Raw genomic sequence first — 56520 nt, 5'->3', positions numbered from 1 at the left:
GCGGCCGCGGCTCAGGCTGCCGTACGGGCCAGCCCGGCGGCGCCCAGCCGGGCGGCGGCCCACCTTGCTGGCCGTAGCCGGGCACGCCTGGCTGGCCGTAGCCCGGTCCGCCCGGCTGGCCGTAGCCGGGTCCGCCCGGCTGGCCGTAGCCGGGGCCGCCTGGCTGGCCGTAGCCCGGTCCGCCCGGTTGGCCGTAGCCGGGGCCGCCTGGCTGGCCGTAGCCCGGTGGGGCCTGCCAGCCCGAAGTGGGCCCGGCGGCGGGCGGCGGGTAGCCCGGGCCGGTGGCCGCGGGCGGCGCCGAACCCGGCGACTGGCCGGGCGCGACCGGCTGCGCGGCCGGCACGGGCGGCGGCTCGACCGCCGGCGGACCGTCCGGTGGGGTGGCGTCGACGGGGATGGGCGCGCCGAGCCAGCCCTCGCCGTCCCAGTATCGCCGGGTCTCAGGATCGGCGGGATCGACGTACCAGCCGGGTTGCACACTCACGCAGACACCTTAACGACGACCGTGCCGGCGAACCTGTCGTGGAGGCACTGCTGCCAGGGCTTGTCCCAGAGCTGCCAGAGCCCGTCCAGGTAGCTGAGGCCCGGCACCAACGAGGCGGCCAGGTACTGCACGAGCCACCGCCGGCCGGCCATCCCCCGGTTCAGGGTCAGGCTCGGGTCGAGCGGCACCACCCGGATCTTCATCGCCTTCTTGCCGAGCGTCTGGCCACCGCGCTTGAGGTATTCGACGTGGTAGAGCCAGTAGAACGCGAGCATGACGACCAGCAGCCCGAGCTCCGCCAGCAGCAGCGGGAGCATGACCTCGGTCATGATCGTGCCCGGGTCGGGCTCGACGAGCGTGCCGTCCGGGTTGGTCCGGGTCATCTCGGTGAGCATGTTCCACCAGATCACCAGGAAGACCGGCATGAACAGCAGCATCGCCACCGCGCCCGCGATCGCGGCGTCCAGCAGCCAGGCCAGCAGCCGGTCGACGAAGCTGGCCAGCGGCTGCCCGGCCGGGGTCAGCGTCGGAGGTTGCGCGGGATGGGGCGGCCCGGCATACGGGTAGTGCGGCGGCGGGTGCCCGGGCGGAGCGTACTGCGGCGGGACCGCGTACGGCTGGGGGGCCGGACCGGCGGGGGGCGCGAAGCCGCCGGCGGTGGGTGGGGGCCCACCGGCCGGCGGCATCGGGTACGACGGGGGTTGCGTCACGCTGGCAAGTGTTACAGGTTGCCGCGGGCTTCCTGCTCCCGCTCGATGGCCTCGAAGAGCGCCTTGAAGTTGCCCTTGCCGAAGCCGAGCGAGCCGTGCCGCTCGATCAGCTCGAAGAAGACCGTCGGGCGGTCCTGCACCGGCTTGGTGAAGATCTGGAGCAGGTAGCCGTCCTCGTCCCGGTCGACCAGGATCTTGCGGGCCTTCAGCTCCTCGATCGGCACCCGCACCTGGCCGATCCGGGCGCGCAGCTCGGGGTCGTCGTAGTACGAGTCGGGGGTGTCGAGGAACTCGACGCCGGCTGCCCGCATCGCGTCGACGCTGGCCAGGATGTCGTTGGTGGCCACCGCGATGTGCTGGGCGCCCGGGCCCTGGTAGAACTCCAGGTACTCGTCGATCTGCGACTTCTTGCGGGCGATCGCCGGCTCGTTGAGCGGGAACTTCACCTTGCGGGTGCCGTTGGCGACCACCTTGCTCATCAGCGCCGAGTAGTCGGTGGCGATGTCGTCGCCGACGAACTCGGCCATGTTGGTGAAGCCCATGACCCGCTTGTAGAACTCCACCCACTCGTCCATCCGGCCGAGCTCGACGTTGCCGACCACGTGGTCGACCGCCTGGAAGAAGCGCTTCGGCTGGATGCCGGCGTCGATCATCGGCTGCCGGTCCACGATCGGGCCGCGGGCGACGAAGCCGGGCAGGAACGGGCCGGTGTAGCGGGAGCGGTCGACGAGGGTGTGCCGGGTGTCCCCGTACGCGGCGATGGCGGCCATCCGGACGGTGCCGTGCTCGTCGCTGACGTCGTGCGGCTCGACCAGGCCGGTCGCGCCCTGCGCGGTGGCGTGCGCGTACGCGGCGTCGACGTCCGGCACCTCCAGCGCGATGTCGCTGACGCCGTCGCTGTGCCGGGCGACGTGCTCGGCGCCGTCGGCGTCCGGACGGACCGCGCCGGTCAGCACGAACCGGGCGGAGCCGCTGGTCAGCACGTATTGGGCGTGGTCCCGGTAGCCCTGCTCCGGGCCGCGGTACGCCACGCACGTCATGCCGAACGCGGTGGAGTAGTAGTGCGCCGACTGCTTCGCGTTGCCGACCAGGAAGTGCACGTGGTCGAGGCCCTTGACCGGGAACGGGTCGTGGGTGATGTCGTGGTCGACGGCGCCGACGAGCTGGTCGGCGTCGACCTCCTCGGTCGACTGCGGTCGGTCGATAGCCTGGGTCATCGCGGCCTCCCTCGCGTACCGGCCGGCCTCGTGGGCCGCCGTGATGGTTATGTGGCGAGGATCGCCGGGCCGGGGCTGGGTGGGCAACTGTCCGGGTAATCGCTGGTCAGGTTGCACATTCGGTATGGTGGTCACCCGTGAATGGTGTGCAGGATGCACAGCTCGACGAGCTGGACGCGCGGTTGATCGAGCTGCTCGCCGAGGAGCCCCGGATCGGGGTGCTGGAGTGCTCGCGCCGCCTCGGCGTGGCCCGGGGCACCGTCCAGGCGCGGCTGGACAAGCTGGTCGACCGGGGGGTGGTCCGCGGATTCGGGCCGGACATCTCACCGGCGGCGATCGGGTTCGGGGTGACCAGCTTCGTGACCCTGGAGATCAGCCAGCGGCACGGGCACGACCCGGTCACCGCCCACCTGGCCGCCATCCCGGAGGTGCTGGAGGCGCACACCATCACCGGCTCCAGCGACCTGCTCTGCCGGATCGTGGCCCGGTCGAACACCGACCTGCAGCGGGTGATCGACCAGATCGTCTCCTCCGCGGGGATCACCCGTGCCTCGACGATCATCGCGCTGGCCGAGCAGATTCCCTACCGCACCCTCCCGTTGGTCCGGTCCGCCGTCCGCCGGTGACGGCCGGCCCCCGATAACACCTCTTCGCGCAGAAAGCGCGGCGACACGGCGGCGCGGGTGCCCGACGCGTCGTTGATCGTGGCTACCGTGTGCGTGTGGCGAAGGGGAGCGGCCTTGAGAACGCGTAGCGTGTTGCTGCTCGCGTTGATCGCGGTCATCGCCCTCGCGGCGACCGGGGTCTGGAACCCCTTCCCGGCCATGTGGGACTGGGTGGACCGGAGCGAGCCCATCTCCGAGCCGGACGTGGTCTGGCAGCAGCGCATCGGCGGCACCCCGAAGAGCGTCACCTTCGCCGGCGACGCCGTCGTGGTCGAGCAGCGCACCCGCGTCGAGGCGCGCGCCCTGGCCACCGGCGACCAGCTCTGGGAGCGCAAGGCGGACTGGGCGGCGGTCGCCGGCGCCGACCGGAACTCCGTCGTCGTGGTGGGCAAGCTGCTGGTCAAGGGGTACGAGGTGCTCGACCCGACGACCGGGGTGACCCGACGGCGGGACGACGACGCGGTGGCCGTCTGGACGTACCGCAACATGCTGTTCGACGCCCGCTGCACCGAGCCGACCGACTGCACCCTGAGCGCCTGGGACGCGCGCGGCACCGCGCCACTGTGGACGGCCTTCCTGCCCGGTGTCGGCAGTGGCCTCTTCGCCGACAATCCGGGGCTGCGCGGCACCCGCCGGCTCACCGCGACCCGCATCGAGGAGGGCGTCGCCGGCCCGGAGCCGGTGCCGCCGCTGCTCGGCTTCCCGGTCGACGGCCGGGTGCACGTGGTGGACACCGCCACCGGCGCGGTGCTGCAGAACGTCGAGCCCGGCCGCGAGGAGCGGCTCTCCGTGGTCGGCGGTCGGCTGCTGCGGATCAGCGCCCGATCCCAGGACGGCAGCTGCTACTTCGCGATCTCCGGCCGGGACCCGGCGACCGGGCAGGAGGTCTGGCAGCGGTCCGGGATCAACCTGCGTACCGCCGACAACGCCGGTTGCCCGCAGCGGGAGGACCCGCAGGGCGCGCGGAACGTGCTGGTCGGCGTCGCGCCGGACGCCCGGGAGGCGGTGCTCGACGGCTACGACGGGCGGCTGCTCTGGGTCGGCGAGGCGGGGCAGAAGCTGATCGCGGTCGACGACCGGTACGCGCTGGTCCGGGCGGGCGACCAGCGGTCGGTGACGGCCCGCGGGCTGGGCACCGACCGGGTGCTCTGGACCCGACCGGCCGGCGGAAAGGCGGGAGCGGCGCTCACCCCCTACGCGGCGGTGATCGCCGACGAGAAGCCGTCCCGGCTGGTCGCCCTCGACCCGCGCAACGGTCGGGAGTTGGCCGTGCTGCGCACCTCCGCGAACGCGCTGGCCGTCGGCCCCACCGGCATGATCATCGGCGAGGGGCGGGAGATCGGGTACGTCCGCTTCGGTGGCGCCGCGGTAACCCCCGCCCCACCCGGCAACGGCGGCGTCCCGGCGCCGGGCGGCACGAACCCGCCGCCCGGCGACGACGGCACCTGCGGGCCGAAGCGTGAACTCTGCCCCGATCCGGCCGGCGGCAAGGACGGCTGACCGGGTCGCGGCGTTCCGCGCCGGGGCGGGACTGCCCGGCCGGGGCGGGTCGCGAACCCCGCGCACCTGGGCCGGATGAGAGCGGCGTCCCAGCGGGCACCCGGCGGGTGGGAATGATCGACCGGTCTGCCCTAGGCTTTCCGCTCATGAGCAGTGCCGCCGCCTTCTCGTACGCCCCCCTGCTGCCGACCGGCCCCGACCAGACGGAGTACCGCCTGGTCACCGACGAGGGCGTCGACGTCGTACACGGTCCGGGGGGTCGCCGGTTCCTCACCGTGGAGCCGGCCGCGCTCACCGCGCTGACCGCCGAGGCGATGCATGACATCGCGCACTACCTACGCCCCGCGCACCTGGCCCAGCTGCGGTCGATCATCGACGACCCGATGGCCTCGCCGAACGACCGCTTCGTCGCGCTCGACCTGCTGCGCAACGCCAACATCGCCGCCGGCGGGGTGCTGCCGATGTGCCAGGACACCGGCACCGCGATCGTGATGGGCAAGCGCGGCCGGCACGTGCTGACCGACGGCGCCGACGCCGAGGCGATCTCCCGGGGCGTCTTCCAGGCGTACACGAAGCTCAACCTGCGTTACTCGCAGCTTGCCCCGCTGACCATGTGGGACGAGCGGAACACCGGCAGCAACCTGCCGGCCCAGGTGGAGCTGTACGCCGAGGACCCGGACGGGCATCCGGACGCGTACAAGTTCCTCTTCATGGCCAAGGGCGGGGGCTCGGCCAACAAGTCGTACCTCTACCAGGAGACCAAGGCGCTGCTGAACCCGACGCGGATGATGCAGTTCCTGGAGGAGAAGCTGCGGCTGATCGGCACGGCCGCGTGCCCGCCGTACCACCTGGCCATCGTCATCGGCGGCACCTCCGCCGAGTACGCGCTGAAGACCGCCAAGTACGCCAGCGCCAAGTACCTCGACTCGCTGCCCACCTCCGGCTCGATGACCGCGCACGGCTTCCGGGACGTGGAGCTGGAGGCCGAGGTGCTGGAGCTGACCCGCAACTTCGGCATCGGCGCGCAGTTCGGTGGCCGCTACTTCTGCCACGACGTCCGGGTGGTCCGGCTGCCCCGGCACGGCGCGTCCTGCCCGGTGGCGATCGCCGTCTCCTGCTCGGCCGACCGGCAGGCGGTCGCCAAGATCACCCCGTCGGGCGTCTGGCTGGAGCGACTCGAGACCGACCCGGCGCGCTTCCTGCCCGACGTCACCGACGAGACGCTCGACGCCGAGATGGTCGTCAAGGTCGACCTGAACCGGCCGATGGACGAGATCCGCGCCGAGCTGTCCAAGTACCCGGTGAAGACCCGGCTCTCGCTGACCGGCCCGCTGGTGGTGGCCCGGGACATCGCCCATGCCAAGATCGCCGAGCGGCTGGACGCGGGCGAGCCGATGCCCCAGTACCTGCGCGACCACGCCGTCTACTACGCCGGCCCGGCCAAGACCCCCGAGGGCTACGCCTCCGGCTCGTTCGGCCCGACCACGGCGGGGCGGATGGACGCCTACGTGGAGAAGTTCCAGGCCGCCGGCGGCTCGCAGGTGATGCTCGCCAAGGGGAACCGCTCCGCCCAGGTGACCCGCTCCTGCCAGCAGCACGGCGGTTTCTACCTCGGCTCGATCGGCGGCCCGGCGGCCCGGCTCGCGCAGGACTGCATCCGCCACGTCGAGGTGCTCGAATACGCCGAGTTGGGCATGGAGGCGGTCTGGAAGATCGAGGTGGAGGACTTCCCGGCCTTCATCGTGGTCGACGACAAGGGCAACGATTTCTTCGCCGAGGTCACCAAGCCGGTGCTGACGGTCGGCCGCCGCTGACCTGCCGCGTCAGTGCACAAAGGGCGCTGGGCTTCTGCCCGGCGCCCTTCGTCTGCCGGAGCTGCGACGGTCGACGTCGGTGCGCCCGCCACCTCTGGGTTCAGGCGGGCGCACCGCCCCCGTCGGACGCCAACACACTGGCGCCCCGCAAGGAGTCTGGCCTCAGCGGCTGCCGAACCGCTCTCACATCGCTATCACCGGCCGAGAACCACCTGTCACCGTCGGGCTACCCTGCTGAGAAGTTGCACCTGTAGTGCGGGGAGAGTAGATGCGGTTCGGGATCCTGGGGCCCCTGCGGGTCGGCGGTGGCGAGGCCACCGTCACCGCGGGCCGCGACCGGACCGTGCTCGCCATGCTGCTGCTGCGCTCCGGTCGGATCGTGCCGGTGGAAGAGCTGGTCGACGCGGTCTGGGAGGAGCGGCCGCCAGCCACCGCCCGCGCCCAGTTGCAGACCTGCGTGTCCCGCCTGCGCCGCCGCTTCGTCCAGCTCGACGTGCCGCCGGAGACCATCGTCACCGACCCGGTGGGCTACGCGGTCCGGATCGGGCCGGACGAGTTGGACGCCGACGTCTTCGCCCGCGGCGTCGACGTCGCGCGGGCGGCGCTCGCCGCCGGTCAGCTCGCCGAGGCCCGCCGGCACTTCCGCGGGGCGTTGGCCCTCTGGCGTGGCCCGGCGGTCAGCGGGATTCCGAGCCGGAGCGTGCGGCGCCGGGCGCAGGCCCTCGACGAACACCGGCTCGCCGCGCTGGAGGAGTGCGTCGACATCGAGCTGCGTCTCGGGCACGCGGCCGAGCTGCTCGACGAGCTGGCCGAGAGCGTCGACCGGCATCCGCTGCGTGAACGGCTGCGCGCCCAGTTGATGCTCGCCCTCGCCGCCGTCGGCCGGCAGGCCGAGGCCCTCGCCGTCTACCGCGACGGCCGGCGGCTCTACGCCGACGAGCTGGGCATCGAGCCCGGCGCCGCGCTGCAGGAACTGCACCAGCGGGTACTCGCCGGTGACCTCGCCCTGTCCGCACCGGACCGGCTGCCGGCCGCCCCGGTCCGCTGCCTGCCCCGGGCGATCAGCGACTTCACCGGTCGGCAGGAGACGCTGGCCCGGTTGTTGAAGGAGATCGACGAGGACCACACGTCGGTCCAGCTCATCGACGGCATGGCGGGCAGCGGCAAGACCACCCTGGCGATCCACCTCGCCACCGCGCTCGTGGAGCGCTACCCCGACGCGCACCTGTTCATCGACCTGCACGGGCACAGCGAGCGTGAGCCGGTGTCACCGGCGGCGGCGCTCGCCGCGCTGCTGCGCCAGCTCGGCGTGCCCGGTGAGCGGATTCCCGTCGGCGAGGACGAGCGGGCCGCACTGTGGCGCAGCGAACTCGCCAACCGGCGAGCCGTGGTGGTGCTCGACAACGCGGCGAGTGCCGGTCAGGTGGCGCCGCTGCTGCCCAGCGGTCGAGGCACCCTGACGCTGATCACCAGCCGACGGCGGCTGACCGGGCTGGACGAGGGGCGGCCGTCGTCGCTCGCGGTGCTCGACCCGGACGAGGGGCTCGAGCTGCTGGCGAAGGTGGTCGGCGTCGAACGGGTGGCCGCCGAGCCGGAGGCCGCCGCCGAGGTGGTCCGCCGGTGTGGGTACCTGCCGCTGGCGATCCGGCTCGCCGGTGCCCGGCTGGCGCACCGCCCCCGCTGGCGCATCGCCGACCTCGCCGCGCGCCTCGCCGGCGGGCGGGACGCCCTCACCGAGCTGGTGGCCGGCGAGCGCTCCGTCGGCCGGGCCTTCGCCCTGTCGTACGCGCAGGTGACCCGGGCGGCGCAGCGGATGTTCCGGCTGCTCGGGCTGCACCCCGGGCCGCGGTTCGACAACCTGGCGGCAGCCGCGCTGGCCGACGTGTCGCTCGCCGACGCGCAGGATCTGCTCGACGAACTGGTCGACGCGCATCTGGCGGAGGAGACCGAGCCGGGGCGGTTCCGCTTCCACGACCTCGTCCGCGACCACGCCCAGCAGTTGATCGCCGATCCGGCGGCCGCCGCCGAGCGGTCGGCCGCGGTGGAGCGGATGCTCAACGTCCACTTGCACCTGGTCGCGGCGGCAGCGCGTCAGCTCAACCGGTCGGCGACGACCGCGCCGTTCCCGGTACCCCCGCCGCTCCGGTCGGACCTGATCGAAGCGGGCGCCGCGCCGGGCATCGAGTGGCTGGACGAGCACCGCTTCAGCATCGCCGCGATGGTCCGGCTCGCCGAGCAGGAGGGCCGGGCGGCCTACTGCTGGCAGCTCGCGTACGCCGGGTGGAGCTACTGGTACTCGCACGGCCACCTGGATGAGCTGATCGAGATCCACTCGACCGGGCTGCGGGCCGCGGAGCGGCTGGGCGACGAGGCCGCGATCGCGACGATGCACAACTACCTCGCGTCGGGCTATCACCGCCAGGCCCGCTACGGCGACGCGGTGGTGTCCATGGAGATCGCCCTCCGGCTGCGGGAGCGGCTGGGCGACCGGGTGGGTGTGGCCGGAGCCCACAAGAACCTGGCGGCACTCCGGTCCCTCGTCGGCAACGCCACGGTCGCCTTGCGACACCTGGACGAGGCGTTGGCCATCCTTCGCCGGGAGGGGCACGAGGCGGGTGTCGTCGCGGTCTTCACCAACCAGGCATCCATCCTCCTTACCGCCGGCCGGCCGGCGGAGGCGCTCGCCGTGGCCCACCGGCAACTGCTGCTGTCCCGCACCCACGGCACGCTCTACGACACGGTGAACGCGATGGGGCATGTGGCGATCGCCCGGACCCGGTTGGGGCACGGCGAGCCCGCCGTCCGCCGGTTGAGGGTCGCGCTCGCGATGAAGCGTCGGCTCGGCAACTGGTACGGCGTCGGCGAACTGCTCAACGAGATCGGCGCCCTGGAGCGGGCGGGCGGCCACCCGGAGGTGGCGATGGACCGGCACCGGGAGGCGTTGGTCGCGATGATCGAGGCGGGCGACCGGGGTGGGCAGTGCGCCTCGCGGAACCTGCTGGCGCGGGCGTTGCTCGCGGCGGGGGACCCCGGTAGCGCGCTGGACCTGCATCGACGGGTGCTGGCGGACGCCACCCGGCTGGATGTCCGGCACGAGCAGGCGCGGGCGCTGGACGGGATCGCCCGCTGCCTGCGGGAGTCGGACCCGGTCGCCGCGCGGGCTCACTGGACCCGCGCGCTGGCGCTGTTCCGGCAGGTCGAGGCGCCGGATCGGGACGAGGTCGAGCGACTCCTCGCCGAGTTGGACTGACCCGGGCGTGCGCGCGATCACCTGCACGTCGGCGAACGGCGCGGCAGGATGGTACGCGTGACGACTCCAGAGGCGACCGGCTACCGGATCGAACGCGACTCGATGGGTGAGGTGGAGGTGCCGGCCGACGCGCTGTGGCGGGCGCAGACACAGCGCGCGGTGCAGAACTTCCCGATCTCCGGTCGGGGGATCGAGCCGGCCCAGATCCGGGCGCTGGCCCAGATCAAGGGCGCGGCGGCCGAGGTCAACGGTGAGCTGGGCGTGATCGACGCGAACGTGGCGGCGTCGATCGTCGCCGCCGCCGCGCACGTGGCCGACGGCGGCTACGACGACCAGTTCCCGATCGACGTGTTCCAGACCGGCTCGGGCACCTCGTCCAACATGAACACCAACGAGGTGATCGCCACCCTGGCCGGCCGGGAGCTGGGCCGCGACGTGCACCCGAACGACGACGTGAACGCCTCACAGTCCAGCAACGACGTCTTCCCGTCCTCGATCCACCTGGCCGCCACCCAGGCCGTCGCGCACGATCTGCTGCCGGCGCTGACCCACCTGGCCGAGGCGTTGGAGAGCAAGTCGGCCGAGTTCGAGACCGTGGTGAAGGCCGGGCGTACCCACCTCATGGACGCCACCCCGGTGACCCTCGGCCAGGAGTTCGGTGGCTACGCCGCGCAGGTCCGCTACGGGATCGAGCGGTTGGAGGGGGCGTTGCCCCGGCTGGCCGAGTTGCCGTTGGGCGGCACCGCGGTGGGCACCGGCATCAACACCCCGCTCGGCTTCGCCGCCGCGGTCATCGAGAAGCTGCGCGAGTCGACCGGGTTGCCGCTGACCGAGGCGCGCAACCACTTCGAGGCGCAGGGCGCGCGGGACGCGCTGGTGGAGACCTCCGGGCAGCTGCGCACCATCGCCGTCGGGCTCTACAAGATCGCGAATGACATCCGCTGGATGGGTTCCGGCCCCCGGGCCGGTCTGCGGGAGCTGCGCATCCCCGACCTCCAGCCCGGCTCGTCGATCATGCCGGGCAAGGTCAACCCGGTGGTCGCCGAGGCGATGCGGCAGGTCTGCGCGCAGGTCATCGGCAACGACGCCACGGTCGCCTTCGCCGGCTCCCAGGGTGACTTCGAGCTCAACGTCATGCTGCCGGTGATGGGCCGCAACCTGCTGGAGTCGATCCGGCTGCTCTCCGCGTCCAGCCGGCTCTTCGCCGACCGGCTGGTGGTCGGCCTGGTCGCGGACGCCGAGGTCTGTCTGGCGTACGCCGAGGGCTCGCCGTCGATCGTCACCCCGCTCAACCGTTACGTGGGGTACGACGAGGCCGCCTCGATCGCCAAGGAGGCGCTGGCCAAGCAGACCTCGATCCGCGAGGTGGTGATCGCGCGGGGGCACGTGGCCAGCGGCAAGCTCTCCGAGACCCAGCTCGACGAGGCGCTCGACCTGCTCCGGATGACCCACCCCTGACCCGGCCGTGCGGCCCTCCGCTTGAGCTGAGCCGTCCGCATCGCCCGGCGGCCCGCGAGAAACCCAGTGATCAAGAGGTTTGCGTCGTCGCGGAGATCGAACTTGACGCGAATCTCTTGATCAACGCGGCGCTGGATCCACAGACTGACGCCAACTGTGTTGAGGTGGCGACTGGCGTGCGGGGGTGGTCCGGTGCGGGACCGGCCGGCTCACTGTCGACCGGCAGCCTTGCGCGCCCGGTACGCGTTGACGGCGGCCCGGTTGCCGCAGCCCGCCTCGCAGAACCGGCGGGACCGGTTCCGGGAGAGGTCCACCAGCACGTTGTCGCAGTCGGGGTGATCGCAGATCCGCAGCCGGCTCAGCTCGCCGCTGCGGACCAGGTCGGCGACGGCCATCGCCGCCTCGACCGCCATCCGGGTGGCCAGCGGCGCGTCCCGAGGCACGGCATGGAAGTGGTAGGGCTCGTCGTCGTGCGTGATCAGCTGGGGCAGCGCGTCGTTCTCCCTGAGCAGGCCGTTGACGATGGCGACGATCTCGTCGGTGTCGGCCTCCCAGATCCGGCGCAGTCGGGGGCGCAGCTCGCGTACCGAATCCAGCTCGGCCCGGGTGTGCTCGTGGCGTCCGCTGTAGGCGTGCGTCAGATAGAACTCGTCCAGCGCGGCGACGTCGGGCAGCCCCTCCCCGTCGCTGCCGCCGGTGTTGACCAGCGCGGTGGCGGCGGTCAACGAACATTCGGTGTCATGGGCGAAAAGCAACTTGACTCCTGTCGGGGTGGCCGCCTAGCGTCATTGGTATACCCATAGTTTGCCCATGACCGCCCCGCCGTGCCAAGGAGCGCCCGATGCATCAACCACCCGCCGCCGGGCTCGGCCTCGGTCTCGCGCTGCTCTCCGCGGTCACCTTCGCCACCTCCGGCACCTTCGCCCGCTCGCTGATCGAGTCCGGCTGGTCGGCGCCGTCGGCCGTGATCGCCCGGGTCGGTATCGCGGCCGTGGTGGTGGCGGTGCCGGCGGCGCTCTCGCTGCGCGGCAAGTGGCACGTGCTGCGGCGCAACCTCAGCGTCGTCGGGGTCTTCGGCCTGCTCGGCGTGGCGCTCGCCCAGGTCTGCTTCTTCAACGCGGTGCGCTACCTGCCGGTCGGCGTCGCCCTGCTGCTGGAATACCTCGGCATCATCCTGGTGGTGGCCTGGACGTGGCTGGTCCACGGGCAGCGTCCCCGCCGGCTGACCGTGGCCGGGTCGGTGGCCGCCCTGGCCGGGCTGGTCTTCGTCCTCGACCTCACCGGCGCCGGCCGGCTCGATCCGGTGGGTGTGCTCTGGGGGCTGGGCGCCGCCGTCGGGCTGGCCGGTTACTTCGTGCTCGCCGGCCGGGTCGACGCCGAGCTTCCGTCGGTGGTTCTGGCCAGCGGCGGAATGGCCGTCGGTGCCGCCGCCCTGCTCGCGCTCGGCCTGGTCGGGGTGCTGCCCCTGCACGCGAGCTTCGGCACCGTCGAGTTCGCCGGTCAGCAGACCAGCTGGCTGGTGCCGATCGCCGGCCTCTCCCTGGTCGCGGCCGTGGTCGCGTACCTGACCGGGATCGCCGGGGCGCGAATCCTCGGTCCTCGACTGTCGTCGTTCGTCGGGCTCACCGAGGTCATGTTCGCGGTCCTGATCGCCTGGCTGGTCCTCGGCGAACTGCCCACCGTGGTGCAGCTCTTCGGCGGTGCGCTGATCATCGCCGGGGTCGCGCTGGTCCGCCTCGCCGAACTGCGCGAAGGCCGGATGGCGGCGGACGCCGACCGGGAACCGGTGCTCGCCGGCGAGCGGTGAGATCCTTCTCGGCGTGTTGACCACCGTTGTCTTCGACGCCGACGAGACCCTGCTCGACCTGCGGCCGGCGGTGACCGGCGGGCTGATGGCCGTACTCGAGGAGATGCGGCGGCTGGCCCCGGCGGCGGCCGGGGTGTCGCTCGCGGACGTGGAGTCGGACTGGGGTGCGGTCTTCGGCGAGCTGAGCGCCGCGCCGGTCATGGAGATCCGCCGGGCAGCGCTGGCCCGCTCGCTGGCCCGGGCCGGGCTCGAAGCGCACCTGGACGACATCGCCGCGCTCTTCTTCGCCCGGCGGTTCGCGCTCACCCGGCCGTTTCCGGACGTGCTGCCCGCGCTGGCGGCACTGCGCCGACGCTGGACGTTGGGCTTCGCCACCAACGGCAACAGCCGCGCCGAACGCTGCGGGCTCGCCGGCGAGTTCAGCTTCGAGTTGTACGCGCACGAGAACGGGCTGCCCAAGAAGCCGGCGCCGGAGTTCTACGCCGCGGTGGTCGCCGCGGCCGGCGGTCCGGCATCGCAGGTGGTCTACGTCGGCGACTCGATCGAGCATGACGTGCGGGGGCCGCAGCGCGCCGGCCTGCGCGCCGTCTGGCTCAACCGCCTCGGCCTGCCGCGCCCGCCGGGCCTCGTCCCGGACGGCGAGGTGTCGACCGTGGCCGAGCTGTCGCAGCTGCTGGCCGCTCTGGACGATCGCGAGACTGCCGGCGGATGACGGCGGTCCCCCGCTGGACCTCCGCGCCCGACGGGCGTGCGGCCGGCACCCCGTGTCTGGGACTGCCGTGTGGCGGAATTCCCGCCGGTGCGGTGTGATGGCTGGCACGTTTCCGCAACGGAAGGACTCGATGTGGTGAGCAGACGCTTCACCGCCGGTGCCGTCGCCACGACGGCGGTGCTGGCCCTCACGGTCACCGGGCTGGGGGTGCCCGCGGGCGCCGCCCCGACCAGCTCCCGGACGTTCACCGTGGTCGCCGAGGACGGCGTCGGCGCGGACGCGGCCATCGCCGCGATCCGGGCGGCCGGCGGCACGGTCACCGCCCGGACCGACGAGGTCGGCCTCTACCAGGTGCGCAGTGACCGGGCCGACTTCGCCGCCAAGGCGACCGCCGCCCCGGCGTTGATCGGCGCCACCGAGCAGAAGGCCATCGGCCGCAAGCCGAAGCTCGACCTGGTCGAGCAGGAGCACCTGCTGGCCGCCGCCAAGACCAAGGGCGCCGCCGACCGGCGCGGCAAGAAGCTCGACCCGCTGGACGACAAGCTCTGGGGCCTGGAGATGATGCGGACCGACCGGGCCCGCACGGTGGAGCCCGGCGACCGACGGGTCACCGTTGGCGTCCTGGACACCGGCGTCGACGCCAGCAACCCGGACATCGCCCCGAACTTCAACTGGTCGCTGTCGCGCAACTTCGCCCCGGACCTGGCGGACGTCGACGGCCCGTGCGAGGTGCCCAGCTGCCTCGACGCGGTCGGCACCGACGACGGCGGGCACGGCACCCACGTGGCCGGCACCATCGGCGCCGCGGCCAACGGCTTCGGCCTCTCCGGGGTGGCGCCGAACGTCTCCCTGGTGGAACTCAAGGGTGGCCAGGACTCCGGGTACTTCTTCCTGGACCCGGTGGTCAACGCGCTGCTCTACGCCGGCAAGGCCGGGCTCGACGTGGTGAACATGTCGTTCTACGTGGACCCCTGGCTCTACAACTGCACCGCCAACCCGGCCGACTCGCCGGCGGACCAGGCCGAGCAGCGGGCCATCATCAAGGCGATGAAGCGGGCGCTGACCTACGCCCACAACCGGGGCGTGACCCTCGTCGGCGCGCTCGGCAACAACAACGAGGACCTCGGCAACCCGCGGGTGGACGAGACGAGCCCCGACTACGGCGCCGACCCGTACCCGCGGCCGATCGACAACGAGAGCTGCTGGGACCTGCCCGCCGAGGGCCCGCATGTGATCGGCGTGTCGTCGGTCGGCCCGTCCGGCAAGAAGGCCGACTACTCGAACTACGGCACCGAGCAGATCTCGATCGCCGCGCCGGGTGGCTGGTTCCGGGACGGCTTCGGCACGGACACGTTCCGCACCCCGGCCAACATGATCCTCTCGACGTACCCGAAGAAGGTGCTCCAGGAGGAGCCCATCTCGGCCGACATCCCGGACCCCCGGGTGGACGCGGACGGCAACATCGACCCGCGGATCGCCAACGAGGTCTTCAAGCAGTGCAAGCCGAACGGTGAGTGCGGCTACTACACCTACCTGCAGGGCACCTCGATGGCGTCGCCGCACGCCGCCGGCGTCGCCGCGCTCATCGTCAGCCGGTACGGCAAGGCCGAGCGCCGCGGCGGCTTCGGCATGTCGCCCGACCTGGTCGAGCAGCACCTCTACCGGACGGCGGCCGAGCACGCCTGCCCCGAGCCGCGTTTGCAGCAGTACCGCAATGAGGGCCGGGACGAGACCTTCGACGCCTACTGCGCCGGTGGACTCAACTTCAACGGCTTCTACGGCTACGGGATCGTCGACGCGTACGCCGCGGTGACCACCCCGCTCAAGCCGAACGCCCGGCCGTAACGCACATCCCGACGGGGCCCGGTCGACCACTCGACCGGGCCCCGCCTGCGCGATCGACCCGGGTTCAAGGACGTCGGGTTGACCAGGCGTCATCGACAGCCCGAGATCCTTGAAGTCGAGCGGCGCCCGCAGAGACGTGAGACGGTGGAGTCCGGTCACGGTCGCCAGCCTCGGGCGGAGAGAGCGGCGCGGACCTCGCGCAGCACGCCGGGGAAATCCTGGTGCATCCGACGGCTGGTCACGTGCAGCACGAGCCAACCGGCGGCAACCAACTGGTTCAGCCGCCTCCGGTCGGTGTGCAGCCGCTCGGGGTCGGCGTGCCACTGGCCGTCGTACTCGACCGCGACCCGATACTCGGGCCAGGCCAGGTCGGGATGCAGGACGAGGCCGGCCGGCAGTCGCACCGGGTGCTGCACGACCGGGCGGGGCAGCCCGGCCAGCACCAGCCTGACCCGAAGATGCGACTCGGGCGGGGACTGCGCGCCCGGGTCGGCCAGCGCGAAGACCCATCTGGCCCGCCGACCGCCGGGCCGATCGGCATTGGCATCAGCGACAGCGGCGAGCACGTTCGGGCTGGTCAGGCCCTGGCCGAGCAAAGCGTCGACGATGCCGACGGCTCGGACCGGTTCCAGCCAGACTGCGGTCTCCCAGGCCGCCTGGCCCGGGTCGGTGCGTGGCAGCGCAGTGATCTGTCGGAAAACCGGTGCCGTGGCTTTGCCGGGGTGCATCGTCGTGATCACCGAGGTCGGCGTCCGTGGCCTGCCGGGTCGCCGGGCGTCCGTATCGGGCCGGATCAGCGGGCCACCGTGGCCCTTCAATGGAGTGAGGGCGGTGAGTTGGACCGCGTCGTTCTCACGACGTAAAGCCAATGGGCCCGGATCGGCCGGAGTCGAGGTGGGATCGCCGGTGTGAATCCGCAGGCGCCGCTGAGCACCGAGTCGCATCGGTCGCGGCACCAGTACGTGCACCTCGTCGGTGAAAGTCGCGGCGTGGCGGACGCCGTGCAGGTAGGCGGCTGAGGGTCCGGCGATCAGCACACCGGTCGGCACGCGCAGTGCAGCGGCCCGGCAGGCCAGGGCGTGGTCGCGGTCGAGCCGGGCATCGGCGTAGACGTCGTGCCGCAGACGTATCCAGGCGCTACTACGCAACTGGTGCTCCGTGAGCAGACCGCGTCGGACGGCGTCGGAGCCGCGAAAGACCTGCCAGGCCAGGTCGGCTGGCCGGTGGGGTTGGGGTGGCATGCCAACCAGCGTGGTCGCCCGGCGGTCGGCCCGGACACCCCTGTGGACAGCGCTGGCGGGTCGGCGGTGGGCCGCCTGTGGACGGCGCCGACCCGGGCGGGCCCGCGTGGTATGGGTGATCGACTCGAGATCTGGGAAGTCGGGGTCTGCGCGAGACCAGACACCGCGACATCCATGAAGGCGAGTCGATCAAGCGTGGGGCCGCGATCTACCGCCGGGCCGGGCAGGGGGCGGGTCAGGAGAGGGCGGTGGTGATGGCGGTGGCAGCGGCGCGTACCTGGGCGCCGACCACCTCGGCGTCCAGCGGGGCGAGCGCGACCACACCGACGCTCGCCTCCAGGCCCGGCACCCCGAGCACCGGTGCGGCCACCCCGTACGCCCCGGCCTGAAGCTCGCCGCTGCTGCTCACCGGCGCGGCGGATCCGGCCCGGCCGGCCAGGATCGCCCGGCCCGCGGCCCCCCGGTCCAGCGGGTGCCGGGCCCCGGTCCGGTACGCCACGTGGAACGAGGTCCAACTGGGCTCCACCACGGCCAGAGCGACCCCCTCGCCGCCCTCGACCACGGTGAGGTGCGCGGTGGCGCCGGCCTGCTCGGCCAGGCGGCGCAGCGCGGGCAGCGCTCCCTCGGCGAGCAGCGGCTGGGCCCGGCGGGCCAGGTGCAGCACGCCGGCGCCGAGGCGCAGCCGGCCGGCCTCGTCGCGGCGGAGCATGCCGTGCCCGGTCAGCGGGCCGGCGAGTCGGTAGACGGCGGCCCGGCCGATGCCCAGCCGGTTGGCGGCCTCGGTGACGGTCAGCCCGCCCGGCGCGTCGGCGACCAGGTGCAGCAGGCGTAGCCCGCGCTCCAGGGTCTGCGCCGTCTCACCCGCCGACCCACCGCCGGTGCCTGCCGACCCGCCGCTGGGCGGCCCGCCGAGGCCGGTGGGCGCGTCGGGCGGGGCGCCGCCGGGCCGTGCCGCCGTGTCCATGACAGGGAGCGTACGACGCGGCACCGGCCGCCCCCGAAATGTACGGACGGCTACCCTTGTACGGTGACGCTACGCCTGTATGACACCGCCACCCGATCGGTGCGGGACTTCGTCCCGCGGGAAGCCGGCAAGGTGGGGGTCTACCTGTGTGGTCTCACCCTGCAGGCGCCGCCGCACATCGGTCACCTTCGCTCCGGCGTCAACTACGACATCCTGCGTCGCTGGCTGATTTTCGCCGGCTACCAGGTCACCTTCATCCGCAACCTGACCGACATCGACGACAAGATCCTTGTCAAGGCGATCGAGCGGGGTCAGGCGTTCTGGTCGATCGCGTACACCAACGAGCAGATCCTGGGCGCGGCCTACCGGGCGCTCAACGTGCTGCCGCCGACCTACGAGCCGCGGGCCACCGGGCACATCCCGGAGATGCACGAGTTGATCGCCAAGCTGATCGCCGACGGGCACGCCTACCCGGCCGTCGACGGCTCCGGCGACGTCTACTTCGACGTGGCCTCGTGGCCGGCCTACGGGTCGCTCTCCAACCAGTCGCCGGACGACATGCAGTCCGCCGGCGACGCCCCCGACCGGGGCAAGCGCGACCCCCGCGACTTCGCGCTCTGGAAGGGCGCCAAGCCCGAGGAGCCGCAGGACGCGTACTGGCCGTCGCCGTGGGGCCGGGGCCGCCCCGGCTGGCACATCGAGTGCTCGGCGATGTGCTGGCGCTACCTGGGCGCCGAGTTCGACATCCACGGCGGCGGGCTCGACCTGACCTTCCCGCACCACGAGAACGAGATCGCCCAGTCCCAGGCCGCCGGCCTGCCGTTCGCCCGCTACTGGGTGCACCACGGCCTGCTCAGCATCGGCGGGGCCAAGATGGGCAAGTCGCTCGGCAACACCCTCGACCTGGCGTACGTCGACTCGCTCGGGGTGCGCCCGGTGGAGCTGCGCTACTACTACGCCGCCGCGCACTACCGCTCCCGGATCGACTACTCGGAGGAAGCGCTCCGCGAGGCGGCGACCGCCTACCGGCGGGTCGAGGGGTTCGTGCAGCGGGCCGTGGAGCGGGTCGGTGCCGGGCAGTTCGGCGAGCTGCCGGCCGGGTTCGTCGCCGCGATGGACGACGACCTGAACACCTCCGCCGCGCTGGCCGTGCTGCACGAGGTGGTCCGGGACGGCAACACGGCGCTGACCGGCGGCGACGATGTGACGGTCCGCACCACGCTGGCCGCCGTCCGCACGATGCTGGATATCCTCGGGGTCGACCCCCTCGACCCGGTGTGGACCGGTGGCGGGCGGGTGGACGACCTGCGCGGAGTGGTGGACTCGCTCATCGCTCTGGCCCTGGAGCAGCGCGCGCAGGCCCGCACCCGCAAGGACTGGACCGCCGCGGACGCGGTACGTGACCAGCTCAAGCAGGCCGGCGTGGTGGTCGAGGACACCCCCCAGGGCCCCCGTTGGACTATTGGAGAGCAGGACTGATGGCCGGCAACTCGCAGCGCCGTGGCCGGCGACTGACGCCGAAGGCGGGCGCCCCGAAGGGCTCGGGCGGCAAGAACCGGGATTCCCTCGCCGGGCGGGGCAAGACCCTGCCGGCCGACGAGCGACCCTGGCACAAGGCTTACTCGGGCACCGAGAAGCTGCCCCAGCGCACCGCCTGGAAGCAGGAGAAGGAGCGTCGGGCGGCGGCCGAGGAGGGGCGCGCCCCCAAGATCGGCCAGCCCGGCTCGAAGGACACCACCTGGGGTAAGGGTGGCGGCCGGGGCGTGCCCGCCGGCGGCGGTCGCGGCACGGCCGGTCGCGGTGGCAAGCCGACCGGTGGCCGTACCGGCCCGCGGGTGGCCCCGGGGCGCAAGTCCAACCCGTCCCGGGACAGCCCGGAGCTGCTGGTCGGTCGGAACCCGGTGGTGGAGTCGCTGCGGGCCGGCGTGCCGGCGACCGCGCTCTACACCGCGCAGGGCATGGAGAGCGACGACCGGATCAACGAGATCGTGCGGACCGCCGCCGACCGGGGCATCGCCATCCTCGAGGTGAGCCGGGCCGAGCTGGACCGGATGACCGGCGGGGTGCTGCACCAGGGCGTGGGCCTGCAGGTGCCGCCGTTCGCCTACCAGCCGTTCGAGGACATGGTCGCGGCCGCGGTGGAGCAGACCGCCCCGCTGCTGGTCGCGCTGGACGGGGTCACCGACCCGCGCAACCTCGGTGCGGTCATCCGTTCCGCCGCCGCGTTCGGCGCGCAGGGTGTCTTCGTACCCGAGCGGCGGGCTGCGGGGATCACCGCGACCGCCTGGCGGACCAGCGCCGGCGCGGCCGCGCGGGTTCCGGTCGCCCAGGTGACCAACCTGACCCGGTCGCTGAAGGCCTGCCGGGACGCGGGCTTCATGATCATCGGCCTGGACGCCGACGGCGAGACCGACCTCTACGACCTGGAGGCCGCGGTCGGGCCGCTGGTCGTGGTGGTCGGCTCCGAGGGGCGCGGGCTGTCCCGGCTGGTCGGCGAGACCTGCGACCTGACCGTGAGCATCCCGATGATCTCCGAGGTGGAGTCGCTGAACGCCAGCGTGGCCGCTGCGGTCACGCTCGCCGAGGTGGCCCGCCGCCGCGCAGCGGCACTGTAACGACGCCGACGAGGCCCCTTCCCAACCGGACGTGGTGGGGAAGGGGCCTCGTCGCATGACTGCAGCCCCTCGGGGGCGACGAAAAGGGCGGCCCGCCGAAGCGGACCGCCCTTTCGTTGTTGCGTACGTCAGATCCGCTTGCCGGTGGTGGCGTGGAAGACGTGGCTGCGGCCGGTACGCGGCTTGACGAACACGGTGTCGCCCATGTTCGGCATGCTGCGCCGGTCGGTGCGGACGACGAACCGCTCGGAGCTGCCGCCCAGCGCCGCGTGGCCGTAGATGTTGGCGTCCGAGCCGAGGTCCTCGACCAGCTCGACCACGACCGGCATGCCGCCCTCGGTCGGGCTGACCAGGTCGCAGTCCTCCGGCCGGAAGCCGACGGTGACCTTGCCGTCGCCGCCCTCGGCCTTGGCCGCCTCGACCTGCTCGCGGGTCAGCGGAATGTGCATCTCGGCGAACTCGGCGCCCTGCTCGCCCAGCGGCACGGTCTTGATGTTCATGGCGGGGGAGCCCATGAAGCCGGCGACGAAGACGTTGGCCGGGGTGTCGTAGAGCGCCCGCGGGGTGTCCACCTGCTGGAGCTCACCGTCGAGCAGCACCGCGACCCGGTGACCCATGGTCATGGCCTCGACCTGGTCGTGGGTCACGTAGACGGTGGTGACGCCCAGCTTGGCCTGCAGCGACGCGATCTGCGTACGGGTCTGCACCCGGAGCTTGGCGTCGAGGTTCGACAGCGGCTCGTCCATGAGGAAGACCTGCGGCTCGCGGACGATCGCCCGGCCCATCGCCACCCGCTGGCGCTGACCACCGGAGAGCGCCTTCGGCTTGCGGCCCAGGTATTCCTCCAGCTGGAGCAGCCCGGCCGCCTCCTTGACCCGCCGGTCGATCTCCGACTTCGAGGTCTTACGGAGCTTGAGCGCGAACGCCATGTTCTCGTAGACCGTCATGTGCGGGTAGAGGGCGTAGTTCTGGAAGACCATCGCGATGTCGCGGGCCTTCGGGGGGAGGTGGGTGACGTCGCGCTGGTCGATGTAGATCGAGCCGGCGTCGACATCCTCCAGGCCCGCGAGCATCCGCAGGCTGGTGGACTTGCCGCAACCGGAGGGGCCGACCAGGACGAGGAACTCGCCGTCGCCGATCTCGAGGTCCAGCTCGTTGACGGCGGGACGCTCGGTGCCCGGGTAGATCCGGGACGCCTTGGAATAGGTGACCGTAGCCATGGTGGAGCGCTTCCTTTCACCGGCAGGAACGTGCCGGACGATCCGAGTGAAGGAGCGACCGACGCGTGCCCGCGCCGGCCAACGGGCGGCGGGTGCGGTCGCGTGGCGGCCGGACATGTCGTCCGTGTCACTGCACGGTAAACGGCTTTTCCGCCGCTGCCAAGACGAGACGATCTCGATGCGAGCGACGGCATACGCATTCCGGGCATCCGGGCACGGGCAGACACCAATCGCCGTCCGTCATCGTGAGCGGGCGATGCCGGGACGGTCGGGATGTTGACGTTTCCCGTGCTGGGGATGCCTGGCGAGCGGGATATCCGGACGTCAGTCGCTATGCTGGCGACGACGCACGCGCCCCTGTAGCTCAGCTGGCCAGAGCACTCGCCTTGTAAGCGAGATGTCGCCGGTTCGATCCCGGCCGGGGGCTCCAATTGCACCAGGCAGCGAGCCGTCGCGAGCAACGCCCACCGCGACCGATTCACGGCAGTCGCCCGCCGGCCGCCTGACGTGCCGCGCCGCCGTCAAGGCGTTGCGGTGCCGCACTCCGCTGGCGCTTCGCCGTCGCCACCCAAACGCCCGCTGCCGGCCCGCGGGCGGAAAGCCCACGGGGGTCGGGATGTCCGATCCGCGCGGCATTATCCCCTGCTACGGGAGGGTCCGGGGGACGAATGGCTGTGGTGCCGTCGGGTACCCGGCGACTGACGCGCGAGAGGAGGACGACCAGTGCGATTCAATGAACAGCAGGTGCGTTCGCTGTACGGCCAGGACGTCCAGGATCGATCGGGTGCCAAGATCGGTAAGGTGGCCGAGGTCTGGGCCGATACCGCCGGGCAACCGACGTGGGTCAGCGTGAAGACCGGCATCATGGGGCATCACGAGTCAATGGCCCCGCTGAGCGACGCGCGGATGCAGGACGGCCGGCTGATGGTCGCCTACGACAAGGCGACGGTCAAGAGTGCCCCGACCGTGGAGCCGGGCGCCGAGCAGCCGCTCAACGCCGACCAGACCGCGCAGCTGTACGCGCACTACCGGATGCAGCAACAGCAGCAGGCTCCCCAACGGGCGCCGCAGGGCCGCGAGGACCTGATCCGGTCCGAGGAGCGCCTGCGGGTCGGTACCGAGAGCCAGCCGGCGGGCAAGGCTGTGCTGCGTAAGTACGTCGTCACCGAGAACGTGCACACCACGGTCCCGGTCGAGCACGACGAGGCTTACGTGCAGCGGGAGCCGATCACAGCCGCGGACGCGGGCAAGACCCGGGCCGACATCGCCGGCGCCGAGCAGGACATGACCCTGCGCGCCGAGCGTCCGGTCGTGGGCAAGGAACAGGTACCCGTCGAGCGGGTCCGCCTGGCCAAGGACGAGGTGGTCGAGGACCGGCCGATCGACGAGCAGGTCCGCCACGAAGAGGTCGAGGCGAACATCCCGGAGCCCAGCCGCCGCCGGCGTTGACCGGAGCGGGTGTCGGTAGGCGCGGTGCACCGACCACCGGGAACACTGAGGAGCGGGCGGGTCACGAGACCCGCCCGCTCGTCGCACGTCGCGAGCTGCTGCCGCCGTCCGGAGGCCGCGGGCGGAGGCGAATCAGCAGAGGAGCTCGACCGTCGAGGTGGCGGCCCGCGCGGATCAGGACCCGCTCGACCGGGCCCACAGGTTGATGCCGGACTCCGTCGCGTACCGGTCGATCTCGGCCAGCTCGTCGTCGGTGAACGCGGTGTTCTCCAGGGCCGCCACGTTCGCCTCCAACTGGGCGACACTGCTGGCGCCGAGCACCGTCGAGGTCATCCGCGGGTCGCGCAGGGTCCAGGCGATCGCCAGCTGGGCGAGGCTCTGCCCGCGCCGCGCGGCGATCGCGTCGAGGGCCCGGATCTTGTCCAGGTTCTCCTCGGTCAGCCAGTCCGTGGAGAGCGAACTCTGGGCGGTGGCCCGCGAGTTCTCCGGCACGCCCTCCAGGTAGCGGTCGGTCAGCATGCCCTGTGCCAGCGGCGAGAAGCCGATGCAGCCGACGCCCTCGCGCTCCAGAACGTCCAACAGGCCGTCCTCGATCCAGCGGTTCAGCATCGAGTACGACGGTTGGTGGATCAGCAGCGGCGTGCCGAGTTCGCGGAGGATCGCCGCGGCCTCGGCCGTCCGGGCCGGGGAGTAGGAGGAGACGCCGACGTAGAGCGCCTTGCCGGCCCGCACCGCCGCGTCCAGCGCACCCATCGTCTCTTCCAGCGGGGTGTCGGGGTCGAAGCGATGCGAGTAGAAGATGTCGACGTAGTCCAGACCCATCCGCGCGAGCGACTGGTCCAGCGACGCGGTCAGGTACTTCCGGGAGCCCCACTTGCCGTACGGGCCGGGCCACATGTCGTAGCCGGCCTTCGTGGAGATGACCAACTCGTCGCGGTACGGCCGGAAGTCGGTGGCGAGGACGCGACCGAAGTTCTCCTCGGCCGAGCCGTACGGCGGGCCGTAGTTGTTGGCCAGGTCGAAGTGGGTGATCCCCAGGTCGAAGGCGCGGCGCAGGATGGCGCGCTGGGTGTCGAGCGGGCGGTCGTGGCCGAAGTTGTGCCACAGGCCGAGCGACACGGCGGGCAGCTTCAGGCCGCTGCGGCCCGACCGGCGGTACTCCATGTCGCGGTACCGGTCGGGCTCGGCTCGGTAACTGGTGCTCACGGCACTCCTTCACAGGTGATGGTCGGGCGGTCGCGGCGGTCGGGCCGCGACCGCCCGGGGTACGCGGTGGTTCAGCCGAGCCTGGCCAGCTCCTCGGCGGTGAGGGTCAGCTCGGGCGCCTGCGCCGAGTCGCGGATGGTCTCCGGCCGGCTCGCGCCCGGGATCGGCACGACCACCGGCGACTTGGCCAGGTGCCAGGCGAGGCAGACCCGCTGCGGGCTCACCCCGTGCCGCTCGGCGATCTCGGCGAAGGCGGCGGCGTGCCCGCCCAGCTGGTCGGCGCGGGCGATGCCGCCCAGCGGCGACCAGGGCAGGAACGCGATGCCGAGCTGGTCGCAGAGTTCCAGCTCGGGCTCGGAGGAGCGGAAGGCCGGCGAGAACTGGTTCTGCACCGAGACCAGCCGGCCGCCGAGGATCTCCTGCGCCTCGCGGATCTGCTCCGGGTTGGCGTTGGAGATGCCGGCCATCCGGATCTTGCCGGCGTCCAGCAGGTCGCGGACCGCGCCGATGGAGTCGGCGTACGGGACCTCCGGGTCCGGGCGGTGGTGCTGGTAGAGGCCGATGGCGTCGACGCCGAGGCGCTTCAGCGAGGCCTCGCAGGCCCGCTTGAGGTATTCCGGGGAGCTGTTGAGCGTCCAGCTGCCGTCGCCCGGGCGCAGGTGCCCACCCTTGGTGGCGACCAGCACCTGCGTCGTGTCGCCGCCGTAGGTGGCGAGCGCGCGGGCGATCAGCGACTCGTTGTGGCCGACCTCGTCGGCGTGCAGGTGGTACGCGTCAGCGGTGTCGATCAGGGTGATGCCGGCGTCCAGCGCGGCGTGGATGGTACGGATCGAGCGGTCCTCGTCCGGGCGGCCCTCGATCGACATCGGCATCCCGCCGAGCCCGATCGCGCTGACCGACACGTCGCCGATGCGGCGGCTCTGCATGGCAAGACCTCCTCGTCACGGTCCCGCGTTCGCGGACCAGGCCTTCCAGCCTGGTACCGCCACCGGCCCCCGTCCAACAGAAGAAACCGCTCAGAATCAGCACATAGACTGCTGAGTCATGGAGTTGCGGCACCTGGAGTACTTCGTGGCGGTGGCCGAAGAGCGCCACTTCACCCGGGCGGCGGAGCGGATGCGCGTCGCCCAGTCCGGATTATCCGCCTCCATCCGGGCACTGGAGCGTGACCTGAACGCCGAGCTGTTCGTCCGCAGCACCCGGCGGGTGGAGCTGACCGACGCCGGTCGGGCGCTGCTGGTGGAGGCGCATCGCACCTTGGCCAGCGCCACGGCCGCCCGGGACGCGGTCGCCGCCGTACGCGGCCTGCTGCGCGGCAGTCTCACCGTCGGCTCGGAGCAGTGCCTGGGGGTCATCGACCTGCCCCCGCTGCTGGCCTCGTTCCGCCGGGCCCATCCCGGCGTGGAGATCCGGCTGCGCTACGCCGGCTCCGGGCAGGTCACCGAGCAGATCCGGCAGGGCCGGCTGAATGTGGGCTTCGTGGCGCTGCCCGGCCCGCCGCCGGACGGCGTACGCCTGCTGCCGCTGGCGACCGAGAAGATGGTCCTGCTCTGCCACCCCGGCCACCGGCTGGCCGAGCGGGACAGCGTCGACGTGGCGGCGCTCCTCGGCGAGGACTTCGTCGACTTCAGCAACGACTGGGGCGCCCGCCGGGTCAACGACCAGACCTTCGCCCGCGCGGACGCCGAGCGCCGGGTCTCGGTCGAGGTCAACGACGTGCACACCCTGCTCGACTTCGTCCACCAGGGGCTGGGGGTGGCGCTGGTGCCGGCCCCGGTGACCCGCAAGCCGCAGGCCAAGGGGCTGCACGTGGCCGCGCTCGCGGCGGCGGACGGCCCGAGTTGGCAGGTCTCGGTGGCCGTGGCGGCCGCCACGCCACCCGGCCCGGCCGCCGACGAGCTGCTCCGGATGGCCCTGCCGGGTCGTGTCGCGCCGGCCGGGGCCGCGTCGTAGTCGAACCGCGTGGGTAGCCTGGCGGGCGGCGCGCGGAGGAGGTCGCGGATGAGTCGTGCGGTGGAGGAGTCCAACCGGGCGATGCTGCGTGCCCGGGACGCGATGGACCGGGCGTACGCCGACCCGCTGGACATTCCCGCGCTGGCCCGCATCGCGCACGTCTCCGAGGCGCACTTCATCCGGACCTTCCGGGCCACGTTCGGTGAGACGCCGCACCGCTACCTGCAACGCCGCCGGGTCGAGCGGGCGATGTACCTGCTGGCGCAGACCGGCCGGGACGTCACCGACATCTGCTTCGCCGTGGGCTTCGGCAGCCTCGGCACCTTCAGCCGGACCTTCCGGCAGATCGTCGGCGAGTCGCCGACCGACTACCGCAAGCGCAAGCTCCCCGTCGACGTGCCGTCCTGCTTCACCAAGGCCTGGACCAGACCCAGCAGTTTTGGATAAGCAGCAGGTCAGGGCCAGCCTCTAGCGTCATAGCCATGACGATGAACGCGGTCACCCGCTCCCAGATCTACGTCCTCGACCAGGACGAGGCGCTCGACTTCTACGTGGGCAAGCTCGGCCTCGAGGTGAACACCGACACCGACCTCGGCTTCATGCGCTGGCTGACGGTCAACGTTCCCGGCGACCGGAGCCGGGAGATCCTGCTGGAGAAGCCCGGGCCGCCGGCGCTGGACCCGGCCACCGCCGAGCAGGTCCGTGAGCTGCTCACCAAGGGCGCGATGGGCGGTTGGCTGAGCATTACCACCGACGACGCCCGCAAGACCTACGAGACGCTGGTCGCCAAGGGCGTCGAGATCACCGACGAGCCGACGGAGCGGCCGTACGGGATCGACTTCGGGATCCGGGACCCGTTCGGCAACAAGATCCGCATCGGCCAGATGCACCCGCAGGGCTGAGGGGCGGACCGGTGACCGAGGCGATCCCGCTCCACCACACCGGCCCGGCGCAGGCCGTCGGCCGGGACCGGCTCCTGCTGGCCGGGGGTGCGCTGGCGGGCCCGATCTTCATCGGGTCCGCGCTCGTCCAGGCCGTCACCCGGGACGGCTTCGACTTCCGCCGGCACCCGGTGAGCGTGCTGAGCACGGGCGACCTGGGCTGGCTCCAGATCGCCACCTTCCTGGCCACCGGTCTGCTCACCATCGCCGCCGGGTGGGCGCTGCGCCGAGCCGAGCCGGGCGGGTCGGCCTGGCTGCCCCGGTTGCTCGCCCTCTACGGGGCCGGGATGGTGGCGGCCGGGGTGTTCAGCGCCGACCCGGCGGATGGCTTCCCCGTGGGCACGCCGCGCGGGGCCGGGCAGATCAGCTGGCACGGCGGGCTGCACTTCCTCGCCGCGGCGGTCGCCTTCGTGGCGCTGATCGTGGCCACCGTGCTGGTCGCCCGCCGGGCGGCCCGCTCCGGTGACCGGGGCCGGGCCGCGCTGAGCCTGGGCGTCGGCGGCTACTTCGCGGTGGCCTGGGTCGTCATGATCGTCCGGCCCGGGCCGGTGACCATGATCGGTTTCGGGCTCGCCGCGGTCCTCGGCTGGGCCTGGGTGACGGCGGTCCTCGCCGGCGCGGCGCGCGGCCGCACCAGCTAGACCGGCGGGTCGCCGGACCAGCTGGACCGGCCGGGACCGGCGGACTGCGGGACGGACGCGGATCGCCGGGACGGACGCGGATTCGGGAGGCGCGGTTACGATCGCGCCTCCCGATCGTGCGTGAGGTGACGAGATGGCGACCCGACTGCTCTGGCTGGCCCGGCACGGCGAGCAGGACCGCCCGGCGGGAACGTCGCCGGGGATCGATCCGCCGCAGGTGGGGCTCTCCGAACGGGGACGCCGGCAGGCGACGCTGCTCGGGGAACGGCTGCGCCGGGTGCCGTTCGACGCCATCCACCACGGCCCGCTGCGTCGGGCCGCGGAGACCGCCGCGTTGGTCGCCGCGCCGCAGCCCGGCATTCCGGTGTACGCCACCGAGCTGGCCGGCGACCACCTGCCGGAGGAGAGCGATCCGGCCGGCCTGCCGCCGGCGTACGCTCGGCTGCTGGCCGGCTTCGACGCGGCCGAGCGGGCCGAGGGACCCCGGCTGACCGCGGCGGCCGTCCGCCGGTTCGCGACGCCGCCGGAGGAGGGCGACCGGCAGGAACTGGTCATCACGCACACGTTCCTCATCGCCTGGCTGGTCCGGCATGCGCTGGACGCGCCACGGTCGCGTTGGCTGGGCCTGAACCACCACAACGCCGGCCTGACCGTCATCCGCTACCGCGCCGACACGCCGCCCACGTTGATCGCGTTCAACGACGTCGCGCACCTCCCCGCCGAGCTGCGCGGCACCGGCCTTCCCCCGGAGTACCGCAGCTGACCCCGACGCCGCGCAGGGCCGGATTGCCATGCGCGGCGAGGGCTGGGGTCAGGCGGTGACGCGGAGCAGGAGTTCCACGATGGAGCGGGTGGCGGGGGGTGGGGCGGCGTCGGTGGGGCAGTCGACGTAGCCGGTCTCGATGGCGCCCACGGTCAACCGGTAGCTGAACGCGTCGGCGCAACCGCTCGGCGCGGCCGGCCGGCGGGCCTCGGCGGCGAGCCGGGGGTCGGCGGCCAGCCCGTGCAGCCCGCCCAGATCCGCCGGACCGAGCCGCCCGGTACGCCGGGACCCGGCACGGTCGACCGCCGTCCACCGACCGTCGGGCTCGACGGTGATGTTGTCCCCGCGACCGGCGATCCCGCCCGACCGGAACAGCACCACCCGGGTGGCGGCGCCGGAGCGGGTCGGCGCGGGCTGGGTCGGGTCGAGGGTGGGCGCCGTCGGGGCGGTGCCGGCCGTGGGTGGCGCGCTGGCCGTCCCACCAGGAGTGTTGCCGCCGACGGCCGGCGCCGACGGAGTGGAGCGTGGGCCGGTGGTCGTGCATCCGACCAGGGCAATGATCAGCATGATCTTGACACCGGCCAGCGGGGCTGATCTCATGCGGCTCTGACGCGTCAGCCCTCCACGCGGTTCCCGCAACCTGCCCGCTCGGTCGGACGGGCGCTGTCGATGTCGATGTCGCGGTACGGCGCGGTCTCTCCGCCGCCGACCCGTCGCTCCCGCTCCATACCTTCCCCCACCAGGAGGGCACGTGAAGAGATCCATCGCGGCCGTGAGCGCCGCGCTGCTCGCCAGTGGCGCGCTGACCTGCGTCGCCACCGCGGCGAGCGCGGCTGCGCCGACCGCCCCCGCGCCCGGCCCGACCGGCGCGGCGGCCATCCTGCGGGCCGACCCGGGCGCGGTGAAGGGCACCGCCGCCGAGTCCTACCAGGTGCACAGCTCCAAGGTGGACGCCAGCGGCGCCGCACACACCCGCTACACCCGCAGCTATCGGGGGCTGCGGGTGTACGGCGGTGACTTCGTCATCCACACCACGCCGAGCGGCGGCTACGCCGGCTCCTCGGTCGGCCTCTCCGCGCCGCTGACCCTCGGCACGACGGCGAAGGTCTCCGCGGCCAGCGCCACGAAGGCCGCTCGGGCCCGGTTCTCCGGCAAGATCACGTCGACCCGCGCCCCGGAACTCTTCGTCGACGCCAGCTCCGGCACCGGCCGGCTGGCCTGGGAGACGGTCCTCTCCGGCTGGCTGCCGGACGGCCAGACCCCGTCCCGGCTGCACGTGATCACGGACGCCACGACCGGCGCGGTGGTCGGGTCGTACGACGAGATCGAGACGATCGCCGGCACCGGCAACAGCCTGCACTCGGGCTCGGTGAGCATCGACACCACGTCCGCCGGCAGCACCTACCTGATGATCGACGCGGCGCGGGGCAACGGCTCCACCTGCGACATGAACAACACCACGTCGACCTGCACCACGGTCAGCGACGCCGACAACACCTGGGGCACCGGCGCGCACGGCAGCACCGGGGCCGCCCGGCAGACCGCCGCGGTGGACGCGCACTACGGCGCCGCCAAGACCTTCGACTACTACAAGAACACGCACGGCCGTAACGGCATCTTCGGCAACGGCGCCGGCGTGCCGAGCCGGGTGCACTACGGCAGGAACTTCGACAACGCCTTCTGGGACGGCTCCCGGATGACGTACGGCGACAACATCGGCGACAATCGGCCGTTGATCTCGCTCGACGTGGCGGCGCACGAGATGAGCCACGGGGTCACCGACAACGTCGTCCCCGGCGGGCTGACCTACGACGGTGAGTCCGGCGGCATCAACGAGGCGACCAGCGACATCTTCGGCAACATGGTGGAGTTCTACGCCAACGCTCCGGCCGACCCGGGCGACTACCAGGTCGGCGAGAAGGTCGACATCAACGGTGACGGCACTCCGCTGCGCTACATGTACAACCCGGGGCTGGACGGCGCGTCGGACACCTGCTGGTCGACCAACACCAAGAACAAGGACGTGCACTTCTCGTCCGGCGTGGCCAACCACTTCTACTTCAACCTCGCCGAGGGCACCGGCGCGACGCCGTACGGCACCTCGCCGGTCTGCGGCTCCGCCTCGGGGATGACCGGCATCGGCCGGGCCAAGGCGGAGAAGATCTGGTTCCGCGCCCTGGACGTGTACTTCACCTCCAACACCTCGTACGTCAACACCAGCAACCCGGCCAACACGGCGCGGGCGTACACCCTGCAGGCGACCACCGACCTGTACGGCAAGTGCTCGGCCGAGTACAAGGCCGTCCGGGCGGCGTGGACCGCGGTGAACGTGGCCGGCAACGACCCGGCCTGCGTGACCGGGAACGACTTCTCGCTCTCGCTCAACGAGACCTCCGGTGAGGTCTTCCCGGGCAGCACGAAGACGATCGCCGTCAGCACCGCGCTCACCGCGGGCGTCTCGCACAGCGTGGCGTTCTCCACGCTCGGCATGCCGGCCGGCTGGCGGGCCACGTTCAACCCCGGCTCGGTCCAGACCGGCAACCTGACCACCCTCAGCATCGCCACCGCGGCCACCACCCCGCCCGGCGTCTACCCGGTCACCATCACCGGCAGCGGCGCGGTGAGCCACTCGGCGGTCTACACGCTGACCATCAAGGACACCGGGCGGCCCTGCCCCGCGATACCGCAGGTGCTCGCCAACCCGGGCTTCGAGTCGGGCATCCCGCCGTGGACCGGCACCTCGGGCGTCGTCGGGTCGTTCAGCGCCCAGCCGGCCCGCTCCGGCACCCGCAACGCCTGGCTCGGCGGGTACGGCAGCACCCACACCGACACGCTCGCCCAGTCGGTGGCCCTGCCGGCCGGCTGCGTGTCGTACACCGTCGGCTTCTGGCTGCGCATCGACTCGGCCGAGACCACCACCGACCGGGCGTACGACACGCTGAAGGTGCAGGTGGTCAGCGCGAGCGGGGCGGTGCTGGGCACCCTGGCGACCTACTCGAACCTGGACGAGACCGCCGGCTACAGCCAGCGGGTCTTCGAGTTGCCGTCGTCGTACGCCGGCCAGACCGTCAGCCTCAAGTTCACCAGCGTCGAGGACTCCTCCCTGAAGACGTCCTTCGTCCTCGACGACACCTGGATCACCACCTCCTGAGCTGACCAGCGTCGGGCCGGGCCCGGCGGCCACCCTCACGGGTGGTCGTCGGGCCCGCGCCGTTAGGGTCACCGCAGTCGGGCGAGGGAGGGTGACGGTGGCGGACGCGGAGATCGTCGTCGAGGTGACCGGGCCGGTGGCGACGGTGGTGATCCACCACCCGGCGCGGCGCAACGCGATGACCCCGGCGATGTGGCGGCAGCTTCCGCCGCTCCTCGACGAGCTGGAGGCCGACCCGGCCGTCCGTGCCCTGGTGCTCACGGGCGCGGGCGACACCTTCTGCGCCGGCGCCGACCTGGGCGATCTCGACGAGTTGCTGGCGGCCGGGGACGGCAGCATCGCGGTGGCCGCCGAGGAGCGGCTCGCCGGCTTCGCCAAGCCGACCATCGCGGCCATCCGCGGCGCCTGCGTCGGCGGTGGCTGCCAGCTCGCCGCCGCCTGTGACCTGCGGATCGCCGCCGACGACGCCCGGTTCGGCGTACCGCCGGCCCGGCTCGGGCTGGTCTACCCGGCGCCGACCACCCGCCGGCTGGCCCGGCTGGTCGGCCCCTCGGCCGCGAAGTATCTGCTCTTCACCGCCGAGCTGATCGACGCCGAGCGGGCGCTACGGATCGGCCTGGTCGACGAGGTGCTGCCCGAGGAGCGACTCGCCGCCCGGGTGCAGGAAATCACCGCGAGCATCGCCCAGCGCTCGCCGCTCAGCGTGGCCGCCGCCAAGGAAATCGTCGACGACCGCGCCGCGCCGTCCCGGATCGCCTGGTGGCACCGGAAGGCGCTGGAGAGCGGCGAGGCCCGGGAGGGCATCTCCGCCGTCCGTGACCGCCGCACCCCCGCCTTCGCCTGGGCACCCCCGGCCGCCGACGACTGACAGGGGCCGGCGGGTGCCGCGCCGGGGCGTACCCCCGACGCGGCCCCCCGTTCCCGCCGGCCGGTCCGCTCACCGCCCGGCGAGCGAAGCCCAGCTCGGGACCACCGGCTCCCGGCGCAGCGGCATCCCCGCCTCGGCCGGCGTACGGTCGCCCTTGCGCTGGTTGCACGCGTAGCAGGCGGCGGTGGTGTTGCGCCAGGTGTTCCGGCCGCCGCGCGAGCGGGGCAGGATGTGGTCGATGGTGCTGGCCGGTGAGTCGCAGTACGCGCAGCAGCGACGGTCGCGCCGTAATACCCCGGCGCGGGACCAGGCCGGGCCGGCGCTGAACCGCCAACGGGTCACCACGTAGCGGACCAGCCGGACCACCCGGGGGAGCGGGAAGACCCCGATCACCTGGTCCGGCTCCGCCTCGTGGATCTCGGCCACCCGGCGGCAGAGCATCCGGATGGCGTGCTGAACGGTGACCCGGTGCAGCGGGCCGAGGTCGGCGTTGACAACGAGGACGGCGTCCACCGGGATCTCCCTCCAATGGCGGTGACGGACGTACGGGCCGGACAGCGAAGAGCCGCCCGGTCCGGTGGGGACGGGGCGGCTCGACGCGGGTCGGGCGCGCGTCAGTCGGGCCGGTCGTCCCCGGGGCCTTCGGCTCGGCAACCGTCGCTGGGCAGCCACGACGGCACGGTGGTGACGTGCGACATCGGCATGGACGGCTCCCGGTGCGGTGGTTGACCTTGCGCGATCACGGTAGGTCCGCCCGACCCGGGCGGGCAACGGATTTCGATCCGGCCCCGCCCGCCGGGACGGCCGGGCGGGACGGCCCCGGGGTCAGTCCCGCTTCGCGAGCAGGCCGCGGGGCCGGACCGACTGGACCGGTTCCGCCGCGCCGCCCTCCGCGCGCAGGATGTGGTTCGCCGCGATGATCCCGGTCGCCGCCGAGCGCTCCATCAACGCGCTGGGGAAGTCCGTGGCGATCCCGTCGCCGGCCAGGTAGAGCCCGTCGGCGTCGGTGCGTACCCCGGGCCGCCAGGCGGAACTGCCGGGTGGAAAGGCCGGCGCCTGCGCTGCCACCCGGGCGCTCAGCTCACGGACGCGCAGCCCGGCCACCTCCGGCCAGAGCGCGGTCAGCTCGGCGCGCATCCGTTCGGCCAGCTCCGCGGCGGGCACGCCCGGCTCGCAGGCGTACGCGTGCAGCTCCAGCACGCTTCCGCCGGTGCGCTGCGCCCAGTGGCGGGGCTCCCGCTCCAGCCGGTGGTAGAGCGTCACCGAGTCCAGCGTCGGCTGCCGGGACACGCCGCTGAAGACCGCCCGGTCGGGGCGTACGTCCCCGTCCAGCCAGTAGCGCGCCACCGCGTACGGCGGGCCGGGGGTGCCGAAGGCGGGCATCCGCGCCACCAGCCGCGGCGCGTGTTCCGCCAGCTCGGCGGAGGCCCCGACCAGCGCGGCGAGCGCGGGCGGGTCGACGGCGAGCACGACGTGCCGGGCGTCGTACGCCGTGCCGTCGCCGGTGACCACCCGCCAGCCGTCGCCGGCCCGGCGCACCGCGGTGGCGGCCGCCCCGGTCACCACCCGTCCGCCGTGCCGCTCGACGTGCCGGGTCAGCGGCGCCCAGATCGCCGTCGCGTAGTCCGCGTCCGGCGCGTCGAAGGCCAGGCCCTCACCGTTGCCGAGCAGGTAGAAGTGGAACTGCGCGACCATCTCGGCGGCCGACATCTCCGCCTCGTGGTTGAAGAACGAGTGCGAGAAGACCTCGAAGAGCATCGCCCGGGCCCTGTCCGGCAGTCGCAGCGAGTCGAGCAGTTCGTCGGCGCTGGTCTCGTCCAGCTCGGCGTAGGTGCGCACCGGGTGGTAGCTGAGCAGCGGCAGCGCGGCGTTGCGGTCCATTCCGCGCAGGTCGCGCAGGCGCAGGCTGGGGCTGCGGGCCAGCAGCGCGAGCAGGTTCAGCGGTGGCGCGGCGGGCAGGTCGCCGAACTCCTCGGTCGGCCACCGGGCGGAGAGGATCGGGTAGCCCGGGACCGGCCGGAGAAAGCCGAGGCCGGGGTCGATCCGGCGGAGCACCGACCGCCAGTTGTAGTACTGCCGGAAGAAGGCGTGGAAGCCGTGCTCCACCTGCTGGACGCCGTCGGCGAGTGTCTCCGGCCAGGCGCCGAGCCGGCCGCCGAGGGTGGCCGCGGCCTCCAGCACGGTGACCCGGACCCCGCGCTCGGCCAGCACCACCGCCGCCGACATGCCGGCGATCCCGCCGCCCACCACCACCGCCGCGGCCGGGTGCGGCACCCGGGGGGCGCCACCGCCGCCGGGGTCCACCTGGCGCGGGCGTACGCCGAGCAGCGGCCCGACCACTCGCGACAGTGCCATTGCGACCTCCCGCCCGGGCGAAGCCTCCAGTCTGCCCCGCCCGGCCGGGCCGGCGCGCGACCACGCCCGCGCGTCACGGCGGAGACGCGAGGCAGCGGCGCTCGCGGTCCGAGGCCGGCCAGACGTACTCGAGGTCGGCCGGTACGTCGCCGAAGAGCGGCCGATAGTGCTCGGGGTCCTTGCGGACCAGCGACGAGCGGTGGCTCAGGTGCAGGTCCTCCCGGCCCAGCCAGGGCGGCAGCTCACCGGCGGCGGCCAGCTCATCCTGGGTGCGGATGACGTCGATGCCGCAGGCGTTGGCCAGGTCGAGGCTCATCGTGCCGGCGCAGGTGTCGGCCCGCCCGGGCTCGCACCAGACCGCGCACATGTCCAGCCCGTACCGGGTCAGCGCCTCCTCGTACCCGGCCCACATCTTCACCGCGGGGTGGTTGCGCCAGCCGTACGTGGGCCAGGTCAGCCCGCGCAGCACCTGGATCGTCTCCACCCGCTGCTTGCCCAGCCGCTTCTGGTCCAGCGTCCGGGCGCTCGCCAGGAAGCCCGGGTACGGGAGGAAGGTCTGCATACCGCTGTTCTACCCGTCGGTCCGCCCGACATGCCCGGCATGGCAGGAACCGGACGGGGTCGCCCAGCGTGGTCGTGCTGACTACGATCCGGGCATGGGGGAGCCGTGGCGGGATCGGGCGCGCCGAGCGGTCGAGTGGAACTGGCGGCTTCGCCCCGCCGGTGACCCCCGGCCGCACTACGTCATCTGTGGCAAGGACGCGCTCGCCTACTACGTGGCCAAGGCGCTGCTCGACACCGAGCTGCCGGCCGGTGGCGCCCGGGTGACCGTGGTGGTGCCCGAGCGTTACCGCTCCAACGGGCCGGACGTGGCCACGCTGCGCGGCGTCCGGGTGGTCCGCTCCGACCGGCTCGACGTGGCCACCTTCGAGACCGCCGGGTTGGCCGGTGCGGCGGGGGTGGCCCTGCTGCACCAGGACGACGTGGGCAACCTGCACGCGGCGCTCTGCGCCCAGGCGGTCGACGGCCGGGTACGCCAGGTGCTGCGGATGTTCAACGGCACCCTCGCCGACGGCGTCCGGACGCTGCTCGAGGCCCGGGTCGAGGTGCTCTCCGACGCCGAGATGGCCGCGCCCGCGTTCGTCGCGGCGGCGCTCGGCGAGGTCGACCCGTCGCACTTCCAGCATCGGGACCGCACGCTGCGGGTGGCCCGGCGCGTCGACGTGCGGGAGCAGGACGTGGCCTGCGGACTGGCCGACCTGAGCGACCCACAGCGGCCGCTGCTGCTCCCGGCCGACCAGACGGTCGCCGACCTGGTGCTCGCCGAGGCGACCGGGCAGCCGCCGGGCACCGAGGTGGCCGCCCGCCGGCTGGTCCGGGCGCGGCGGCGGCCGATGGCGGTGGTGCTCCGGGCGGCCCGGGGATTCGCCACCCGCAAGATCGGCATCGCGGTGATGGCGCTGCTCGCGGTGATCGCCGTGCTGGGCGCGTTGATCTCCCGGGCCGAGGGCGTCTCCCCGGCCGAGGCGCTCTACCTCACCCTGGTCACCACGCTCAGCGGCGCCGACCCCGACACGACCAAGCCCGCCGACGCGCAGATCATGCAGGTGGTGCTCAACCTGGCCGGGCTGGCGCTGATCCCGTTGATCACCGCGGTCGTGGTCGACGGGATCGTCAACGCCCGGCTGGCCCTGCACACCGGGCGGCTGCAACCGGCCCGCTCCGGCCACGTGGTGGTGGTCGGGCTCGGCAACGTGGGCACCCGGGTGATGGCCCAGCTGCGCGAGTACGACGTCGAGGTCGTCGCGATCGACAAGGATCCGGAACCGCGCGGCGCCACCCTGGCCCGGCAGTTGGGGGTGCCGCTGGTCGTCGGTGATGCCGCCCTGCCCGAGACCCTGGTGGCCGCCTCGGTGGCCGACTGCCAGGCGCTGGTGGTGGTCTCCACCGACGACGTGACCAACCTGGAGTCGGCGCTCGCCGGCCGCGATCTCCGCCGTGACCTGCGAGTGGTGCTGCGGCTCTTCGACGGTGACTTCGCCGAGCGGGTCGAGCAGGCGTTCGGCCTCGGCGTCTCCCGGTCGGTGTCATACCTGGCCGCGCCCGCCTTCACCGGCGCGCTGACCGAGCGCGCGGTGATCGCCACCATCCCGATCGGGCGGCACGCGCTGCCGGTCGCCGAGGTGCCGGTGGCCGCCGGGTCCGAGCTGGACGGCCGCCCGCTCAGCGTGGTCTCCCGGGACGGTCAGGTGCGGCTGATCGCCCGCACCCCGGCCGGTGGTGCCAAGACGATCTGGTGGAAGGAGCTCGACCCCCGGCAGGTGATCTTCGCGGGTGACCGGCTGACCGTGGTCGCCCGCCGGGCCGGGTTGGACTGGCTCACCCGCCAGGCGGCGCCGCCCGCTCTCGGCGTGCGGGGCGTCCTTCCGCCCACCCTGGCGGGGACTCCGCCGCCCCGCTCGGCGGCGGTCTCGGCCTCAGCCCCGCCGGCGCCGGGCGGCGTACCCCGCGGCGCCGACGACGAGCACGCCGAAGCCCGCGAGGACGCTGCTCAGCGGCAGGTTGACCGCGAGCAGCAGGCAACCGACCAGCCCGAGCCCGGCGAGCGCCTGAACCGGTAGCTTCCGGGCCGGGTCGCGGCCGAGGGTCAGCGCCGCGGCGTTGGTGATCGCGTAGTAGACCAGCACCGTGCAGCTGGAAAAGCCGATCGCGGCGCGTACGTCGCCGAGCGCCACCACCAGCACCACCACCGCGGCGACCGCCAACTCGGCCCGGTGCGGCACCCGGTGCCGGGGGTGCACGGCGGCCAGCCCACCGGGCAGGTCGCGGCGGCGGGCCATCGCCAGCAGGGTGCGCCCGACCCCGGCGAGCAGCGACAGCAGCACGCCGGTGACCGCGACCGTGGCCCCGGCGCGGACCACCCACGCCAGGTCGGGCAGCCCGGCGGCGGTCACCACGTCGGCCAGCGGCGCGGCGGAGTCGGCCAGCCGGTCGGCGCCGAGCACCCCCAGCGACACCACGGCCAGGACCAGGTAGATCGCCAGCACCACGCCGAGCGCCAGCGGCACCGCGCGCGGGATCGTCCGCTCCGGATCGCGGACCTCCTCGCCCAGGGTGGCGATGCGGGCGTAGCCGGCGAAGGCGAAGAAGAGCAGGCCGGCGGCGGTGAGCACGCCGCGCCCGGAGCCGCCGGGGTCGGTCAGCCGGTCCAGGACGACCGGGCCGCCGACCAGGCCGGTGACCGCCACCAGGGCCAGCACCGCCAGCACCAGCCCGACCAGTAGCTTCGTCACGAGGGCGGTCTTGCCGATGCCCCGCAGGTTCACCGCGGTCACCGCGAGCACCGCGCCGACCGCCACCAGCCGGGCCTGCTCCGGCCAGAGGTACGCCCCGATGGTCAGCGCCATCGCCGCGCAGCTCGCGGTCTTGCCGACCACGAATCCCCAGCCGGCCAGAAAGCCCGCGAACGGGCCCAGCCGCTCCCGGCCGTAGACGTAGGTGCCGCCGGACTCGGGGTAGCGGGCGGCCAGCCGGGCCGAGCTGGTGGCGTTGCAGAAGGCGATGAAACCGGCGATCACCAGGGCGGGCAGCAGCCCGGCGCCGCCGGCCGCCGCCGCGGCCGGGGCGAAGACCACGAAGACGCCCGCGCCGAGCATCGAGCCGAGCCCGATGAGCACCGCGTCGGGTACGCCGAGCCGCCGTTCGAGTTGGACCACGGCCGGCAGGCTAGGCGTCCGAGGTGAACAACGCGGTACGGCGGGAGCCGGGCAGCCGGGCCGGCAGTGGTACGTCGTCCCACGGAATCCGGTGCAGCAGCCGGTCCAGGAGCAGGCCGAGCAGCAGGCCGGCCACCGAGTCGGTGAGCCAGTGCCAGCCCAGGTAGGTGGTGGTGGAGAGCACGATCAACGGCGGCAGCACCCGTACCGCGATGATCACCCGGTGCGGGACCGGCCGGTCCATGCTGCGCAGCAGCGCGGCGACCAGCAGGGCGAGCACCCCGTACCAGACGATGGCGTTGGCCACGTGGCCGGACGGGTAGGACTGGGCGAAGCGGAACGGCACGTCCTGCTGGAAGAGCGGCAGGGTCTGCTCCGGCGCCAGGAACGGCTCCTTCACGCTGGCGCTCGGCGCCGGCCGGGCCGTCCAGACCTTCAACGGCCCGATGGTCAGGTAGGTGAACAGGAAGGCGACGACCGGCGGCAGCACCGGCCGGATCGAGCGGACCCGGACGGCCACCAGCACCCCGAGCCCGGCGGCGAGCAGGGTCAGCGGGGTGCCCTGGCCGAGCAGGTTCAACACCCGGGCCACCCAGTACGCCGCCGTCGGCCGGTGGGCCTGCGCCCAGTCGGCCACCGCCCGGTCGATGCCGAAGAGCTGATCGGCGGCGAGCGCCACCGTCAGCCCGACCAGACCGGCGAGAAGCAACGCGTCGAACCACCAACCGGCCGGACGGACCGGTCTGAGCTGGACCTTCCGCCGTACCGCCGTGGTCTCCCGCACGCGACCACGCTACCGGGCTGCTGTGGGCCCAGCCACGATGGGAAGCCTTCGCCGGGCGAACGCGGCATGCTTGTCCCCGTGCGGATCACGTCTGCCCTCGTGGACCCGGCGCTGCTCGACCTGCCCTGGTCGACACCGCTGGAGGAGTGGCCTGCCCAGCACCTGGTGGCGCTGCCGCAGGGCATCTCCCGGCACATCGTCCGGTTCGTCCGGCTCGGCGACTACGTGTACGCGTTCAAGGAGACCCGCGAGCGCATCGCCGAGCGCGAGTACGACCTGCTCCGGGCCCTGGAACGGATCGACTTCCCGTCGGTGGAGGCGGTGGCGGTGGTCGCCGACCGGCAGACGCCGGAGGGGGAGCCCCTGGAGTCGGTGCTGATCACCCGCCACCTGCAGTTCTCGCTGCCCTACCGGGCGCTCTTCTCGCACACGCTGCGGCCGGAGACCATGGGCCGGCTGCTCGACGCGCTCGCCGCGCTGCTGGTCCGGATGCACCTGACCGGGTTCTTCTGGGGCGACTGCTCCCTGTCCAACACGCTCTTCCGCCGGGACGCGGGCGCGTTCGCGGCCTACCTGGTGGACGCGGAGACCGGCGCACTGCGCCCCTCGCTCTCCAACGGCCAGCGCGGCGAGGACCTGGAGATCGCCCGGGTGAACATCTTCGGCGAGGCGCTGGACCTCCAGGCCGCCGGCCTGCTGCACGAGTCCATCGACCCGGAGGTGGTCTGCGAGGAGGTCGTGCAGCGCTACGAGCGGCTCTGGCACGAGATCACCTACGAGCAGCAGGTCGAGCGGGAGGCCCGGCACGACATCGAGGGCCGGATCCGCCGCCTCAACGAGCTGGGCTTCGACGTGGCCGAGGTGGCCATGTCGACCATCGACGACGGGCGCTACCTGATCCGGCCGAAGGTGGTCGACGCCGGCTACCACACCCGGCGGCTGCTGCGGCTGACCGGCCTGGACGCCGAGGAGAACCAGGCTCGCAGGCTCCTCAACGACCTGGACGCCTACCGGGCGGAGAGTGACCTCGTCGACGAGCAGCAGGCGGCGCACCGCTGGCTGACCGAGGTCTTCGAGCCGGTGGTCCGGGCGGTGCCGGCACACCTGCGCCGCAAGCTGGAGCCGCAGGAGATCTTCGCCCAGATCATCGAGCACAAGTGGCTGCTCTCCGAGCGCGCCGGCCGGGACGTCGGGATGCGTCACGCGGTGCAGTCCTACCTGGTCGACGTGCTGGCGCACCGCCCCGACGAGCAGGCCGTGCTCGGCGTCGAGGTGCCGACCGGCGGCTGAGCGCGGCCCGCCCACCGTCGGCTGCGCGAAGCCCGGCCAGCGGCGGCTTAGCCCGGCCCGCCCGCCGCCGGGCGCTGCGGGCGCTACCGGGGCGTCACTCCTGCCAGGAGCCGCCGCGCAGCACCCGGACCACGTTCAGCTCCTCGTCCAGCACGACCAGGTCGGCACGGAGGCCGACCTGGAGGGCGCCGACCCGGTCGCCGAGCCCGATCGCCCGGGCGGGGGTGGTGGCGACCATCCGGGCGGCGTCGGCCATCGGGATCCCGGCGGCGACCGCGTGCCGCAGCGCCGCGTCCATGGTGAGGGTGCTGCCGGCGATCGCGCCGTCGCTCGCCAACCGGGCCACCCCGTCGGCCACGGTCACCGCCTGCCCGCCCAGCTCGTACTCGCCGTCGGCCATCCCCGCCGCGGCCATCGCGTCGGTGATCAGAGCGGCCCGCTCGGGGCCGACCACCGAGGTGGCGAAGGTGAGCGTCCCGTCGTGCAGGTGCACCCCGTCGGCGACCAGCTCGCAGACCACGTTCGGCGCGTCCAGCAGGGCCACCACCGGGCCCGGCTCGCGGTGGTGCACCGGGCGCATCCCGTTGAACAGGTGGGTGCCGACGCTGGCGCCGGCCGCGAGCGCGGCGCGGGTCTCGTCGTACGTGGCGTCGGTGTGACCGACGGCGGCGACCACCCGGTGCGCGGTGAGCAGCTTGATCGCGTCCAGGGCGCCGGCCCGCTCGGGGGCGAGGGTCACCATCCGGATCGTGTCGCCGCCAAGCTCGATCAGCTCGGTCAGCTCGTCGGTGGACGGGTCGCGGAGGAACTCCGGGTTCTGCGCGCCGCACCGGGCCGCCGAGAGGTACGGCCCCTCGAAGTGGATGCCGGCCAGCACCCCCTCCTGCACCAGCGGACGGTACGCGGCGGTGGCCGAGCGCATCAGCTCGTACGGCGAGCTGACCAGGCTGGCCAGCAGGGTCGTGGTGCCGTGGGCCAGGTGGAAGGCGGCGGCGGAGCGAGCCTGCGCGGCGTCGCCGGTGGTGAACGTGTGCCCGCCACCGCCGTGGGTGTGCATGTCCACGAAGCCCGGCAGGATCCAGTGCCCGTCCCGCACCGCCGGGTACTCGGCCACCGCCGTGATCCGGTCGCCGTCCCACTCGACGCAGCCCTGACGGATGACGCCGTTCGGGGTCACCACCTTGCCGCTGACCCGCACGGTCATCGCTTCTCCACGGTTGTCGGGACGCCCAGGGCGTCGAGGGCGAGCAGGGCGGCGCCGAGGCAGCCTGCCTCGTCGCCCAGGGCCGCCGCGACCAGCCGCGGCTCCCGGTGGAAGGTCATCCGCTCGTGCAGTGCCGCGCGGAGCGGGTCGAGCAGTCGCGCGCCGGCCTGCGCCAGCCCGCCGCCGAGCACGATCGTGGCGACGTCGAAGAGCGCCTGTCCGGTCGCGAGCCCGTCGGCCAGCGCTGCCACGGTCTCCTGCCAGATCCGCACCGCCGCCGGTTCGCCGGCGGCGGCCCGCTCGGCCACCTCGGCCGCGTCGGCCGGGACCCCGGTCAGCTCGGCGTAGCGGCGGCCGACCGCGGCGGCCGAGGCGATCGCCTCCAGGCAGCCGGGTCGCCCGCAGCCGCAGCGCGGGCCGTCCGGGCGGACCAGGATGTGGCCGATCTCGCCGGCGGCGCCGTGCGCGCCGACGCTGGCTGCGCCGTCGACCACGTGGGCGGCCGCGATGCCGGTGCCGATCGCGACGAAGAGCACGTGCCCGGCGCCCCGGCCGGCGCCGAGCCGAGCCTCGGCGAGACCGCCCACCCGCACGTCGTGGCCGAGCGCCGTGGGCAGGCCGAGCCGGGCCACCGCGAGGTCCCGCAGCGGTACGTCCCGGAAGCCGATGTTGGCCGACCAGACGGCGACGCCGCGCCCCTCGTCGACCACGCCGGGCACGGCGACGCCGAGCGCAAGCGGGGTGCGACCGTCGGCGCGGGCCTTGCCGGCCAGCCCTTCGGCGACCTCCAGAATGGTGTCGACCACCGCCGTGGGCCCGCGGTCGGCGCCGGTCGGGTGTCGTTCGGTGTGCACGGTGCGGCCGTCCGGGCGGACCAGGGCGCACTTCATGCCGGTACCGCCGACGTCCAGCGCGACGACGACGTCGTCGCCGTCACTCATGCCGGCGCTCCGCCGCGCTCCGTGCCGCCAGGAGGCACCACCGTGCTGAGTCGCTGACGCTGAGTCACGCGAGCACCACGGAGCGGGTCAGGTGTCGGGGCGCGTCCGGGTCGAGGCCCCGGCTGGTGGCGAGGGCGACGGCGAACCGCTGGGCCAGGATCAGGTCGGCCATCGGGTCCACCGGGTTCCGCCCGGCCGCCCAACTGCCGAGCACGGTGCGGCAGCCGTGGGTGCGGCTGTGTACGAAGGCGGCGCCGGTGGCGGCGACGTCCTCGGGTAGCCCGTCGGGCAGCGCGCCGAACGCCCAGACCAGCCGGCCCGGTGCGGCGATCGAGATCGGCCCGTGCCGGTAGTCCATCGCCGGGTACGCCTCGGCCCAGAAGGTGGCTGCCTCCCGGCACTTCAACGCGGCCTCCTGGGCCAGCCCGATCGTCCAACCGCGACCGAGGAAGGTGACCTGCTCGATCAGGCCCGGGTCGATCGGCAGCGGGGCGCGGACCGCGACCTCGGCGTCGGCGGCCAGCGCGCCGACGTTCTCGCCCAGGTGGGCGCGGAGCAGGGCCAGCGCGGTGGTGGCGAAGCGGGTCTGCACCACCGAGCGTTCGTCGGCGAAGGGCATGGTCACCGCGGCGTCGGCGAGCTGTACCGCAGGCGAACCCGGGTCGCCGGCGAGCACGGTGGTCGGCAGCTGGCCACGCAGCGCCTCGATCAGCTCCACCACCTCGGTGGTGGTGCCGGAGCGGCTGATCGCGATCAGCCGGTCGTAGCGCCGTCCGGCGGGGAACTCGGAGGCCTGGAAGGCATCGGTCTCGCCCTGCCCGGCCTGCTCCCGCAGCGCCGCGTACGCCATCGCCATGAACCACGATGTGCCGCAGCCGACGACGGCGACCCGCTCGCCGGGGGCGGGTAGGCCGGGGTGCCCGCCGGCGGCGAGCTTCGCGGCCTCCCGCCAGCAGTCGGGCTGACTCGCGATCTCCGCGTCGACGTACGCCATCACAACTCCTCGCACGAGGCGGCCGTGCGCAATACGGCTCGTTATACCCGTCTTTCGCGCGTCATTCTGCGCGAACCGGGGTGGTCGTGGCAACCGGCTGCCCGTTCGCGCAGACCGGTGTTTTGCGCCCTCCTAGTTTCGCGCACTACTGTGCACGCAATCAATCACCGATCGTGCAGTCGCTGGGAGGGCCCCCACGGTGGACCGCTACGCCAGATGGAATGCCCTGCTCGAGATGCTCACCGACAGCGGTCGGGTCAGCGTCGAGGAGGCCGCCGAGCGGCTGGACGTCTCCCAGGCGACCATCCGGCGCGACTTCGACCAGCTCGCCCAGCAGCAGATGATCACCCGTACCCGGGGTGGCGCGGTGGCCAACGGCGTCTCCTACGACCTGCCGCTGCGCTACAAGACCGCCAAGCACTCGGCGGAGAAGCAGCGCATCGGCGCGGCCGCCGCCGCGCTGGTGTCGCCGGGTACGGTGGTCGGCCTGAACGGCGGCACCACCAGCACCGAGGTGGCCCGGGCGCTGGCCGTCCGGCCGGATCTGAACACCAACGCCGAGGGCGCCCAGCTGACCGTGGTGACCAACGCGCTGAACATCGCCAACGAGCTGCTGGTTCGGTCCCGGATGAAAGTGGTGGTGGCCGGCGGGGTGGTCCGGCCGAAGTCCTTCGAGCTGGTCGGCCCGCTCGGCGGCGCGCTGCTGCGTGAGGTCACCCTGGACATCGCCCTGCTCGGCGTGGACGCGATCGACCCGCAGCTCGGCGCGGCCGCGCACCACGAGGGTGAGGCCGCGATGAACAACCTCATGGTGGCTCGGGCGAAGCGCGTGGTGATCATCGCCGACTCGTCCAAGCTGGGCGGTCACGCGTTCGCCCGGATCTGCCCGGTGGACCGGGTGGAAATCCTGGTGACCGACTCCGGCGCCGACCCCGACGTGGTCGAGGCGTTCCGCGCGGCCGGCGTGCACGTCATCTGCGCCTGAGGCGCACCCACCGCACCTCGCTCCCCTTTCCCGGTCCGACCCGGCCGGTCGCGCAGCGTGATCGGATGACCCCCGCCCGGGTTTTCGGCGCGTCATTGCATACCCGGTATTGCACAGCGGTGCATACCGCGTATGGTGTCGCCTGTCATGCCAACCCATCGGGGGAGGTGCAGCTTGCCAGCTGTCCTGGAGATCGAAGGTCTACGTAAGACGTACAAGAGTCGTCGACGCGGCACCCGCAACGCGTTGGACGGCTTCGACATGCGGGTCAGCGCGGGGCAGGTGCACGGCTTCCTCGGCCCCAACGGGTCCGGCAAGACGACCACTCTGCGTACGCTGCTCGGCCTGATCCGGCCCAACGGCGGCCGGATGAGCATCCTCGGGCACGAGGTGCCCGAGGCGCTGCCGACCGTCGCCGGCCAGGTCGGCGCGATCGTGGAGAGCCCGCAGTTCTTCCCGCACTTCACCGCCCGGGACACGCTGTCCCTGCTGGCCTCCGCGGGCGAGGTGCCGGCCACCCGGGTCGACGAGGTACTCGAGCTGGTCGGGCTGCGCGACCGGGCCGGCGAGCGGGTCAAGACCTACTCGCTCGGCATGAAGCAGCGGCTCGCCGTCGCCTCGGCCCTGCTCAAGAAGCCGAAGCTGCTGATCCTCGACGAGCCGGCCAACGGTCTCGACCCCGGCGGCATCCGCGAGATGCGCACGCTGATGCGCAACCTCTCCGAGTCCGGGATGACCGTGGTGCTCTCCAGCCACATCCTTGGCGAGATCCAGCTCATCTGCGACTCGGTCACCATCATCTCGCTGGGCCGTCGGGTCGCCTTCGGCCCGGTCGACGAGGTGCTCGCCCAGCACTCGTCCGGCGCGGTGCGGGTACGCCTCGAAGCGGTGACCGACCTGCCCGCGGCCACCGAGGCGCTCACCCGGGCCGGGATCCGGGTCACCGGGCAGCCGGACCATCTGATGCTCGGCGGCGTCGACAAGCCGGCCACGGTCACCCGGCTCCTCGCCGAGCAGGGCCTCTACGTCAGCGAGCTGGCGCCGATCGCCGTCGACCTGGAGAGCGTCTTCCTCGAGTTGACCTCCACCGCGCCGGTCCCCGGTCAGCACCGGCAGGTCGACCAGTCCACGAAGGTCGGTGGGTCGGAGCAGTCCGGTACCGCCGGAGGGGGGTGGGGCGCGTGAGCCTCTACCGTACGGAGCTGCGCCGGCTGACCAAGCGGCGCTTCACCCGCTACATGACGCTGCTCGGCCTGCTGGTGCTGGCGGCGGTGGTGGTCGGGATGTTCTTCAGCAACCAGAAGATCGACGCCGCCGCGCACGCCCGCGCGGAGCGCCAGGCCGAGCAGCAGTACCAGGATCAGCTGCGCTACACCGAGCAGGAACGCGCGGCGTGCGAGCAGGCCGAGGCGGCCGGCACGAAGGACGGCAACCGGTTCCCGCCGCAGTGCGACATGATCACGGCCCCGCCCCGCGAGGCGTTCCAGGCCGAGTGGTTCCTGCCGTCGACGTTCGACTTCCGGAAGAGCTTCGGCGAGATGCTGATCCCGTTCGCGGCGATCCTGGGACTGGTCGGCTTCGTCGTCGGCGCGTCCTTCATCGGCGCCGAGTGGAGCAGCGGCGGAATGATGAACCTGCTGCTCTGGCGGCCGAAGCGGCTCACCGTGCTGCTCAGCAAGCTGGCGGCGCTGCTCACCGGGGCGTTCGCGCTGACGGTCTCGGCCGGGCTGCTCTGGTACGGCGGGTTCTGGCTGGTCGCCCTGTTCCGGGGCAGCACCGAGAAGGTGACCTCCGGTGTCTGGCAGTCGCTCGCCCTGACCGGGCTGCGCGGGCTGGTGCTGGTGCTCGCCGCCACCACCATCGGCTTCGCGCTGGCCTCGCTGGGCCGGCACACCGCGATGGCCCTCGGCGGCGTGGTGGCGTTGCTGGTGGTCGGCCAGTTCGGGCTCGGCATCCTGCTGAGCATGGCCCGGATTCCGTTCGTCGAGGCGTGGCTGCTGCCCACGTACGCGGCGGCCTGGATGCAGAAGAAGGTGACCCTGGAGAACTGGGAAGCCTGCAACGCCACCTTCACCGGTGAGTGCAAGCCGGAGACCTTCGACATCACCTGGCAGCAGTCCTCGGTGATGCTGGTGGTCGGGGTCGCGGTGATCCTCGGCGGGGCCCTCTGGGCGATGCGCCGACGCGACATCTCCTGACCGGCGCGACGCCGGCCGCGACGACAGATGCGGCCGGCGTCCGCCCTGGTTAGGCTGAGGTCCCCCTGGTCGGCGTCGCGGTGCCGGCCGCCCGCCCGAGGAGCGCCATGCAGCCTGCCGACGCCGCCCCGGCCGCCGCCGAGCCACCCACCGACGCGCCGGATGCGACGCCGGAGCTGGGCGTGGGCGGCAACGTCCGGCCCGGCGCGGCCCCGGTCCCGCCGCCCCGTTCGGTGCCGGCCGAGGAGACCGTCCCGGCCGAGGTCGACGACGCTCGGCGGGCGGCCTCAGCCGATGCCGCGCCGGCAGCTACCGCCGCCGGGTTGACCGAGCGGGAACAGGCGATCCTCGCCTTCGAACAGCAGTGGTGGCGGCACGCCGGCGCGAAGGAACAGGCCATCCGGGACGCCTTCGGCCTTTCTGCCACCCGCTACTACCAGCTGCTCAACGGACTGCTCGACAACCCGGCCGCGCTCGCCGCCGAGCCGGTGCTGATCGGCCGGCTTCGCCGGCTGCGTTCCTCCCGCGCCCGCAACCGCCGCCGCTGAGCACATCCGCCCGCGCCCGCGCCACCTCGGCCTGATCCGTCGCACAGGGGCGCAAGGACCGTCCCGGTACGGCGCCGGCGCCCCTGGCGGACCTGTCCGGTCTGACCCGAACTCGATTGGTCCAGCCCGCTGCGGAGCCGCTGCACCGGCTCATCCGGTCTGGCCGGCACCGGCGGAACTGCCGCACACCGCATCCGTGGTCGGTCCCGTCCCCTCGCCGCCGATCGTCCCGTGCCGACCTTCCACGGCCCGGCTCGGAGTGGGCAGGTGACCTGTTCGGATTCCCGTCCGCCGCCAGGGCCTCGTGGTCCGGCGGCGGGCGAATGTCGCGGATCCGGACGGGTACGCGGAGACCGTTCCGGGTCACACCGTGGCCTGGGGCCTAGGAAGGGAGTGCACGATGACGGCGATCAACCAGAACAGACCGCCGGCTGGCACCGCTGAGCAGGCCCGCGAGCAGGCGTCCCGTGTCGGTCACCAGACCGCACAGGCCGGTGGTCAGATCGGCCACGCCGCAGCCGAGCAGGGCAGGCAGGTGGCCGAGCAGGCGCGCGAGCAGGCCCGGCAGCTGACCGGGGAGGCTACCTCGCAGCTGCGCGAGCAGGCCCGGTCCCAGCAGCACCGGGCTGCGGAGGGATTGCGGAGCATCGGCCGTGAACTCGGCTCGGTGGCCGACCGCAGCGATTCCGCGCTCACCGGTGAGGCAGTCCGTCAGGCGGCGGGCGCCGCGCAGCGGGCCGCCGGCTGGCTCGACGAACGCGAGCCCGGCGACGTGCTGAACGAGGTGCGCGACTACGCGCGTCAGCACCCGGGCAGGTTCCTGGCCGGGGCGGCGATGGCCGGACTGCTGCTCGGCCGGCTCACCCGGAGCATGAAGTCCCCGGACCACGAGGGTGGCCCGGGTGCCCGGCGGGAGACCAGCCCGCAGCCGTATGGTCGGCAGGCCGAGGCGCCGTACTCGAGTGCCGGGCCCTACGCCGGTACGGCCCGGGCGCAGAACATCTCGCCTGACGGCCGGCGGGAGCGTGACATCCCGGGCGGAGTGGCACCATGAGCGCCCCGGAGAAGGAACGCACCCAGTCGGTCGGCGACCTGATGGGTGACGTCAGTCGCAACATGTCCACGTTGTTCCGTCAGGAGATTCAGCTGGCCAAGACGGAACTGCGTGAGGAGGCGACCCAGGCCGGCAAGGCCGGCGGCATGTTCGGTGGCGCGGCGCTGGCCGGGTTCCTGACCGTGCTGTTCGTCTCGTACGCGGCCTGGTGGGGTCTGTCCAACGTGATGGACCAGGGCTGGGCAGCGCTGATCGTGGCGGCTTTCTGGGCCGTGGTCACGGCGATCCTGGCCGTGACCGGGCGGAACAGGCTGCGTGATTTCAAGGGCGTGCTGCCCAGGACTCAGCAGACCGCACGGCAGATACCGGATGCGATGCGGGGCCGGTGACCCCGAGCCGCGAGGGAGCAGACGATGTCGAGTGATTCGGATCGGATCCGACAACAGATCGAGCAGACCCGGAGCGAGTTGAGCAGTGACGTCGACGCGCTGACCGACAAGGTCAACCCGCGGAGGATCGCCGGTGACCGCGTCGGGCAGGCCCGTGGGACGCTTGCCCGGGCTAAGGAGAAGCTGATGGGTACCTCAGGGCAGATGGGCGACAGGGCCGGACAGATGAGCGACCGGGCCGGCCAGCGGATGTCCCAGGCCACCGGCTCGGTGCAGCACGCGGGCCAGGAGGCCGGCCAGCGGATGTCCCAGGCCGCAGGCTCGGTGCAGCACGCGGGTCAGGAGGCCGGCCAGCGGATGTCACACGCCGCCGGTTCCGTCCGGGGCGAGGCGCGCTCGCTCGGGCAGCAGTCCCGGGAACAGGCCCGGGGCAACCCGCTGGCGGCCGGCCTCATCGCCTTCGGCGCCGGGCTGCTCGCCTCCGCCCTGATCCCGGCCAGCCGTCAGGAGCGGCATTTGGCCAGTCAGGCCAAGGGGATGGTCGCTGAGCACTCGGGCGACCTGCGCGGCATGGCCAGCCGGGCTGGGCACGAGCTTCGCGACAACATGCGCGAGCCGGCGCAGCAGGCGGCCCGGTCGGTGGGTTCCACCGCCGTCAAGGGTGCGGCCAACGTCGGGTCCCAGGGCCGTACGGCCGCCCATCAGGTACGAGAGCAGGCGCAGGAGGCTGTCGGTGAGTTCCGGCACCGCTGAGCCGGTACGGGCGGTGGGGCGGGCTCCGCTGATGCGGGTCCGCTCCGCCTCTGCCCCGGCACCCGGACGGGACGTGAACGAGGACGTCGTCTTCCGGCTCGGACCGCTGGTCGGCGTGCTGGACGGCGCCACCGTACCGGCGGGCTTCGACACCGGCTGTGTGCACGGTCCGGAGTGGTACGTCCGGCACCTCGCCGCCCGGATCGGGCTGGCCGAGGCGGCCCGCCCGGCCGCGAACCTGATGAGCAACCTCGCGGCCGCCATCCTCGCGGTGCGGGCCGACCACGGCGGCCAGTGCGACCTGGATCATCCGGGCACCCCGTCGAGCACCGTCTGTCTGCTCCGCGAGGGCGGTGACCAGGTCGACTACCTGGTGCTCTGCGACAGCCCGCTGGTGTTGGACGCCGGTGGCCGGGTCACCGTCGTCGCGGACGACCGCCTCGACGTCGCGATGGCCGAGCTGCGAGGCACCGCCGCGTTGCTGCCGGCGGGGGCCGCCGACCGGGCCGCCCGGTTCCGGCAGGCCGTGACGGTGCAGCGGGGGTGGATGAACCAGACCCACGGCTACTGGGTGGCCGCCGCCGACCCGGACGCGGCGTACCACGCGGTGGCCGGTTCGGTGCCGCTGCGCGGGCCGGGCGCGCTGCGCCGGGCTCTGCTGCTCTCCGACGGCGCCTCGAGCGCGGTCGAGGAGTTCGGTCTGGTCGACTGGGCCGGGCTGCTGGACGTGGTGACCATGGAGGGACCGGACGCGCTGATAGATCGGGTCCGGACCGCGGAGCGCGACCTGCCGGATCGGCTACGCCGGCACAAGCGCTCGGACGACGCCTCGGTGGTGCTCTGCGAGTTCGACTCGGGCGACAGCGGAGCGTGAGGCGGCACCCCACGCCGCCCGACCGGCCGGTACCTGTCGACGGACCGCCAGTCACCGCTGGATGGGGTGGACTTCTCCCGGTAGGGCCGGCAGACTGCGGCACGTGGCGGGTACGGTCCGGTTGGAGCCGGTGGACGAGCGGAACCTCGAGCCGTTGCTCTCCGTAGCGGCCGCGGAGGCGGAGCCGGGTGACGTGATGCCCCCGGTGGAGGCCCCGGCCGGCTGGTCGCTCGCCCGCCGGGAGGCCTTCCGTGAATACCACCGGGCCAGCTTCGGCGGGCTGACCGGCCCGACCCGGACCCAGATGTACGCGATCCTGGCCGGGGGCGAGGTGGTCGGCATGGTCCGGATGACGCGCTGCGACGAGCCGGGCACGGTGGAGACCGGGATGTGGCTCGGTCGGTCGGCGCGCGGCCAGGGCATCGGCGGTGCCGCTCTGCGGGAACTGCTCAACGAGGCGGCCGCAGCCGGCATGCGCGCCGTCGTGGCGGAGACCACCCGAGACAACGCCGGTGCCCTGTCGGTATTGGAAAAGAGTGGCGCCAAATTGCGTGAGGACGGCGAAAAGGTGCGCGCGGAAATCTGTCTGGATTCGACTCCGCCGGCCCGCTGATCCCGTTAGCGCTGTCTTTCCTCCTGTCTCCTTACCGCTACTGATCTGCAATTACGCGCCTTGGTGTCCGGTTTGTCTCGGCAGACGCCTGCCTTTCTGAATTCGCCTGTCCGCGCTTTCGCCGGAAATTGTGAATACGGTTTCGCGGCTATGCCCCCGGGTACTGCCCGCCGGGTCCGCCATTACGGGACGCCTGATTGCAGGTCCCGCTCGTGTCGATCGACGGGCCCTCTTTCGGCCCCGACCGCAGCAGGCGTCCGGACCGCGGGGGAGCGAAGGAGAACTGATGAACAGCGGAACACGAATCGGACTGGCAGTGGGCATCGGCTACCTGGTGGGTCGCCGCCGCAAACTGCGTACCGCACTCGCCCTGGCCGCCGCGGTCGCCGCCGGCCGGGCCAGCCGGGAGCCGGGCGGGTTGTGGCAAAAGGGCACGGACCTGTTGCAGTCGTCCCCGCACCTGGCCCACCTCGGCCGCCTCGGTGGCCCGCTCGCCGTGGCGGGCAAGGCGGCGGCGACGGCCGCCGCCGGCAACGGCATCGACGCTCTCAGCGGCAAGTTGCGCGGCTCGGCGGACTCGTTGCGCCGCCGCACCGTCGACATCACCGAGCAGGTGACGGGCGGCCCGCACTCCGACGGCGAGGCCGAGCGGCCCTCGCGGGTCGACGCGGGTGAGCCCGCCGGCCAGCGACGGGGGCGGTGACCATGGCTTCCAGCGCGGGCTCACGAGAACTGGTCGACAAGCTTCGTGGCCAGCTCGCCGACGACGTGAAGAGCCTGGCCGGAGCGCTCGGTGAACGGGCCGTCGCCGCGGTGACCGAACGAGTGACCGGCGCGACCGGCCGGCTCGGCGATTACGCCAAGCAGGGCGGCGGCCCAGGACTGATCGCCGCCGCCACCGGCGCGCAGCGACTGGCCGAGGGCGACTCCCCGGTGAAAGCGATGTTCCATGCCGGGGTGGCCGGCAGCAAGGAGAAGGTGATGTCGGCGCTCGGCAGGCGGAAGGGGGGCGCCGGCGGCGGCCGGAAGCTCAAGGTGACCAACATCGTCGAGACGATCGAGGTCGGCGTGCCGATCCGGGTCGCCTACAACCAGTGGACCCAGTTCGGCGACTTCCCGAGCTTCATGAAGAAGGTCGAGAACGTCGACACCGAGTCCGACGAGAAGCTGAACTGGAAGGCGCAGATCTTCTGGTCGCACCGGAGCTGGGAGTCGACCATCGTCCGGCAGATCCCGGACCGGCTCATCCACTGGCGTTCCAAGGGCGACAAGGGCTCGGTCGACGGCACGGTCAGCTTCCACGAGGTGACCGGCGACCTGACCCGGATCCTGGTCGTGCTCGAGTACCACCCGCAGGGCCTCTTCGAGCACACCGGGAACCTCTGGCGGGCCCAGGGGCGACGAGTCCGGCTGGAGCTCAAGCACTTCGTCCGGCACGTGATGACGCAGACCGTCCTCGACCCGGACGCGGTGCAGGGCTGGCGCGGTGAGATCGAGGACTCGCAGGTGGTCCGGGACCACGACACCGCCGTCCGGGAGGAGCAGGAGAGCGCCCGGCGCGAATCCGAGGAGCAGGAGCGACGGGCGCCCGGCGGCGGTAGGCAACCCGCCGAGGAGGAGCCCGCCGAGGAGGAGCAGGCCGAGGAGCAGCCGCGCCGGGAGCGGGCCCGACCCGTCGCCCGCCGTCGGCCGGCCCGTCGACGCCCGGCCGACGAGGAGTACGAGTACGAGGACGAGTACGACGAGGCGTACGAGGAGGAGCCCGAGGAGCCGGAGGCTCCGGAGGAGCCCCGCCCGGCGCGCCGGCGGGTCACGGAGCGGGCCCGTCGCCCGCGTGCCACCGAGGAGCCGGAGCCGCGGCCCCGGCGGGCACCGGAACCGCCGCGCCGTCCGGTGGTACGTCGTCGTCGAGAGGAGCGGGACGAATGACCGTGGCAACCACCGGCGGTTCGGCCGGCAGCGCGCTGGAGCGCAGCGGGTCGTCGTCGGGCCTGGCCGACGTGGTGGAGACCGTGCTCGACAAGGGCGTCGTGATTGACGCCCAGGTCTCCGTCGCGGTGGTCGGGATCCAGCTGCTGGAGATCAACGCCCGGGTGGTGGTGGCGAGCGTCGAGACGTACCTGCGGTTCGCCGAGGCGGTGGACCGGCTCGACATCACCCCCCGCAACCAGAAGGGGCTACCCGACCTCGTCCAGGGGGCCTCCGGGGCGGTCACCGCCGGAAAGGCGGTGTCCGGGCTCGGCAAGACCGTCGGGGCGCTCGGCGGCGCTGTCCGCGACGCGGTCGGCGACCTCGGCGCGGACCGCGAGCGGGACCGGGACCGACCCCGGCGCCGCCGTCGGGACGAGGAGCGCTGAGATGGCCGACACGACAGGATTGTTCATCTACGGCATCGTGCCGTCCGACGTGGAGCCGACCCCGGATGCCGCCGGGGTCGGCGACCCGCCGGGCGAGGTGACCGTCGTCCGGCGCGGCGACGTGGCCGCCCTGGTGAGCGAGGTGCCGCTGGAGGCGGCGCTCGGCAGGCCGGCGGACCTCACCGCGTACCAGACCCTGCTCGACGGGACCGCCCCGGTGGCCCCGGTGCTGCCGGTGCGCTTCGGCACCGTGGTCACCGGGGAGGACGCGGTCGCCGACCTGCTGGACGCGCACCACGACCGGTTCGCCGCCGCCCTCGACGAGTTGGAGGGGTTGGTCCAGTACGTCGTGCACGGCCGCTACGACGAGCCGGCGCTGATCGCTGCGGTGCTGGAGCAGAACCCGGCCGCCGCCGACCTGGCCGACCAGGTACGCGGCCGCCCGGAGGAGGTGAGCCGGGAGCAGCGGATCCGGCTCGGCGAGATGATCAGTCAGGCGGTGGAGCTGCGCCGGGAGGCGGAGAACCGGGAACTGCTCGACCGGCTGAAGCCGTTCGCCGTGTCGAGCCTGCCCCGACAGCCCAGCAACGAACTGGACGCGGCGAACGCCGCCTTCCTGGTCGACGCCGACCGGGAGGACGAGTTCGTGGACACCGTCGAGGAGTTCGCCGAGCAACGCCGCGGGCTGGTCCGGATGCGGCTGCTCGGCCCGCTCGCCCCGTACGACTTCGTCAGCGCCCACGAGCTGGCGGGCTGAGGCGTATGGACATCCTCGGGACGCTGCTGACCCTGCCGTACGCCCCGGTCCGTGGCCTGACCGCGGTGGTCAAGGTGATCGCCCGGGAGGCGGAGTCGCAGCTGTACAACCCGGCCAACATCCGCCGGGAACTGGAGGCGTTGGACGCGGCGGCCGCCGCCGGCGAGCTGACCGCCGAGGAGCGGGACCAGCGGCAGCAGCAGGTGCTGGCCCGGCTGACCGGCGGCACCGCCCGCCCGGCGGCCGCCACCGGCTCGCCCGAACCGGGACCGGCCACGGCCGACGCCGGGCCGGCCCGGTACGACGGGCCGGCGGGAGGCGCCGGGCGTGCCGGGGCCGGCACGCGGCGCGGCGCGGTGGTCCGGCGGCGTGGCGACGAGCCACGGGACCGGTCCCGGACCGCCCGGCCGGGCGCCGAGCGGAACGGGCGCCCAGGTGGGCGCGGGCGCGGCGAAGCAGGAGGAGGTGTACGCGATGACGGATCTGATCCGCGGCGACGGCGACCGGACGCGCCGGCGTGAACCCGAGCCGGAGGACGACTGGGCCGACGACGAGGAGTACGTCGAGCCGTTGTCGGCGGCCGAGGCGGCCCGTGAGGGGCTGCGCCAGGTCGTCGAGCTGACCGGCCGGGAACCGGTCGGCACCACCTCGCTGCGGGCGGTCCAGGACGGTTGGCTGGTCGGCGTGGAGGTGGTCGAGGACCGGCGGATCCCGGCGTCGACCGATCTGCTCGGCCTCTACGAGGTGGAACTCGACCTCGACGGTGTGCTGCTCGGCTACCGGCGGGTGCGGCGCTACCAGCGGGGGAAGGGCGAGGTGGGCTGAGATGACGAGTGTCCCGTCGGTGGTGCAGAACTCCGGCCAGGTGCTGCCGGCCGGCCACGAGCCGGCCAATCTCGGCGACATCCTGGAACGGGTGCTCGACCGGGGAATCGTGATCGCCGGCGACATCCGGGTGAGCCTGCTCGACATCGAGCTGCTGACGCTGAAGCTGCGACTGGTCATCGCCTCGGTCGACACCGCCCGGCAGATCGGCATCGACTGGTGGGAGCACGATCCGTGGCTCAGCTCCCGGGCCCGCCCGCCGGTGGAGCCCGGCCCCCGCGATCCGGAGCAGGTCGAGGCCGAACGCCGTCCCCGGGTTGCCGCCCGGGCGCAGCGACGGGACGCGGGACGGGAGGAGTGGGATGAGTTCGACGGTTGACGCGGCCGGCCCGCCGGGGCGTACCGGCGGGGACGCCGGCCGCTGGCTGCACGGCGTGGTCCGGGAGGCCGATCTGGGGCTGCTGGGCGCGATCACCGGGATGGCCGCCGAGCCGGTCCGTCCGGTCCGGGCGGCGGGCCTGGTGGCCGTGGTGAGCGACGTGCCGCTGACCGAGTACGGCGAGGAGGCGCTGCGTGGCAACCTGGAGGACCTGGCCTGGCTGGAACGCGCGGCCCGGGCACACCACCGGGTGGTCGACGCACTGACCCGCGCCGGCGCCGTGGTGCCGGCCCGGCTGGCCACCGTGCACCACGACGACGCGCGGGTCGCCGCCTCGCTCACCGAGCGCCGCGCCGAACTGGTCACCCTGCTCGACCGGCTCACCGGTCGCGGCGAGTGGGGCGTCAAGGGGTACGTCGTGCCGGGCACGGCGCCCCGGGCCGAGCAGACCGCCGGCCCGGGCGGCGCCGGCGCGGCGTACCTGCGGCGACGCCGGGCCCAGCTCACCGCCCGCGAGGACGGGCAGCGGGCCGCCGACTCGGCCGCCGCGGCGGTGCACGAGGCGCTCGCCCGGCACGCGGTGGCTGCCCGGCGACACGCGCCGCAGGACCGCCGGCTCTCGGGGGCGCCCACCGCCATGGCGCTCAACGGCGCGTACCTGGTGGACGCGGGAGCGCTGGCCGGCTTCGCCGGGCTGGTGGAGGCGCTCGGCACACGTCATCCCGAGCTGCGGCTGGAGCTGACCGGCCCGTGGCCGCCGTACTCCTTCGTGGCGGAACGGTCGGCGGAGCCGGCGCTGACCGTGCGGGAGCCGGCGTGACCGGCGGGGCGCGGCGGTCGGCACGATGACCACCTCGCTCGCCCCGAACAGCGCGGACGACCCGCTGGCCTACCGGCCGGTGGCCCTGGTCGACCTGCTCGACCGGGTGCTGGCCACCGGCGTGGTGGTCAGCGGCGACATCACCCTCGCCATCGCCGACGTGGACCTGGTGCGCATCTCGCTGCGCGCCCTGATCGCCTCGGTCGGTGC

Annotated in this window: 53 protein-coding genes, 1 tRNA gene and 3 pseudogenes (2 of these 57 only partly in view); 39 read left to right on the top strand and 18 right to left on the bottom strand. The window is 73.2% G+C overall.

The features are described 5' to 3' along the window. The 3 genes in view from ACIP9D_RS25945 to hppD are tightly spaced (at most 11 nt apart) and all read right to left on the bottom strand, a layout consistent with a single transcriptional unit that may run on beyond the window. Positions 1-484, bottom strand: partial view of an RDD family protein gene (locus tag ACIP9D_RS25945; protein ID WP_350873489.1) — the 5' portion only. It extends 590 nt beyond the left edge of the window; the window shows 484 of its 1074 coding nt (coding positions 1-484); its start codon is at positions 482-484; its stop codon lies off the left edge, out of view. Continuing rightward, positions 481-1194, bottom strand: coding sequence for an RDD family protein (locus ACIP9D_RS25940; protein WP_350873488.1), 714 nt, complete (start codon positions 1192-1194; stop codon positions 481-483). The genes ACIP9D_RS25945 and ACIP9D_RS25940 overlap by 4 nt, the downstream gene beginning before the upstream one ends. 11 nt (positions 1195-1205) lie before the next feature. After that, positions 1206-2411, bottom strand: a complete 1206-nt coding sequence (gene hppD, locus ACIP9D_RS25935) for a 4-hydroxyphenylpyruvate dioxygenase (protein ID WP_350873487.1) — start codon at positions 2409-2411, stop codon at positions 1206-1208. A gap of 137 nt (positions 2412-2548) precedes the next feature. On the opposite strand from hppD, the gene ACIP9D_RS25930 reads away from it, so the two are divergent. From ACIP9D_RS25930 to ACIP9D_RS25910, 5 genes are all read left to right on the top strand, one after another. Continuing rightward, on the top strand, positions 2549-3037 hold the full coding sequence (locus ACIP9D_RS25930) for an Lrp/AsnC family transcriptional regulator (protein ID WP_350873486.1): 489 nt from the start codon (positions 2549-2551) through the stop codon (positions 3035-3037). Between the two features lie 132 nt (positions 3038-3169). After that, positions 3170-4576: a PQQ-binding-like beta-propeller repeat protein gene (locus ACIP9D_RS25925; RefSeq protein ID WP_400451147.1), complete on the top strand. Its 1407-nt coding sequence runs from the start codon at positions 3170-3172 to the stop codon at positions 4574-4576. A gap of 146 nt (positions 4577-4722) precedes the next feature. Next, the gene (locus ACIP9D_RS25920; protein ID WP_350873485.1) at positions 4723-6390 is read left to right on the top strand and encodes a fumarate hydratase; all 1668 of its coding nucleotides are present in this window, start codon (positions 4723-4725) and stop codon (positions 6388-6390) included. Between the two features lie 268 nt (positions 6391-6658). Beyond that, a complete protein-coding gene (locus ACIP9D_RS25915; protein WP_350873484.1) occupies positions 6659-9640 on the top strand; it encodes a BTAD domain-containing putative transcriptional regulator in 2982 nt (993 codons plus the stop codon). Between the two features lie 48 nt (positions 9641-9688). Further along, positions 9689-11098, top strand: coding sequence for a class II fumarate hydratase (locus tag ACIP9D_RS25910; RefSeq protein ID WP_350873483.1), 1410 nt, complete (start codon positions 9689-9691; stop codon positions 11096-11098). A gap of 209 nt (positions 11099-11307) precedes the next feature. On the opposite strand, the gene ACIP9D_RS25905 is transcribed toward ACIP9D_RS25910, so the two are convergent. Further along, positions 11308-11853 (bottom strand): CGNR zinc finger domain-containing protein, encoded by a 546-nt coding sequence (locus ACIP9D_RS25905; RefSeq protein ID WP_350873482.1) that lies wholly within the window; start codon positions 11851-11853, stop codon positions 11308-11310. A gap of 86 nt (positions 11854-11939) precedes the next feature. On the opposite strand from ACIP9D_RS25905, the gene ACIP9D_RS25900 reads away from it, so the two are divergent. The 3 genes from ACIP9D_RS25900 to ACIP9D_RS25890 all read left to right on the top strand — a co-directional run bounded on the left by ACIP9D_RS25900 (position 11940) and on the right by ACIP9D_RS25890 (position 15462). Beyond that, a complete protein-coding gene (locus ACIP9D_RS25900) occupies positions 11940-12905 on the top strand; it encodes an EamA family transporter (RefSeq protein WP_350873481.1) in 966 nt (321 codons plus the stop codon). A 13-nt stretch (positions 12906-12918) separates the two neighbouring features. Then, positions 12919-13617 carry an HAD family hydrolase gene (locus ACIP9D_RS25895; RefSeq protein ID WP_350873480.1) on the top strand — a complete coding sequence of 233 codons (699 nt, stop codon included), beginning with the start codon at positions 12919-12921 and terminating at the stop codon, positions 13615-13617. Between the two features lie 135 nt (positions 13618-13752). Next, the gene (locus tag ACIP9D_RS25890; protein ID WP_350873479.1) at positions 13753-15462 is read left to right on the top strand and encodes a S8 family serine peptidase; all 1710 of its coding nucleotides are present in this window, start codon (positions 13753-13755) and stop codon (positions 15460-15462) included. Between the two features lie 155 nt (positions 15463-15617). On the opposite strand, the gene ACIP9D_RS25885 is transcribed toward ACIP9D_RS25890, so the two are convergent. Continuing rightward, a complete protein-coding gene (locus ACIP9D_RS25885) occupies positions 15618-16703 on the bottom strand; it encodes a DUF559 domain-containing protein (protein ID WP_350873478.1) in 1086 nt (361 codons plus the stop codon). Positions 16704-16938: 235 nt separating this feature from the next. Next, positions 16939-17667 (bottom strand): helix-turn-helix domain-containing protein, encoded by a 729-nt coding sequence (locus tag ACIP9D_RS25880; RefSeq protein ID WP_350873477.1) that lies wholly within the window; start codon positions 17665-17667, stop codon positions 16939-16941. Between the two features lie 63 nt (positions 17668-17730). On the opposite strand from ACIP9D_RS25880, the gene cysS reads away from it, so the two are divergent. After that, the gene (cysS, locus tag ACIP9D_RS25875; RefSeq protein ID WP_350873476.1) at positions 17731-19146 is read left to right on the top strand and encodes a cysteine--tRNA ligase; all 1416 of its coding nucleotides are present in this window, start codon (positions 17731-17733) and stop codon (positions 19144-19146) included. After that, positions 19146-20282, top strand: a complete 1137-nt coding sequence (gene rlmB, locus ACIP9D_RS25870; protein ID WP_350873475.1) for a 23S rRNA (guanosine(2251)-2'-O)-methyltransferase RlmB — start codon at positions 19146-19148, stop codon at positions 20280-20282. Before cysS ends, rlmB begins: the two co-directional genes overlap by 1 nt. Before the next feature lie 128 nt (positions 20283-20410). Here rlmB and ACIP9D_RS25865 read toward each other — a convergent pair whose 3' ends face one another. After that, positions 20411-21502, bottom strand: coding sequence for a sn-glycerol-3-phosphate ABC transporter ATP-binding protein UgpC (locus ACIP9D_RS25865; RefSeq protein ID WP_350873474.1), 1092 nt, complete (start codon positions 21500-21502; stop codon positions 20411-20413). A gap of 353 nt (positions 21503-21855) precedes the next feature. Between ACIP9D_RS25865 and ACIP9D_RS25860 the strand changes: the two genes are divergently transcribed. Both ACIP9D_RS25860 and ACIP9D_RS25855 read left to right on the top strand, forming a co-directional pair. Beyond that, a tRNA-Thr gene (locus tag ACIP9D_RS25860) sits at positions 21856-21932 on the top strand. Positions 21933-22225: 293 nt separating this feature from the next. Next, complete coding sequence (locus ACIP9D_RS25855) at positions 22226-22951, top strand: PRC and DUF2382 domain-containing protein (protein WP_350873473.1); 726 nt, start codon at positions 22226-22228, stop codon at positions 22949-22951. Between the two features lie 174 nt (positions 22952-23125). Here the strand turns inward: ACIP9D_RS25855 and mgrA are convergent, their stop codons facing one another. Then, positions 23126-24115 (bottom strand): L-glyceraldehyde 3-phosphate reductase, encoded by a 990-nt coding sequence (gene mgrA, locus ACIP9D_RS25850; protein WP_400451145.1) that lies wholly within the window; start codon positions 24113-24115, stop codon positions 23126-23128. 113 nt (positions 24116-24228) lie between these two features. Next, entirely contained in the window at positions 24229-25083 is an 855-nt protein-coding gene (locus ACIP9D_RS25845) for an aldo/keto reductase (RefSeq protein ID WP_350873471.1), read from the bottom strand. A 118-nt stretch (positions 25084-25201) separates the two neighbouring features. On the opposite strand from ACIP9D_RS25845, the gene ACIP9D_RS25840 reads away from it, so the two are divergent. From ACIP9D_RS25840 to ACIP9D_RS25820, 5 genes are all read left to right on the top strand, one after another. After that, positions 25202-26110: a LysR family transcriptional regulator gene (locus ACIP9D_RS25840; RefSeq protein ID WP_350873470.1), complete on the top strand. Its 909-nt coding sequence runs from the start codon at positions 25202-25204 to the stop codon at positions 26108-26110. A gap of 48 nt (positions 26111-26158) precedes the next feature. Beyond that, positions 26159-26557, top strand: a complete 399-nt coding sequence (locus tag ACIP9D_RS25835; protein ID WP_350873469.1) for an AraC family transcriptional regulator — start codon at positions 26159-26161, stop codon at positions 26555-26557. A 35-nt stretch (positions 26558-26592) separates the two neighbouring features. Continuing rightward, positions 26593-27012: a VOC family protein gene (locus ACIP9D_RS25830; protein WP_350873468.1), complete on the top strand. Its 420-nt coding sequence runs from the start codon at positions 26593-26595 to the stop codon at positions 27010-27012. Positions 27013-27023: 11 nt separating this feature from the next. Beyond that, entirely contained in the window at positions 27024-27692 is a 669-nt protein-coding gene (locus ACIP9D_RS25825) for a DUF998 domain-containing protein (RefSeq protein WP_350873467.1), read from the top strand. Between the two features lie 133 nt (positions 27693-27825). Further along, positions 27826-28455 carry a histidine phosphatase family protein gene (locus ACIP9D_RS25820; protein WP_350873466.1) on the top strand — a complete coding sequence of 210 codons (630 nt, stop codon included), beginning with the start codon at positions 27826-27828 and terminating at the stop codon, positions 28453-28455. A gap of 48 nt (positions 28456-28503) precedes the next feature. On the opposite strand, the gene ACIP9D_RS25815 is transcribed toward ACIP9D_RS25820, so the two are convergent. Next, positions 28504-29022: a hypothetical protein gene (locus tag ACIP9D_RS25815; RefSeq protein ID WP_400451082.1), complete on the bottom strand. Its 519-nt coding sequence runs from the start codon at positions 29020-29022 to the stop codon at positions 28504-28506. Between the two features lie 184 nt (positions 29023-29206). Between ACIP9D_RS25815 and ACIP9D_RS25810 the strand changes: the two genes are divergently transcribed. Together ACIP9D_RS25810 and ACIP9D_RS25805 are read left to right on the top strand one after the other, a co-directional pair. Further along, complete coding sequence (locus tag ACIP9D_RS25810) at positions 29207-31606, top strand: M4 family metallopeptidase (protein ID WP_350873464.1); 2400 nt, start codon at positions 29207-29209, stop codon at positions 31604-31606. 91 nt (positions 31607-31697) lie between these two features. Further along, positions 31698-32474, top strand: a complete 777-nt coding sequence (locus ACIP9D_RS25805) for an enoyl-CoA hydratase/isomerase family protein (RefSeq protein WP_350873463.1) — start codon at positions 31698-31700, stop codon at positions 32472-32474. 69 nt (positions 32475-32543) lie between these two features. Here ACIP9D_RS25805 and ACIP9D_RS25800 read toward each other — a convergent pair whose 3' ends face one another. From ACIP9D_RS25800 to ACIP9D_RS25790, 3 genes are all read right to left on the bottom strand, one after another. Beyond that, complete coding sequence (locus ACIP9D_RS25800; RefSeq protein ID WP_350873462.1) at positions 32544-32987, bottom strand: HNH endonuclease; 444 nt, start codon at positions 32985-32987, stop codon at positions 32544-32546. Between the two features lie 312 nt (positions 32988-33299). Then, positions 33300-34829, bottom strand: coding sequence for an FAD-dependent oxidoreductase (locus ACIP9D_RS25795; protein ID WP_350873461.1), 1530 nt, complete (start codon positions 34827-34829; stop codon positions 33300-33302). Between the two features lie 73 nt (positions 34830-34902). Continuing rightward, entirely contained in the window at positions 34903-35391 is a 489-nt protein-coding gene (locus tag ACIP9D_RS25790; protein ID WP_350873460.1) for an MSMEG_6728 family protein, read from the bottom strand. Between the two features lie 94 nt (positions 35392-35485). On the opposite strand from ACIP9D_RS25790, the pseudogene ACIP9D_RS25785 reads away from it, so the two are divergent. Then, positions 35486-37426: pseudogene (locus ACIP9D_RS25785) on the top strand (potassium channel family protein); the annotation flags it as partial. Here the strand turns inward: ACIP9D_RS25785 and ACIP9D_RS25780 are convergent. Both ACIP9D_RS25780 and ACIP9D_RS25775 read right to left on the bottom strand, forming a co-directional pair. Further along, entirely contained in the window at positions 37307-38545 is a 1239-nt protein-coding gene (locus ACIP9D_RS25780) for an APC family permease (protein ID WP_350873459.1), read from the bottom strand. The pseudogene ACIP9D_RS25785 and the gene ACIP9D_RS25780 sit on opposite strands and share 120 nt — an antisense overlap. A gap of 10 nt (positions 38546-38555) precedes the next feature. Next, a complete protein-coding gene (locus ACIP9D_RS25775) occupies positions 38556-39329 on the bottom strand; it encodes a phosphatase PAP2 family protein (RefSeq protein WP_350873458.1) in 774 nt (257 codons plus the stop codon). Between the two features lie 66 nt (positions 39330-39395). On the opposite strand from ACIP9D_RS25775, the gene ACIP9D_RS25770 reads away from it, so the two are divergent. Then, the gene (locus tag ACIP9D_RS25770) at positions 39396-40619 is read left to right on the top strand and encodes a DUF4032 domain-containing protein (protein ID WP_350873457.1); all 1224 of its coding nucleotides are present in this window, start codon (positions 39396-39398) and stop codon (positions 40617-40619) included. 94 nt (positions 40620-40713) lie between these two features. On the opposite strand, the gene nagA is transcribed toward ACIP9D_RS25770, so the two are convergent. The 3 genes from nagA to ACIP9D_RS25755 all read right to left on the bottom strand — a co-directional run bounded on the left by nagA (position 40714) and on the right by ACIP9D_RS25755 (position 43758). Then, complete coding sequence (gene nagA, locus ACIP9D_RS25765) at positions 40714-41823, bottom strand: N-acetylglucosamine-6-phosphate deacetylase (RefSeq protein ID WP_350873456.1); 1110 nt, start codon at positions 41821-41823, stop codon at positions 40714-40716. Continuing rightward, entirely contained in the window at positions 41820-42764 is a 945-nt protein-coding gene (locus ACIP9D_RS25760; RefSeq protein ID WP_350873455.1) for an ROK family protein, read from the bottom strand. The genes nagA and ACIP9D_RS25760 overlap by 4 nt, the downstream gene beginning before the upstream one ends. Positions 42765-42828: 64 nt before the next feature. After that, positions 42829-43758, bottom strand: coding sequence for an SIS domain-containing protein (locus tag ACIP9D_RS25755; protein WP_350873454.1), 930 nt, complete (start codon positions 43756-43758; stop codon positions 42829-42831). 199 nt (positions 43759-43957) lie between these two features. Between ACIP9D_RS25755 and ACIP9D_RS25750 the strand changes: the two genes are divergently transcribed. The 18 genes and pseudogenes from ACIP9D_RS25750 to ACIP9D_RS25665 all read left to right on the top strand — a co-directional run. Further along, positions 43958-44743, top strand: a complete 786-nt coding sequence (locus ACIP9D_RS25750; protein WP_350873453.1) for a DeoR/GlpR family DNA-binding transcription regulator — start codon at positions 43958-43960, stop codon at positions 44741-44743. A 174-nt stretch (positions 44744-44917) separates the two neighbouring features. Next, complete coding sequence (locus tag ACIP9D_RS25745) at positions 44918-45928, top strand: ATP-binding cassette domain-containing protein (protein WP_350873452.1); 1011 nt, start codon at positions 44918-44920, stop codon at positions 45926-45928. Further along, positions 45925-46941 carry an ABC transporter permease subunit gene (locus tag ACIP9D_RS25740; RefSeq protein WP_350873451.1) on the top strand — a complete coding sequence of 339 codons (1017 nt, stop codon included), beginning with the start codon at positions 45925-45927 and terminating at the stop codon, positions 46939-46941. Before ACIP9D_RS25745 ends, ACIP9D_RS25740 begins: the two co-directional genes overlap by 4 nt. 107 nt (positions 46942-47048) lie before the next feature. Further along, the gene (locus ACIP9D_RS25735; RefSeq protein ID WP_350873450.1) at positions 47049-47489 is read left to right on the top strand and encodes a DUF3263 domain-containing protein; all 441 of its coding nucleotides are present in this window, start codon (positions 47049-47051) and stop codon (positions 47487-47489) included. 400 nt (positions 47490-47889) lie between these two features. Further along, complete coding sequence (locus tag ACIP9D_RS25730) at positions 47890-48543, top strand: hypothetical protein (protein ID WP_350873449.1); 654 nt, start codon at positions 47890-47892, stop codon at positions 48541-48543. Beyond that, a complete protein-coding gene (locus ACIP9D_RS25725) occupies positions 48540-48932 on the top strand; it encodes a phage holin family protein (protein WP_350873448.1) in 393 nt (130 codons plus the stop codon). Before ACIP9D_RS25730 ends, ACIP9D_RS25725 begins: the two co-directional genes overlap by 4 nt. A 24-nt stretch (positions 48933-48956) precedes the next feature. Continuing rightward, a complete protein-coding gene (locus ACIP9D_RS25720) occupies positions 48957-49685 on the top strand; it encodes a DUF3618 domain-containing protein (protein ID WP_350873447.1) in 729 nt (242 codons plus the stop codon). Next, positions 49666-50559, top strand: coding sequence for a hypothetical protein (locus tag ACIP9D_RS25715; RefSeq protein WP_350873446.1), 894 nt, complete (start codon positions 49666-49668; stop codon positions 50557-50559). Before ACIP9D_RS25720 ends, ACIP9D_RS25715 begins: the two co-directional genes overlap by 20 nt. Positions 50560-50662: 103 nt before the next feature. Next, positions 50663-51172: a GNAT family N-acetyltransferase gene (locus ACIP9D_RS25710; RefSeq protein ID WP_350873445.1), complete on the top strand. Its 510-nt coding sequence runs from the start codon at positions 50663-50665 to the stop codon at positions 51170-51172. Positions 51173-51458: 286 nt separating this feature from the next. After that, positions 51459-51875, top strand: a complete 417-nt coding sequence (locus ACIP9D_RS25705; RefSeq protein ID WP_350873444.1) for a hypothetical protein — start codon at positions 51459-51461, stop codon at positions 51873-51875. Positions 51876-51877: 2 nt separating this feature from the next. Further along, positions 51878-53101, top strand: coding sequence for an SRPBCC family protein (locus tag ACIP9D_RS25700; RefSeq protein WP_350873443.1), 1224 nt, complete (start codon positions 51878-51880; stop codon positions 53099-53101). Beyond that, a pseudogene (gvpJ, locus tag ACIP9D_RS25695) lies at positions 53098-53313 on the top strand (gas vesicle protein GvpJ); the annotation flags it as partial. The gene ACIP9D_RS25700 and the pseudogene gvpJ (ACIP9D_RS25695), both read left to right, overlap by 4 nt. A gap of 217 nt (positions 53314-53530) precedes the next feature. Continuing rightward, entirely contained in the window at positions 53531-54286 is a 756-nt protein-coding gene (locus tag ACIP9D_RS25690) for a GvpL/GvpF family gas vesicle protein (protein WP_350873442.1), read from the top strand. A gap of 5 nt (positions 54287-54291) precedes the next feature. Continuing rightward, on the top strand, positions 54292-54807 hold the full coding sequence (locus ACIP9D_RS25685; protein ID WP_350873441.1) for a gas vesicle protein GvpG: 516 nt from the start codon (positions 54292-54294) through the stop codon (positions 54805-54807). Beyond that, positions 54761-55111, top strand: a complete 351-nt coding sequence (locus ACIP9D_RS25680) for a gas vesicle protein (protein WP_350873440.1) — start codon at positions 54761-54763, stop codon at positions 55109-55111. The genes ACIP9D_RS25685 and ACIP9D_RS25680 overlap by 47 nt, the downstream gene beginning before the upstream one ends. A 40-nt stretch (positions 55112-55151) precedes the next feature. Beyond that, positions 55152-55307: pseudogene (gene gvpJ / locus ACIP9D_RS25675) on the top strand (gas vesicle protein GvpJ); the annotation flags it as partial. Positions 55308-55473: 166 nt separating this feature from the next. Next, on the top strand, positions 55474-56310 hold the full coding sequence (locus ACIP9D_RS25670; RefSeq protein WP_350873438.1) for a GvpL/GvpF family gas vesicle protein: 837 nt from the start codon (positions 55474-55476) through the stop codon (positions 56308-56310). A 25-nt stretch (positions 56311-56335) separates the two neighbouring features. Next, positions 56336-56520: the 5' portion of a gas vesicle protein gene (locus tag ACIP9D_RS25665; RefSeq protein WP_350873437.1), read on the top strand. It continues 73 nt past the right edge of the window; only the first 185 of its 258 coding nucleotides appear in the window; it begins with the start codon at positions 56336-56338; its stop codon lies beyond the right edge, outside the window.

This window comes from Micromonospora sp. NPDC093243, from assembly GCF_044753725.1.
Taxonomy (GTDB): domain Bacteria; phylum Actinomycetota; class Actinomycetes; order Mycobacteriales; family Micromonosporaceae; genus Micromonospora.
This window is presented reverse-complemented; position numbering and strand designations above follow the sequence as displayed.

Bases quoted from the DNA above. Each gene is read 5' to 3' on its own strand.
- ACIP9D_RS25840 (WP_350873470.1), top strand. From the start codon at position 25,202: ATGGAGTTGCGGCACCTGGAGTACTTCGTGGCGGTGGCCGAAGAGCGC.
- rlmB (WP_350873475.1), top strand. From the start codon at position 19,146: ATGGCCGGCAACTCGCAGCGCCGTGGCCGGCGACTGACGCCGAAGGCG.
- ACIP9D_RS25820 (WP_350873466.1), top strand. From the start codon at position 27,826: ATGGCGACCCGACTGCTCTGGCTGGCCCGGCACGGCGAGCAGGACCGC.
- ACIP9D_RS25725 (WP_350873448.1), top strand. From the start codon at position 48,540: ATGAGCGCCCCGGAGAAGGAACGCACCCAGTCGGTCGGCGACCTGATG.
- ACIP9D_RS25885 (WP_350873478.1), bottom strand. From the start codon at position 16,703: ATGCCACCCCAACCCCACCGGCCAGCCGACCTGGCCTGGCAGGTCTTT.
- ACIP9D_RS25770 (WP_350873457.1), top strand. From the start codon at position 39,396: ATGCTTGTCCCCGTGCGGATCACGTCTGCCCTCGTGGACCCGGCGCTG.
- ACIP9D_RS25835 (WP_350873469.1), top strand. From the start codon at position 26,159: ATGAGTCGTGCGGTGGAGGAGTCCAACCGGGCGATGCTGCGTGCCCGG.
- ACIP9D_RS25790 (WP_350873460.1), bottom strand. From the start codon at position 35,391: ATGCAGACCTTCCTCCCGTACCCGGGCTTCCTGGCGAGCGCCCGGACG.
- ACIP9D_RS25920 (WP_350873485.1), top strand. From the start codon at position 4,723: ATGAGCAGTGCCGCCGCCTTCTCGTACGCCCCCCTGCTGCCGACCGGC.
- ACIP9D_RS25915 (WP_350873484.1), top strand. From the start codon at position 6,659: ATGCGGTTCGGGATCCTGGGGCCCCTGCGGGTCGGCGGTGGCGAGGCC.
- ACIP9D_RS25795 (WP_350873461.1), bottom strand. From the start codon at position 34,829: ATGGCACTGTCGCGAGTGGTCGGGCCGCTGCTCGGCGTACGCCCGCGC.
- ACIP9D_RS25760 (WP_350873455.1), bottom strand. From the start codon at position 42,764: ATGAGTGACGGCGACGACGTCGTCGTCGCGCTGGACGTCGGCGGTACC.
- ACIP9D_RS25865 (WP_350873474.1), bottom strand. From the start codon at position 21,502: ATGGCTACGGTCACCTATTCCAAGGCGTCCCGGATCTACCCGGGCACC.
- nagA (WP_350873456.1), bottom strand. From the start codon at position 41,823: ATGACCGTGCGGGTCAGCGGCAAGGTGGTGACCCCGAACGGCGTCATC.
- ACIP9D_RS25670 (WP_350873438.1), top strand. From the start codon at position 55,474: ATGAGTTCGACGGTTGACGCGGCCGGCCCGCCGGGGCGTACCGGCGGG.
- ACIP9D_RS25910 (WP_350873483.1), top strand. From the start codon at position 9,689: ATGGTACGCGTGACGACTCCAGAGGCGACCGGCTACCGGATCGAACGC.
- ACIP9D_RS25690 (WP_350873442.1), top strand. From the start codon at position 53,531: ATGGCCGACACGACAGGATTGTTCATCTACGGCATCGTGCCGTCCGAC.
- ACIP9D_RS25755 (WP_350873454.1), bottom strand. From the start codon at position 43,758: ATGGCGTACGTCGACGCGGAGATCGCGAGTCAGCCCGACTGCTGGCGG.
- ACIP9D_RS25685 (WP_350873441.1), top strand. From the start codon at position 54,292: ATGGACATCCTCGGGACGCTGCTGACCCTGCCGTACGCCCCGGTCCGT.
- ACIP9D_RS25830 (WP_350873468.1), top strand. From the start codon at position 26,593: ATGACGATGAACGCGGTCACCCGCTCCCAGATCTACGTCCTCGACCAG.
- mgrA (WP_400451145.1), bottom strand. From the start codon at position 24,115: ATGGAGTACCGCCGGTCGGGCCGCAGCGGCCTGAAGCTGCCCGCCGTG.
- ACIP9D_RS25900 (WP_350873481.1), top strand. From the start codon at position 11,940: ATGCATCAACCACCCGCCGCCGGGCTCGGCCTCGGTCTCGCGCTGCTC.
- ACIP9D_RS25735 (WP_350873450.1), top strand. From the start codon at position 47,049: ATGCAGCCTGCCGACGCCGCCCCGGCCGCCGCCGAGCCACCCACCGAC.
- ACIP9D_RS25845 (WP_350873471.1), bottom strand. From the start codon at position 25,083: ATGCAGAGCCGCCGCATCGGCGACGTGTCGGTCAGCGCGATCGGGCTC.
- ACIP9D_RS25730 (WP_350873449.1), top strand. From the start codon at position 47,890: ATGACGGCGATCAACCAGAACAGACCGCCGGCTGGCACCGCTGAGCAG.
- ACIP9D_RS25680 (WP_350873440.1), top strand. From the start codon at position 54,761: ATGACGGATCTGATCCGCGGCGACGGCGACCGGACGCGCCGGCGTGAA.
- ACIP9D_RS25720 (WP_350873447.1), top strand. From the start codon at position 48,957: ATGTCGAGTGATTCGGATCGGATCCGACAACAGATCGAGCAGACCCGG.
- ACIP9D_RS25815 (WP_400451082.1), bottom strand. From the start codon at position 29,022: ATGCTGATCATTGCCCTGGTCGGATGCACGACCACCGGCCCACGCTCC.
- hppD (WP_350873487.1), bottom strand. From the start codon at position 2,411: ATGACCCAGGCTATCGACCGACCGCAGTCGACCGAGGAGGTCGACGCC.
- ACIP9D_RS25705 (WP_350873444.1), top strand. From the start codon at position 51,459: ATGAACAGCGGAACACGAATCGGACTGGCAGTGGGCATCGGCTACCTG.
- ACIP9D_RS25700 (WP_350873443.1), top strand. From the start codon at position 51,878: ATGGCTTCCAGCGCGGGCTCACGAGAACTGGTCGACAAGCTTCGTGGC.
- ACIP9D_RS25880 (WP_350873477.1), bottom strand. From the start codon at position 17,667: ATGGACACGGCGGCACGGCCCGGCGGCGCCCCGCCCGACGCGCCCACC.